50 protein-coding genes and 1 pseudogene (1 of these 51 running past the window's edge) are annotated in these 48,881 nt (G+C 43.9%); 12 read left to right on the plus strand and 39 right to left on the minus strand.

The genetic code is table 11. From position 1 onward, the window contains the following. From AB5618_RS03265 to AB5618_RS03290, 6 genes are all read right to left on the minus strand, one after another. Positions 1-59, minus strand: partial view of a zinc metallopeptidase gene (locus AB5618_RS03265; RefSeq protein WP_294432366.1) — the beginning only. Its footprint begins 655 nt before the window's first position; the window shows 59 of its 714 coding nt (coding positions 1-59); its start codon is at positions 57-59; the stop codon falls past the left edge of the window. Between the two features lie 4 nt (positions 60-63). Next, the gene (gene fmt, locus AB5618_RS03270) at positions 64-1,020 is read right to left on the minus strand and encodes a methionyl-tRNA formyltransferase (RefSeq protein ID WP_256144238.1); all 957 of its coding nucleotides are present in this window, start codon (positions 1,018-1,020) and stop codon (positions 64-66) included. Continuing rightward, complete coding sequence (gene def, locus AB5618_RS03275; protein WP_368366485.1) at positions 1,021-1,503, minus strand: peptide deformylase; 483 nt, start codon at positions 1,501-1,503, stop codon at positions 1,021-1,023. Between the two features lie 93 nt (positions 1,504-1,596). After that, complete coding sequence (priA, locus tag AB5618_RS03280) at positions 1,597-3,825, minus strand: primosomal protein N' (RefSeq protein WP_256144237.1); 2,229 nt, start codon at positions 3,823-3,825, stop codon at positions 1,597-1,599. A 3-nt stretch (positions 3,826-3,828) separates the two neighbouring features. Next, on the minus strand, positions 3,829-5,286 hold the full coding sequence (locus AB5618_RS03285; RefSeq protein ID WP_187565063.1) for a UDP-N-acetylmuramoyl-L-alanyl-D-glutamate--2,6-diaminopimelate ligase: 1,458 nt from the start codon (positions 5,284-5,286) through the stop codon (positions 3,829-3,831). Positions 5,287-5,526: 240 nt separating this feature from the next. Continuing rightward, positions 5,527-7,188 (minus strand): hypothetical protein, encoded by a 1,662-nt coding sequence (locus tag AB5618_RS03290; RefSeq protein ID WP_368366486.1) that lies wholly within the window; start codon positions 7,186-7,188, stop codon positions 5,527-5,529. A gap of 691 nt (positions 7,189-7,879) precedes the next feature. Between AB5618_RS03290 and arcC the strand changes: the two genes are divergently transcribed. Beyond that, complete coding sequence (gene arcC / locus AB5618_RS03295) at positions 7,880-8,812, plus strand: carbamate kinase (protein WP_368366487.1); 933 nt, start codon at positions 7,880-7,882, stop codon at positions 8,810-8,812. Here arcC and AB5618_RS03300 read toward each other — a convergent pair. Further along, the gene (locus AB5618_RS03300; protein WP_368072592.1) at positions 8,799-8,867 is read right to left on the minus strand and encodes a DUF6783 domain-containing protein; all 69 of its coding nucleotides are present in this window, start codon (positions 8,865-8,867) and stop codon (positions 8,799-8,801) included. The genes arcC and AB5618_RS03300 overlap by 14 nt on opposite strands. Positions 8,868-8,994: 127 nt before the next feature. Next, positions 8,995-9,891, minus strand: a complete 897-nt coding sequence (locus tag AB5618_RS03305) for a hypothetical protein (protein ID WP_294432358.1) — start codon at positions 9,889-9,891, stop codon at positions 8,995-8,997. A gap of 250 nt (positions 9,892-10,141) precedes the next feature. Between AB5618_RS03305 and asnA the strand changes: the two genes are divergently transcribed. Both asnA and AB5618_RS03315 read left to right on the plus strand, forming a co-directional pair. Next, positions 10,142-11,149 (plus strand): aspartate--ammonia ligase, encoded by a 1,008-nt coding sequence (gene asnA, locus AB5618_RS03310; RefSeq protein ID WP_118578181.1) that lies wholly within the window; start codon positions 10,142-10,144, stop codon positions 11,147-11,149. A 20-nt stretch (positions 11,150-11,169) separates the two neighbouring features. Further along, complete coding sequence (locus AB5618_RS03315) at positions 11,170-11,580, plus strand: CBS domain-containing protein (protein ID WP_368366488.1); 411 nt, start codon at positions 11,170-11,172, stop codon at positions 11,578-11,580. Positions 11,581-11,666: 86 nt separating this feature from the next. Here the strand turns inward: AB5618_RS03315 and AB5618_RS03320 are convergent, their stop codons facing one another. From AB5618_RS03320 to AB5618_RS03330, 3 genes are all read right to left on the minus strand, one after another. Beyond that, complete coding sequence (locus AB5618_RS03320) at positions 11,667-12,389, minus strand: amino acid ABC transporter ATP-binding protein (RefSeq protein WP_148461325.1); 723 nt, start codon at positions 12,387-12,389, stop codon at positions 11,667-11,669. A gap of 13 nt (positions 12,390-12,402) precedes the next feature. After that, complete coding sequence (locus tag AB5618_RS03325; RefSeq protein ID WP_118578179.1) at positions 12,403-13,095, minus strand: amino acid ABC transporter permease; 693 nt, start codon at positions 13,093-13,095, stop codon at positions 12,403-12,405. 241 nt (positions 13,096-13,336) lie between these two features. Next, positions 13,337-14,116 carry a transporter substrate-binding domain-containing protein gene (locus tag AB5618_RS03330; protein WP_148461118.1) on the minus strand — a complete coding sequence of 260 codons (780 nt, stop codon included), beginning with the start codon at positions 14,114-14,116 and terminating at the stop codon, positions 13,337-13,339. A 336-nt stretch (positions 14,117-14,452) separates the two neighbouring features. On the opposite strand from AB5618_RS03330, the gene dapF reads away from it, so the two are divergent. Next, complete coding sequence (dapF, locus tag AB5618_RS03335) at positions 14,453-15,307, plus strand: diaminopimelate epimerase (RefSeq protein ID WP_148461117.1); 855 nt, start codon at positions 14,453-14,455, stop codon at positions 15,305-15,307. A gap of 43 nt (positions 15,308-15,350) precedes the next feature. Here the strand turns inward: dapF and AB5618_RS03340 are convergent, their stop codons facing one another. From AB5618_RS03340 to yedE, 8 genes are all read right to left on the minus strand, one after another. Beyond that, on the minus strand, positions 15,351-15,668 hold the full coding sequence (locus AB5618_RS03340) for an AzlD domain-containing protein (protein WP_118578176.1): 318 nt from the start codon (positions 15,666-15,668) through the stop codon (positions 15,351-15,353). Next, positions 15,658-16,383: an AzlC family ABC transporter permease gene (locus AB5618_RS03345; protein ID WP_173716050.1), complete on the minus strand. Its 726-nt coding sequence runs from the start codon at positions 16,381-16,383 to the stop codon at positions 15,658-15,660. Before AB5618_RS03345 ends, AB5618_RS03340 begins: the two co-directional genes overlap by 11 nt. A gap of 121 nt (positions 16,384-16,504) precedes the next feature. After that, on the minus strand, positions 16,505-18,526 hold the full coding sequence (locus AB5618_RS03350; protein ID WP_148461115.1) for an FtsX-like permease family protein: 2,022 nt from the start codon (positions 18,524-18,526) through the stop codon (positions 16,505-16,507). Next, complete coding sequence (locus AB5618_RS03355; protein ID WP_173734844.1) at positions 18,519-19,286, minus strand: ABC transporter ATP-binding protein; 768 nt, start codon at positions 19,284-19,286, stop codon at positions 18,519-18,521. Before AB5618_RS03355 ends, AB5618_RS03350 begins: the two co-directional genes overlap by 8 nt. 261 nt (positions 19,287-19,547) lie before the next feature. After that, positions 19,548-20,186: a DUF3786 domain-containing protein gene (locus AB5618_RS03360; RefSeq protein ID WP_148461114.1), complete on the minus strand. Its 639-nt coding sequence runs from the start codon at positions 20,184-20,186 to the stop codon at positions 19,548-19,550. A gap of 31 nt (positions 20,187-20,217) precedes the next feature. Next, on the minus strand, positions 20,218-20,460 hold the full coding sequence (locus AB5618_RS03365; RefSeq protein WP_148461113.1) for a DUF3343 domain-containing protein: 243 nt from the start codon (positions 20,458-20,460) through the stop codon (positions 20,218-20,220). Then, on the minus strand, positions 20,460-20,666 hold the full coding sequence (locus AB5618_RS03370) for a sulfurtransferase TusA family protein (RefSeq protein WP_148461112.1): 207 nt from the start codon (positions 20,664-20,666) through the stop codon (positions 20,460-20,462). The genes AB5618_RS03365 and AB5618_RS03370 overlap by 1 nt, the downstream gene beginning before the upstream one ends. 91 nt (positions 20,667-20,757) lie before the next feature. Next, positions 20,758-21,837, minus strand: coding sequence for a YedE family putative selenium transporter (gene yedE / locus AB5618_RS03375; protein WP_118578170.1), 1,080 nt, complete (start codon positions 21,835-21,837; stop codon positions 20,758-20,760). A 169-nt stretch (positions 21,838-22,006) separates the two neighbouring features. On the opposite strand from yedE, the gene AB5618_RS03380 reads away from it, so the two are divergent. Further along, the gene (locus AB5618_RS03380) at positions 22,007-23,170 is read left to right on the plus strand and encodes an aminotransferase class V-fold PLP-dependent enzyme (RefSeq protein ID WP_173769332.1); all 1,164 of its coding nucleotides are present in this window, start codon (positions 22,007-22,009) and stop codon (positions 23,168-23,170) included. A 57-nt stretch (positions 23,171-23,227) separates the two neighbouring features. After that, complete coding sequence (locus AB5618_RS03385; RefSeq protein ID WP_173769333.1) at positions 23,228-24,127, plus strand: selenium metabolism-associated LysR family transcriptional regulator; 900 nt, start codon at positions 23,228-23,230, stop codon at positions 24,125-24,127. 185 nt (positions 24,128-24,312) lie between these two features. Here the strand turns inward: AB5618_RS03385 and AB5618_RS03390 are convergent, their stop codons facing one another. The 14 genes from AB5618_RS03390 to AB5618_RS03455 form a co-directional block, all read right to left on the minus strand. Continuing rightward, the gene (locus tag AB5618_RS03390) at positions 24,313-24,906 is read right to left on the minus strand and encodes a 50S ribosomal protein L25 (RefSeq protein WP_118578167.1); all 594 of its coding nucleotides are present in this window, start codon (positions 24,904-24,906) and stop codon (positions 24,313-24,315) included. A 214-nt stretch (positions 24,907-25,120) separates the two neighbouring features. Next, entirely contained in the window at positions 25,121-25,738 is a 618-nt protein-coding gene (locus tag AB5618_RS03395) for an ABC transporter ATP-binding protein (protein WP_173769334.1), read from the minus strand. A 175-nt stretch (positions 25,739-25,913) separates the two neighbouring features. Continuing rightward, positions 25,914-26,852 carry an ABC transporter ATP-binding protein gene (locus tag AB5618_RS03400; RefSeq protein ID WP_173769335.1) on the minus strand — a complete coding sequence of 313 codons (939 nt, stop codon included), beginning with the start codon at positions 26,850-26,852 and terminating at the stop codon, positions 25,914-25,916. A gap of 50 nt (positions 26,853-26,902) precedes the next feature. Beyond that, entirely contained in the window at positions 26,903-27,790 is an 888-nt protein-coding gene (locus AB5618_RS03405) for an ABC transporter permease (RefSeq protein ID WP_243879989.1), read from the minus strand. Next, complete coding sequence (locus tag AB5618_RS03410; protein ID WP_173769336.1) at positions 27,787-28,779, minus strand: ABC transporter permease; 993 nt, start codon at positions 28,777-28,779, stop codon at positions 27,787-27,789. Before AB5618_RS03410 ends, AB5618_RS03405 begins: the two co-directional genes overlap by 4 nt. Positions 28,780-28,811: 32 nt before the next feature. Then, on the minus strand, positions 28,812-30,392 hold the full coding sequence (locus AB5618_RS03415) for an ABC transporter substrate-binding protein (RefSeq protein WP_368366489.1): 1,581 nt from the start codon (positions 30,390-30,392) through the stop codon (positions 28,812-28,814). Positions 30,393-30,470: 78 nt separating this feature from the next. After that, positions 30,471-30,599: a DUF6783 domain-containing protein gene (locus tag AB5618_RS03420; protein ID WP_368366490.1), complete on the minus strand. Its 129-nt coding sequence runs from the start codon at positions 30,597-30,599 to the stop codon at positions 30,471-30,473. A gap of 376 nt (positions 30,600-30,975) precedes the next feature. Continuing rightward, positions 30,976-31,737 (minus strand): ABC transporter ATP-binding protein, encoded by a 762-nt coding sequence (locus tag AB5618_RS03425; RefSeq protein WP_173718166.1) that lies wholly within the window; start codon positions 31,735-31,737, stop codon positions 30,976-30,978. Then, the gene (locus AB5618_RS03430; RefSeq protein ID WP_173769338.1) at positions 31,734-32,528 is read right to left on the minus strand and encodes an ABC transporter ATP-binding protein; all 795 of its coding nucleotides are present in this window, start codon (positions 32,526-32,528) and stop codon (positions 31,734-31,736) included. Before AB5618_RS03430 ends, AB5618_RS03425 begins: the two co-directional genes overlap by 4 nt. A 123-nt stretch (positions 32,529-32,651) precedes the next feature. Then, positions 32,652-34,190, minus strand: coding sequence for an ABC transporter substrate-binding protein (locus AB5618_RS03435; RefSeq protein WP_173769339.1), 1,539 nt, complete (start codon positions 34,188-34,190; stop codon positions 32,652-32,654). A 146-nt stretch (positions 34,191-34,336) separates the two neighbouring features. After that, on the minus strand, positions 34,337-35,326 hold the full coding sequence (gene nikC, locus AB5618_RS03440; RefSeq protein WP_256144226.1) for a nickel transporter permease: 990 nt from the start codon (positions 35,324-35,326) through the stop codon (positions 34,337-34,339). Then, a complete protein-coding gene (locus AB5618_RS03445) occupies positions 35,323-36,267 on the minus strand; it encodes an ABC transporter permease (RefSeq protein WP_173769340.1) in 945 nt (314 codons plus the stop codon). The genes nikC and AB5618_RS03445 overlap by 4 nt, the downstream gene beginning before the upstream one ends. 227 nt (positions 36,268-36,494) lie before the next feature. Continuing rightward, positions 36,495-37,433, minus strand: a complete 939-nt coding sequence (locus AB5618_RS03450; RefSeq protein ID WP_173769341.1) for a LysR family transcriptional regulator — start codon at positions 37,431-37,433, stop codon at positions 36,495-36,497. Between the two features lie 57 nt (positions 37,434-37,490). After that, positions 37,491-37,610: a nucleotidyltransferase domain-containing protein gene (locus tag AB5618_RS03455; RefSeq protein WP_173769342.1), complete on the minus strand. Its 120-nt coding sequence runs from the start codon at positions 37,608-37,610 to the stop codon at positions 37,491-37,493. Positions 37,611-37,819: 209 nt separating this feature from the next. Between AB5618_RS03455 and AB5618_RS03460 the strand changes: the two genes are divergently transcribed. The 4 genes from AB5618_RS03460 (at position 37,820) to AB5618_RS03475 (ending at position 40,822) form a co-directional block, all read left to right on the plus strand. Continuing rightward, positions 37,820-38,680 (plus strand): transporter substrate-binding domain-containing protein, encoded by an 861-nt coding sequence (locus tag AB5618_RS03460; protein ID WP_173769343.1) that lies wholly within the window; start codon positions 37,820-37,822, stop codon positions 38,678-38,680. A gap of 70 nt (positions 38,681-38,750) precedes the next feature. Continuing rightward, the gene (locus AB5618_RS03465) at positions 38,751-39,434 is read left to right on the plus strand and encodes an amino acid ABC transporter permease (RefSeq protein ID WP_148461103.1); all 684 of its coding nucleotides are present in this window, start codon (positions 38,751-38,753) and stop codon (positions 39,432-39,434) included. A 2-nt stretch (positions 39,435-39,436) separates the two neighbouring features. After that, positions 39,437-39,934: a hypothetical protein gene (locus tag AB5618_RS03470; RefSeq protein ID WP_173769344.1), complete on the plus strand. Its 498-nt coding sequence runs from the start codon at positions 39,437-39,439 to the stop codon at positions 39,932-39,934. A 141-nt stretch (positions 39,935-40,075) separates the two neighbouring features. Further along, positions 40,076-40,822, plus strand: a complete 747-nt coding sequence (locus tag AB5618_RS03475; RefSeq protein ID WP_368366491.1) for an amino acid ABC transporter ATP-binding protein — start codon at positions 40,076-40,078, stop codon at positions 40,820-40,822. A 189-nt stretch (positions 40,823-41,011) separates the two neighbouring features. Here the strand turns inward: AB5618_RS03475 and AB5618_RS03480 are convergent, their stop codons facing one another. The 4 genes from AB5618_RS03480 to AB5618_RS03495 form a co-directional block, all read right to left on the minus strand. Further along, a complete protein-coding gene (locus tag AB5618_RS03480; protein ID WP_195379187.1) occupies positions 41,012-42,787 on the minus strand; it encodes a methyltransferase domain-containing protein in 1,776 nt (591 codons plus the stop codon). 167 nt (positions 42,788-42,954) lie between these two features. Beyond that, positions 42,955-43,815 (minus strand): class I SAM-dependent methyltransferase, encoded by an 861-nt coding sequence (locus tag AB5618_RS03485; protein WP_202017079.1) that lies wholly within the window; start codon positions 43,813-43,815, stop codon positions 42,955-42,957. 176 nt (positions 43,816-43,991) lie between these two features. Then, positions 43,992-44,513, minus strand: coding sequence for a GNAT family N-acetyltransferase (locus AB5618_RS03490; RefSeq protein WP_173769346.1), 522 nt, complete (start codon positions 44,511-44,513; stop codon positions 43,992-43,994). Positions 44,514-44,638: 125 nt separating this feature from the next. Further along, entirely contained in the window at positions 44,639-44,755 is a 117-nt protein-coding gene (locus tag AB5618_RS03495) for a DUF6783 domain-containing protein (RefSeq protein ID WP_308768459.1), read from the minus strand. Between AB5618_RS03495 and AB5618_RS03500 the strand changes: the two are divergent. Next, positions 44,714-44,827, plus strand: a pseudogene (locus tag AB5618_RS03500) (DUF6783 domain-containing protein); the annotation flags it as partial. The gene AB5618_RS03495 and the pseudogene AB5618_RS03500 sit on opposite strands and share 42 nt — an antisense overlap. A 33-nt stretch (positions 44,828-44,860) precedes the next feature. Here AB5618_RS03500 and AB5618_RS03505 read toward each other — a convergent pair. Further along, positions 44,861-45,880 (minus strand): aldo/keto reductase, encoded by a 1,020-nt coding sequence (locus tag AB5618_RS03505; protein ID WP_180006259.1) that lies wholly within the window; start codon positions 45,878-45,880, stop codon positions 44,861-44,863. Between the two features lie 448 nt (positions 45,881-46,328). Between AB5618_RS03505 and AB5618_RS03510 the strand changes: the two genes are divergently transcribed. Beyond that, complete coding sequence (locus AB5618_RS03510) at positions 46,329-46,697, plus strand: metal-dependent transcriptional regulator (protein WP_118578152.1); 369 nt, start codon at positions 46,329-46,331, stop codon at positions 46,695-46,697. Positions 46,698-46,865: 168 nt separating this feature from the next. On the opposite strand, the gene glgB is transcribed toward AB5618_RS03510, so the two are convergent. Continuing rightward, complete coding sequence (gene glgB, locus AB5618_RS03515) at positions 46,866-48,647, minus strand: 1,4-alpha-glucan branching protein GlgB (RefSeq protein ID WP_368366492.1); 1,782 nt, start codon at positions 48,645-48,647, stop codon at positions 46,866-46,868. Positions 48,648-48,881 lie beyond the last annotated feature (234 nt).

The following is a 48,881-nucleotide window of genomic DNA, read 5'->3' on the forward strand; positions in this document are numbered from 1 at the left end:
ATCAGCAATACATAAGTAGGATCAACATAAAATCCATAAGGATATCCATATCCGTACATAAGATCACTCCTTTTTATCTGTGAATCTGCTTCCGGTTTCTATATGACATCCACGAAGGAATGCATCCGCATCCATTCTCTTTTTTCCTTCTAACTGTACCTGTGAAAGTACCAGAACATCCTCACCGCAAGCCACGTAAATTCCTTTTTTGTCTGTTTTTACTACTGTTCCAGGTTCTGACTTTTCTGCGCCAGTTTCTTCACTTTTTACTACAAAGCTTTCCCATACCTTCAAAGTTTTTCCATTCCAGAAGGTAAATGCGCTTGGCCACGGATTTAAACCTCGCACCAGTCTTTCCAGTTCCTCGGCTGATTTCCCGAAATTGATCAATCCCATCTGTTTGGTGATCATACCGGCATATGGAGTAGGGCTTTCCTCCGGCTGTTTCTCGTAAACAGCTGTGCCATCAAAAATGTGAGGCAATGTCTCAACAAGAAGCTTCGCTCCTGCTTCTGCAAGCTTATCAAACAGAGTTCCGCCCGTCTCATCTTTTGCAATCGGCACTACGATCTTTGAGATCATATCTCCTGTATCAAGACCTGTTCCCATTCTCATGATCGTAACCCCTGACTCCTTTTCCCCATCAATAACTGCCTGCTGAATAGGAGCTGCACCGCGGTATTTCGGAAGCAGGGATGCATGGATGTTAATACATCCGTATTTCGGAAGCTCCAGAATGCTTTTGGGAATGATCTGTCCAAAAGCAGCTACCACAATAATATCGGGTTCCAGTTTCTCCAGAACCTGTAAAAATTCCGGATCGCGTACCTTCACAGGCTGGTAAACCGGGAACCCATGTTTCAATGCCTCTTCTTTTACAGGAGTGGGAAGCATGGTCTTTCCCCTTCCCTTCGGCTTATCCGGCTGGGTCACAACACCAGCCACCTCATAGCCTGCTTCCGCCAGTGCATGAAGGGGATTGACTGCAAAATCCGGCGTTCCCATATAAACAATTTTCATTTATTCCTCTTCCTCCTCATTGTCATAACTTACATGATGTAATTCACCTTCAACCAGACGTGTGTACATTTTTCCGTCAAGATGATCCAGCTCATGACAAAATGCACGGGCAAGGAGTCCTTCTCCTTCATATATCTGCTCATTCATATCCATATCAAAAGCTTTTACCTTCACATAATTTGGGCGGGTAACCTGACCGGACATTCCCGGAACACTTAAACATCCCTCCTCGCCTGTCTGCTCACCGGATGTCATAAGAATTTCCGGATTGATAAGAATAATTGGACCATCTCCAATATCGATCACTACGATTCTCTTTAATATACCCACCTGGGGAGCTGCAAGGCCAACACCGCATGCGTCATACATGGTTTCCAGCATGTCTCCTACCAGATCCTTTGTACGTTTGTCGATTTTCTCTACTGGTCTGCAGATTTTTTCTAAAACGGAATCTCCCTCTGTTCTGATTGTTCTAAGTGCCATCTCTGTGTTATCTCCTTTATCTTTGAATTTGGAAATACCCGTTGTTTCAAAGCCCTGCACCTTAACGCAGCCCTTTATTTCCGGTATTTCGCCTTATGAAAAATCAAATTGTATATTAACTTTTCTGAAGCCGGAATTGATTTCTATATATTCCTCCAGCCTGTCCTTTATCCGGACAAGCAGATCATAATTCTCATGTTTCAGATAAAGTACTCTTCTGTATACATCCTTTACTTTCCCTACAGACGCAGGAGCGGGACCGATCACATGAAGATCTTTTCCCGCATATATTTTTCCTGTAAACAGGCCAAGATAGTGCATGGCTGTCTCAAGAAGCTTCTCATCCTCCGAAGAACCAAGCACTGCCATCATATGGGCAGCCGGAGGATAATCCATAAGAAGACGGTATCCCATCTCTTCCTGATAAAATTCTTCGTAATCCTGCTTTGCAGCTGTCTGAATGCTGTAATGATCCGGACTATAAGTCTGGATCAGGGCATGACCTTCTTTCTTTCCTCTTCCTGCTCGTCCCACAGCCTGGGTAAGAAGCTGAAAAGTGCGCTCACCACTGCGATAATCATCAGCATTCAGGGATAAGTCTGCAGCAAGGATCCCCACAAGAGTAACATCCGGGAAATCATGTCCCTTGACGATCATCTGGGTTCCAATCAAAATATCGGCCTCATGCCTGGAAAAAGCAGCCAGGATTTTTTCATAGCTTCCCTTAGCTCTTGTAGTGTCGTAATCCATTCGAAGAACTCTTGCCTCTGGAAATTCTTTTTCTACCACCTGCTGGATCTGCTGGGTTCCCGCTTTAAAACCGCCTATATATGGGGAAGAACAGACTGGACATTTGTCCGGTTTCACAGTTTCATAACCACAGTAATGACAGATCAGCTTTCTGCCATTATGCTCACTTAAGGAAACGTCACAGTGAGGACATTTCATTACATGGCCGCAGGAACGGCATGAAACAAACCCTGCGTAGCCACGGCGGTTGAGAAACAGCATGGCCTGCTCCCCTTTTTTCAGGCACTGGCTCAGGTCTTCTCTCAGTTCCAGACTGAGGGCAAGGCGGTTTCCTTTTTTTAGTTGTTCCCTCATGTCAATAATTGATACCCTGGGAAGAGGTCTTTCTTCAAATCTGGCTTCCAGCTTTACAAGGACATATTCTCCTTCTTTCGCCCTGTAATAAGCTTCCATAGATGGAGTTGCAGAACCAAGAATTACTCTTGCGCCTTCCAGCTTTGCTCTGTGGATAGCCGTTTCCCGGGCGTGATACCTTGGACTGTTTTCACTTTTATAAGAAGATTCATGCTCCTCATCAATAATGATCAACCTCAGTCTTCCAAATGGAGTAAAAAGTGCTGAACGGGGGCCCACCATAACCTGCAATTCTCCCTGTTTGGCTCTTTTAAACTGATCATAACGCTCTCCCTGGGAAAGTCTGGAGTTAATTACCGACACCTTATCACCAAAACGACCATAAAATCGCCGTACAGTCTGATAAGTCAGCGCAATTTCCGGAATCAGCACGATTGCCTGACCGCCTTCCTTTATCACCTTATCGATCAGCTCCATATATACTTCCGTTTTTCCACTGCCGGTAACTCCGTGAAGAAGAACCGGTCTCGGATCCGGGTGTTCCCATTCTGATAAGATCTGATCTACAGCCATTTGCTGGGATATACTTAATACTGCTGGTGCCACATGCGGAATATTCTCTGCATCTGCAATTGCATTTCTGTACACTTCATCTGACTCCACAGAAGCAATTCCCTGTTCTTCAAAATATCTCAGGACAGAAGCCGTAGTACCAAGCTCCTTTGAAGCCCAGGCAGTCTCGATTTTCCCATTTTCATTCTGCAAAAGTGCTTCCAGAAGGCGAATACGCGCTTTAAATCTGGTCATGCCAAGCTCTTCCAGAAGCTTTTCCCCATCTTCTCTGGAAATCAGAAGGGTTATCCACCTTTTTTCCTGGGCTTTCATCTTTTTCTGAATAGGAAGAACTGTTTTCAGAGCCTGGATCATGGTAGAGCCATAATTTTCTTTCATCCACCCTGCCAGCGCGATCAGCCTGGATTCTGTGGTTTCCTGATCATTTTCAATACCGACAACAGACTTAAGCTGGATTCCCTTTACCTTAGGCTCATCAGAAATCCCCACTACATATCCCTTGCGCACATGATTTCCTCTTCCAAATGGAATGGAAACCACCATTCCCACCTGTATCTCGTCCTTCAGTTTCTCCGGAACCAGATATTGAAAGCTTTTATCCAGCTTCTCATGGGAAATGTCTACAATAATATCTGCATATGTCATGTTTTACTTTCCGGCAAGAATATCTGCAATCAACACACGCTCATCCATAGGATATTTTTTACCTTTGATTTCCTGGTAATCTTCATGACCTTTACCAGCCAGCACCACAATATCCCCTGGTTCTCCGTGATGGATGGCATAAGCGATTGCTTCCTTGCGGTCTGGAATCTCCACATATTTACCTTCTGTCTTCGCCATGCCCACTTTGATGTCATCAATAATAGCCTGAGGCTCCTCATCTCGCGGATTATCAGAAGTAATGATGGTCAGATCTGCCAGACGACCGGAAACTTCTCCCATCTCATAACGGCGAAGTCTGGAACGGTTTCCGCCACAGCCAAACAGGCAGACCAGTCTGTGGGGATGATACTCACGCAATGTAGTAAGAAGACTTTCCAAAGCCATTGCATTATGTGCATAATCAATCATCAGAGTAAATTCATCAGATACTTTCACCATCTCAATACGGCCTTTTACTTTTGCTACCTTCAGAGCCTTCAGGATATTTTCCTGGGAAACCTTAAAATGACGGCAGATTGCAATAGCGGTAAGAGAGTTGTAAATACTGAATTTACCTGGGATGTCGATTTCAACAGGAAAATCCATAAGTCCTTTCAACTGATAGGAAATTCCAAGATAGCCTTTTCCACCAATCAGTCTGGCATCCTCAGCGCGAAGGTCTGCTTCTTTTGAAAAGCCATAGGTTTCCAGAGTACAGGTATGTCCCTCTACAATTCTGTCAAAATGCTCATCATCACGGTTTACAATTCCTACTCGGCACTGCTTGAGAAGCATAGCTTTACAAGACAGATAATGATCGAAGTCCTTGTGCTCGTTTGGGCCAATATGATCTGGTTCAATATTTGTGAAAATTCCAAAATCAAACACAAATCCCTGAGTACGATGCAGCATCAGCCCCTGTGAGGAAACTTCCATAACCACACAATCACAGCCAGCTTCCACCATTTCGTGAAAATACTCCTGAACTACATAGGATTCTGGTGTGGTATTAGAAGCAGGTATTATCTTATTTCCGATAATTGCCTCAATAGTACCGATCAGACCAACCTTGTATCCGGCATTTTCCAGAATGGATTTTACCATATAGGTAGTAGTGGTTTTTCCCTTGGTTCCGGTAATTCCGATTGTTTTCAGCTTCTCTGCCGGATGTCCAAACCAGGCCGCTGAAATAAATGCCATAGCATATCTGGTGTCTGTCACCTGGATAACCGTAACATCTGACGGTGCAGAAACCTCCTCTTCTACTATCAGAACTTTAGCCCCTTTTGCTGTTACATCCGGGATAAATTTATGTCCATCTACAACAGCACCTCTGATACAGATAAACAGAGAGCCGTCTGTTACCTTTCTGGAATCATAAACAACACCAGTGACTTCCTGCTCTGTGCTCCCCTGCACGCAGGTGTATTCTAACTTCTCTAATAAGGATGATAATTTCATAATATATGCCTCCCTATATTGACGTTGCTTTAAAATCACGCCAGAGCTTATTTGAAAAAGACTTTCAGCAAGATGTGCGTCACAATTTGCGGGAATGATTTTTCAAACACGCTCTAATCTGGTGACATCATACAGCAACGCATACTCTTTTATAGAATATCACACACAGAATTTGTTTTCAATCTTTCCTGTTAAAAAAGCAGTAACCGTTCACCTCACATTATAGTTTCCATTCACGAGTCATCTGTGAGCATTGCCTCCAAACATTCTTCTGGCGGCTACAGCGGAAAAAAGAAACGAAAGCAGAATCAGTACCTGAAACAGCTCTTTGTGGGAAGTATCCCCTGTTTTTGGAGAGGTGGACGCAGCCATTGTGCTGCCATCATTATTCCCACTGCCTATGCCAGTTCCATCTCCATTTCCACCCCCATTTCCGTTTCCGCTTCCATTTCCATCCTTCTCCTTATCTTCCACACGGATGGTTGCCTGATCCCGCACTGCGCTTTCCTCACCAGTCTCGTCAGTAACTACAATAATCTGATTCATCAGATTCTGGTCTTTCAGATCTTTTGGAAGTACAACTTTTGCCTTTAAATTCACACAGCCACCAGGTGCGATTTCCTGGATTTTCGCCTGAGTTCTGCTTTTATTCAGGGTTATACCTCTCTGTTCCTGAAAAGTAGCTGTTACTCCGGCAAGCCCGAAACGTTCCGTAGTAACTACGGAATGCAGAGTCACCTCTCCGGTATTGTGAATACTGATCTGATAAGTCACAGTCTCCCCAGGGCTGGCGTTGTCGCAGTCAGCTGTTTTCTTTACCGTAAAAGAGGCTTTTCCCTGCTGTAATGTTAACTGTTTTTCTGCTGCTTTCTCCAACGAAACCGGATTTTCTGTTTTTGCAAAAAGCTCCAGCTCCAGATTACTTTTCTGATTCATGTCCGGATCTATATAAAAAGACAGGGTTCGTGTTTCCCCTGCGGAAAGGCATTCCAGCACTGCACCACTTTCCGAAACTTCAAGGCCAGGCTCCTTTTCCCACACAGGTACCAGTTCCTGTTCTTTTACTTTGGCCTGAAGGGAAATTTTATAAAAAGGTACCTGACCATTATTTGTCAGATTCACTGCCATATGAATGCGTTTTCCAGTATAAAGCGCCTTTTCCTTGGCTTCCATTTCCACTGAAAAATCCATGTGTGCAGCTGGTATCTCCAGATTCTTAGATAAAGCTTTACACAAAATGGTTTTTTCATTTTCCACTTTTTTTACAATGTAAACTCCGCCTCCATTTTCTTCTCCGCTTATAGCACCATTTGCATGCAAAATATCCTGACAGGTAGGAACTGTATGTTTTTCTGCTGGAAAACGATATTCATCCCGCAAGGTAACCGGAATTTTCAGCTGTTTGCCCTGTTCTCCCGGATTTATTTTCCAGCGGAATCCGGTTATACTGCTGGATCTTCCGTCAGCAGTCTCGATAGGAAGCTCCTCTTTCAGGCAGCCTTCAGGTGCCATAAACGAAGCATCTGGCTGAAAATATTCAGAAAGCCAGACTACCAGTTCGTAAGATGTTGGATGAGGTATTGTTTCATCCGAAAAATCATATTGATCATTTTCCAGGCTCCCGTCCTGATTTCCACTGCTGAATAAATTTTCATCGTCACTTTCATATTCCTGGTTTTCATTTTCCCGCGTAAGTGACGCCAGCCCATCTGCCTTTACAGAAATCACCGCCTGAAATTTCTGTAAATCTGTCCATGCCGCATCTTGGGCAACAGATAACCCGCCTTCCATTTCTGCTCCATATGCCACTGCCGGCTGCGCCGTGCATCCAACCAGCATCCCAGCTTCTGCAAGCAGACTTACTCCCACTGCCAGTATCTTTTTCCATATTCTGTTTTTCATTATAACTTCTCCTTTTCTACCCCTATTTTTCACTAATCTCTGTTATTAAACTACTATTTTACAAAACGGACTTGCCGCCTACTGGCGACATCACCATATAAATGAGTCACTGACAGCACATGGGAATCACACCTTTCTCACTTAAACAGATCCTATTCACAGCATTCCGAAGCAAATTTGCCTTGCCATTGTATGCATCCATTTTCAAAAAAGCGTATAAAACGCCCAGGTTAACAGGTTTCCTTCAAAAAACGGGTTATCTTGCGCCGAACCGGCGCGGTAGAAATTCTTTTCTGCAGAATGCAGAAACAAGATAGGTTTACTTTACCACACTTGGTCTTTAAATGCAATAAAGGGTCGGATTTTATTTTCATTTCATATTTTTTCGATTTCTTTTAGATTTGAGACACATTTTCCTCACAAATTGCCGATATAATGAATTTCGGATAGATGAAAAACCACTCTCTATCTCCCCCCTCAAAAATATAGGAAATGAGCCATCTGCTTGATGCGGATGGCTTTTCCTGTTTCAAGGACTTTTCTATTGCAATTCCCACCCTTAGCTTTTATAATGGAAGATATTACACAAGGATGTCCGGAGAAATCATTCATGTTGCTGTGAATACTTTCACAGTAATCCACTTAACTCTGATATCCGCATTATATTCTTGACAGAAACGAGGTATCTCCTATGAGTGAAAAAATCGTAGTAGTTGCATTAGGTCACAGAGCTCTCGGCACCACACTTCCAGAGCAGAAAGTAGCCACCAAAGCCGCAGTAAAAGCAATCGCAGATCTTGTTGAAGAGGGTGCCAAGGTGGTAATCTCCCACAGCAATGGCCCACAGATCGGCATGATCCACACTGCAATGAATGAATTTGGAAAGACACACCCGGATTATACATTCGCTCCTATGTCAGTCTGCTCCGCAATGAGCCAGGGCTACATTGGATATGACCTTCAGAATGCGATCCGCTCTGAATTTATCAGCCGCGGAATTTACAAACCTGTTGCTACCATTCTTACCCAGACTGTTATTGATCCATATGACGACGCTTTTGCAGATCCGGAGAAAATTATCGGACGTGTTCTCACTGAGGAAGAAGCTGAAGCAGAAGAAGAAAAAGGAAACTTTGTCACCAGACTTGCTGATGGCGGATACAGACGAATCGTAGCAGCTCCGAAGCCACAGAGAATCGTAGAGCTTGAGACTATACGAGCACTTCTCAATGCAGACCAGGTTGTTATCGCAGCCGGCGGCGGTGGAATTCCAGTGCTTGAGCAGGGCATCAACCTTCACGGTGCCAGTGCCATCATTGAGAAAGATCTTGCCGCAGGACTTCTTGCAGAAGAATTAAATGCCGATACTCTTCTGATTCTCACAAGTGTAGAGAACGTAAGTCTGAACCACGGTCAGGTAAATGAGCAGAAGCTTGGCAGCATCACTGTAGCGGACGCTAAGAAATACATTGAAGAGAACCAGTTTGCTTCCGGTTCCATGCTTCCCAAAATCGAAGCAGGTATTTCCTTTATTGAGAAAGGGGAAGGCCGGAGCACTGTGATTACCGATATGGCTCATGCCAAAGAGGGCTATGAAGGAAAAACAGGAACTACCATCCGCTAGAGAGTGTTTGAAAAAGGCTTTCTGCAAGATGTGCGTCACAATTTGCGGGAATGATTTTTCAAATACGCTCTAAACATACAAAAAGGAACCTCCGACGAAATAAGTACTCATCTGACGAGGTTCCTTTTTTTACTATTATTTTACTATTATTTTACTATTATTTTACTATTATTTCCCCAATCTCAACGAGCAGTAAGCATCAATGAGGAATCCTCTGACTCTGTATTTATGATTCCGATCAGATCTCCCTCTTTCAGGGTAATCTTACGCTCCACGCCATCTGTCACTGTCATGCTTCCGTTTTCACCATCTTCTCCCATGATCATAAAACTCACAAAACCATTTGAACAGGAAGCAATGTAATATCCTGGGACAATGCCTCCATCCACATTTTCCCCAACCTCCAGCACATCTCCCGCCATCAGTTTATAAGAGGCTGAATCAGCCCCAGAGCCAAACATATCTCCAAATTCTTCTTCAAGTATCGGAGCAAGGCTGTCCTTCAAGGAATCCCGGATTTCCGGTAAGCTTGCGCAAATGATCACCAGGACCATGAGCCATCCAAAAAGGGAGCCTTTTTTCTTTTTTACCGGTTTCTGGGTGTAAACACTGCTTTTTTTAGCTGTAGTGCTGTAAGTTCCAGCTGTACTTTGTCTGCTCTTGGAATTATAATTCCCAGCAGGGACAGAGACCTTATTTCCATTCTTAGCAGCGCCAGTGCTGCCTCCATATGTACTTCCAGCTTTCACACTTCCCTTATTATAAAAATTCCCTGTGCCTGCACCAGCCAGTGACTTAGAACTTCCAGTTCCCGTTTTCTGATCATATTTATTTCCGGCTCCTGCCACGCCTGTTCCGGTCCCGGTCTTATATGCAGCACTTCCAGCCTTCTTATCTCCCAGCGGGATTTCCTCCTGGCGCATGATTGCCCGCGCCAGGCTGGTAGCATGACGGTAATGGTCACTTCTGTTCTCATTCAGATGATACAAAGTCTCATCATTTCTATAAGGCATTCCACACAGCTTACATCTGCCATTTACAACAGGCCCGTCGCAGACCTGGCACCTCTTTTTCTCCATAGACATCCTCCCGGTTCTCTGGTTATTCTGTTTCACTGCAACCTGTAATTCCTGTTTTTGCTCCAACAGGGAAAAATCATCACATTCTTTGTCTTTTATTGTATCTTTTTTGCATATTTCTTGCAAGGTCTAAATTGCCAAGCGGGAAAATACCTGTTATAATAAACCAAGATTGTTCCTGTTCACAGTCTGACTAGAAATTATCGTGAACAGAAAACAGAGATTAACACAATCAACAAGGAGGATTCCCATGGAACAATTAAAAATTCCTATGGGCTATCATGCAGACCTTAATCTTCATGATACTCAGGTAGCAATTAAAACTGTGAAAGATTTTTTCCAGCAGACACTTGCACAGAAGCTGAACCTTCTGCGTGTCTCCGCACCTATATTTGTAGATCCAAGTTCCGGCCTCAATGATAACCTGAACGGCGTGGAGCGTCCGGTAAGCTTTGACATCAAAGGCATGGACTGCAACGCTGAAATCGTACATTCTCTTGCAAAATGGAAGCGTTATGCACTGAAGAAATATGGTTTCTCTGTAGGTGAGGGCTTATACACCGATATGGTTGCCATCCGCCGTGATGAGGATGTTGACAACATCCATTCCATCTATGTAGACCAGTGGGACTGGGAGAAGATCATCACCAAAGAAGAGAGAAATGTAGAAACTCTCATTAACACTGTCCGTACTATCTACAGCGTACTCCGCAAGACAGAGAAATACATGGCAGTACAGTATGACTACATAGAAGAAATTCTTCCAAGAGAGATTGCATTCGTCTCCACAGAAGAGCTTGTAGACATGTATCCGGATCTTACCCCTAAGGAAAGAGAATACAAGATCGTCAAAGAAAAAGGCGCTGTTTTCCTTATGCAGGTAGGTAAGAAACTGACAAATGGCGAGCGCCACGACGGACGTGCTCCAGACTATGATGACTGGGAATTAAACGGCGATATTCTGGTATACTATCCTGTACTGGACATTGCCCTTGAACTTTCTTCCATGGGTATCCGTGTAGACGAGACAGCACTTGACAAACAGCTTACAGAAGCTGGCTGTGACGACCGCAGAGAGCTCCCGTTCCAGAAGGCCATTCTGAATAAAGAACTTCCATACACAATCGGCGGCGGTATCGGTCAGTCCCGTATCTGTATGTTCTTCCTGCGCAAGGCTCATATTGGAGAAGTACATGTTTCCCTGTGGCCTAAGGAAATGCAGGAAGAAGCTGCTAAAGGCGGTATTCCACTTCTGTAAAATAGAATCGAGGGATCAAATTGAATATACTTTTTTTCTTAACACCGAAAAGTGATATTGCCTACATTTTCGAGAATGAAACTTTGAGGCAGACTCTTGAGAAAATAGAACACCGGAAATTTTCCTGTATTCCTATTCTGAATCCAGATGGAAAATACGTAGGTACTATTTCTGAGGGCGATCTTCTCTGGGGAATGAAAAATCTGAACATCACGGATATGAAAGCAGCCGAGGAAGTACCGGTTATGGCTATCTCCAGAAGAGCCACCTACAAACCGGTACACGTTGACTGCGACATGGAGGATCTCCTGGACCGCGCAATCAACCAGAACTTTGTGCCGGTTATAGATGATCAGGATCACTTTATCGGAATTGTCACAAGGAAAGAAATCATCAAATATTGTTATAAAGAAATGAAGAAAAACGCATAGGATTTTAAATCACCGCATTTTTTCACACAAAAAAAAGACAACCTCTGTCCCATTTAAACCAATGGAAAAGGTTGTCTTTTTTCTTTTTACAGAACCTTAGACAAAAATTCCTTCAATCGCGGATTCTGCGGATTTTCAAAAAACTCCTTCGGCGCATTCTGTTCCTGAATTTTGCCGTCATCAATAAATAAAACTCTTGTTGCAACCTCTCTTGCAAATCCCATCTCGTGAGTAACTACAACCATAGTCATGCCGCTCTTTGCAAGCTCTTTCATCAGCTCCAGAACCTCTCCAACCATCTCCGGATCCAGTGCAGAAGTAGGCTCGTCAAAAAGCATAACATCCGGATTCATGGCAAGGGATCTTGCAATGGCAATACGCTGCTTCTGACCACCGGAAAGCATATCCGGATAAGCATTTGCCTTATCTGGAAGTCCCACACGGGCAAGAAGCTCGTCCGCACGTCTGGAAGCCTCTTCCTTTGTCATCAGTTTCAGTGCAACCGGTGCCATCATAATATTCTGCTTTACCGTCTTGTGTGGAAACAGATTAAACTGCTGGAAAACCATTCCGATCTTCTGACGATGTCGATTTATGTCAACCTTAGGATCTGTGATATCTGTTCCTTCAAACAGGATTTTACCTCCTGTAGGCTCCTCCAGAAGGTTGAGAGAACGAAGGAAAGTGGATTTACCAGAGCCAGATGGTCCGATAATGGCAACAACCTCGCCCTGACAAATATCTGTGGAAATTCCATCCAGAACCTGATTGGATCCAAACGCTTTTTTCAGATCCTGTACCTGGATCAAAACTTTACTCTTATCAACGCTCACTGGTTCTCAGTCTCCTCTCCAGTTTATTCATAAAGAAGGTCAGTACCATGACCACGATCAGATAAATTGCAGCTGCTGCCAGAAGAGGCATAAAAGCATTGTAGGTACGGCTCTGGATCAGCATTGCACCCTTGGTCAGGTCCATCATTCCGATGTAACCGATAATAGAAGTTTCCTTAATCAGCACGATAAACTCATTTACCAGTGCAGGAAGCACATTCTTAAACGCCTGTGGAATGATAATAAGACGCATGGTCTGGGTAAAATTAAGTCCCAGGCTACGTCCTGCCTCTGTCTGTCCCTGGTCAATTGACATGATTCCGGAACGGACAATCTCCGCAACGTAGGCACCTGAGTTGATACCAAATGCCAGACTTCCTACCAGAATCTCATTGACGCTTACAGAACCAAAAACTACAAAGTTCATGATCAGAAGCTGGATCACAGTAGGTGTTCCACGGATCACAGTCAGATAAACTCTGCAGATGGAGTTGGCAATTTTAAAATTCCCGGATTTATCGTGGGAAGAACGGATAATTGCCACCAGAAAACCGATACAGATACCGATCAACAGGGCGAAAACTGTGATGATCATGGTATTTTTCAAACCATCCAGCAGCCAGGTGTATCTGTCATCTTTTATAAAATTGATATAAAAATCGTGTCCAAATTTTTCAAACATATTATTTCCCTTTTTATTTGCTTATCTAATGGTGCAGTGCCTGCTTCTCTTTCGGCACCATTCCATATAGGAAAAGCTGCCAGAACTGTATGCTGGCTGTTTTCATTCTTTCAGTCAGTAACATTAGTAGGAGTCACCTTGATCTGCCTGTATCCAAAGCTTATACATTCCAAGCTTTTCCCAAACAGCATTCATCTAGGTGACTCACACTTCTCTGACAGCTTATGCTGTATTATTTCTATCAGTCAGCTTTTACAATGATAACCTGGCTTGCATTTGCATAGGTGTCTGTGAAATCAACGCTCTCCAGACGATCCTCTGTAACGGTCATTCCGGCAGCACCGAAATCAGCTTTTCCAGACTGCACTGCAGCAAGGATTGCATCAAACTCCATATCGTCGATCTCAAGCTCATATCCAAGCTTATCGCAGATTGCCTGTGCAATATCAGCGTCGATACCAACAATCTCATCACCGTCACGGTACTCATATGGCTCGAACTCAGCGTTTGTTGCCATTACAAGAGTTCCGTTGGAACGGTCTACATCTTCCGGAGACTCATATGGTGTCTCGCCAATGTTATCACCGATGTAGTTGTTCATAATATCATCAACAGTTCCGTCCTCTTTCAGTTCTTTTAATGCGCCGTTAATCTTGTCAAGAAGCTCATCATTGCCTTTCTTCAGGCAGATTGCATACTCTTCTTCAACGAATGGCTCGTCCAGGATCTTCAGTCCGTCTGCATTCTCAACAAATTTCTGAGCTGGCTGTGAGTCGATGATCACACAGTCAATCTGACCGGCCATAAGTGCCTGGATTGCTTCGCTTCCTTTGCTGTAACGCTTAACAGTTGCTCCGTCAGCCTCATATTCACTAGCTTCAATATCACCGGTTGTACCAAGCTGTACACCGATTGTTGCATTCTTAAGATCATCCTTTGACTCAACAGTTGCAGCAGATACGCCAGCAGTCATGGAAACTGCCATTACTGTGCCAAGTGCAAGAGCTACTAATTTTTTCATATTCTTTTCCTCCTCTTAATCTCATATACAGAACCAGTTCCTTATATCTTCATCCACATAGTAAGCTGTTGCTATTTATTTCTTCCACAACAACCGACTTCACAAGATGGGGACATAATTATTCATGCTTTCTGCATATTCATTCATCTATCTTTTCCTCATTTTATCAGCTTTTGGGAAAAATGCAAGAGTTTCCATAAATTTCCCCAACTTCTTTGTCATTATTTGGAAAAATTCACTTTTTGATAACAGATCTGTGTTATGATATGATTCGTGTGGAGTAATTAAATAATTGAATGACCAAGGCGTTAACCGCCTAAACAGGAGGTATTTGTTATGAAATTTACAAAAATGCATGGTATCGGCAACGATTATGTATATGTGAACTGTTTTAAAGAAACTGTGAAAGATCCATCAGCAGTTGCCAAATTTGTGAGTGACAGACATTTTGGAATTGGCTCAGACGGACTGATTCTGATTAAGCCGTCTGACATTGCAGACTGTGAGATGGATATGTACAACCTGGATGGTTCCCAGGGTGCTATGTGCGGCAATGGCATCCGCTGTGTAGCCAAGTATGCTTACGATTACGGCATTGTAAACAAGACCAGTATCAGCGTAGCGACCAAAAGCGGCGTGAAATATCTGGATCTTTCTATCCGTGACGGAAAAGTCAGTATGGTAAAGGTCAATATGGGCGCCCCTATTCTTCAGGCTTCTCTGATTCCAGTTGTATCTGAGTCTGAGCAGGTCGTAAATGCCCCTATTGAAGTAGACGGACAGATTTATCACTTTACAGCTGTTTCCATGGGAAATCCTCACGCCATCGTATACATGAATGACGTAGACGGGCTGGAAATCGAAAAGATCGGTCCATCTTTTGAAAACCATATAAATTTCCCTGACCGCGTCAATACCGAATTCGTAAAAGTCATCGACCGACACACTGTCCAGATGAGAGTCTGGGAGCGCGGTTCCGGTGAGACTCTGGCTTGTGGAACAGGTGCCTGCGCAGTTGCAGTTGCTTCTATTTTGAACGGGCTGGTTGACCGTGATCAGCCGGTTACCGTGAAGCTTCTTGGTGGCGATCTTAATATTTTCTGGGACGAAAATGACGATCAGGTTTATATGACTGGTCCGGCGACTACTGTATTTGATGGGGAAATTGATCTGGGATTTCTTGGAGAATGACTCAATAAAAAGGCCCTTGCGGACTGTAGGCATTTTGTAATGCTTACACCGCAAAGGCCATTATTCTTTCTACAATAAATACTGCACCACAGGCAAGAAGCGCCACAGTCAGCAGACTCTTCTCTTTGTACGCTGCAATCAGCGCCACTACAAATCCCACTACAGCTGAAATTACACTTGCCGTTGCCGACAAAATCGCCGGAAACGTCATAGCTGCCAGACAGGCATAGGGCACATAAAACAGAAATGATTTTATAAAAGGATTGGTAATCTCCTTCTTCGCCAGTGCCAATGGCAGCATACGGATCAAATATGTAACGCCAGCCATAACCAGGATATAAATATAAACATTAGGCTTCATGAGCTTCCTCCTTGGCATTTTCTTCATCAACCGGGCAAAGCCATGCTGCCAGTCCGGCTACCAGAATTGTAGTAATAATAATCACAAATCCGGATGAGACTTTCGATAATACAGGAACCCAGGCAAATAATGCGCTCACTGCCATTGCTCCAAGAACAACCAGAAGCACTGCTTTGTTTTTCTTGGATGGCGGAATAATGACAGCCAAAAACATTCCATAAATGGCAACTCCAAGTGCACTCATAATAAAATTAGGAAGAATACTTCCTGAAATAGCTCCAAGCAGGGTTCCAATGGTCCATCCCGGGATTGCTACACTCATTACACCATAATTATAAAACGCACTGACTTTCCCCGGTTTACTGGCACTGACTCCGAATATCTCATCTGTTACGCCAAATGCAACTCCGTAACGATGCCCCCAAGTTTCATCACGTCTTAGCTTCTGTGAAAGGGAAAACGACATCAGACAGTATCTCAGATTGATAATCAGCTGAGTAAGTGCCATTTCCCATAAGGAACCTCCTGCTATGATAATATCAAGACCTGCAAATTGTCCCGCTGACGTAAGATTCGTCAAAGAAATCAAGACCGCCTGCCAGATAGACAGTCCGCCCTGCACCGCCATCATACCAAACGTAAAGGAAACAGCCAGATACCCCAGGGCAATGGGGATTCCATCTGTAATTCCTTGTTTAAAGCTCTCTTTTTTCATGAGAGATTTCCTCCGGTTTCTTCTGTAGTCACGCAAAGAGCCTGGGAAACAGTTTTGGCCTCCCAGGCTCTCTCATTGTAGCACTTTACACTAATAAATTCAACTATTATCCCTTGTATTCTCACTTTCTCTCTACAATCTTGTAATAAACCTTCGCTGTCAGCCCATAAATCACGCCATAAACCAAAGCAAATACCAATAATGTCACCACCGTGCATCTGGCAAACAAACCGCTGTTTGTCATGCTAAACAGCGCCAGCAGTCTCTTTACCATAGGAAATGCCATAGCAATATGCAGTGCTGCCATTCCAAGAGGAAGGAAAAATACCATAAGGATCTGTCTGTGAATGGAAGATTTCACCTCTTTATGAGTCATGCCCACCTTCTGCATGATCTCGAACCGTTCCTTATCCTCATAGCCCTCTGAAACCTGCTTGTAGTAAATGATCATAGCCGCCCCCATCAGAAACAGCAGTCCAAGGAAAATTCCAAGGAACAAAATTCCACCGAACATACTGTAAAAACTGTTATACAGTTCCTGTTTTATAGTACTGTAGTTCATTCCCACTTCTATAGTTCCAGCTGCTTTTTCGGAATCCAGAAGCTCCGATGCAAGATCGCTTACTTTGATGGCAGATGCATATTTTTCTTCTTCACTTCCAGACAGATACACATCCGTTTCCAGTTCCATCAGAGACATTGCACTTTGATAAACTTCCTCCTGCTGCAAAAACAAAGCAAAAAAGTCTTCGTCATTTACAACCAGCTTCAAAGAATCCATAGAAGAAAAATTATCTCCCACATACTGATAATTTTTCAGCCATTCTTTCACCTGGTAAACCTTGTTATGAATCTCCAGAGTCTCACCGTCTGTTTTTCCATTGTGGTAAGCAAGAACTTCACCTGGCGCAAGGGAAATCTCTTCTCCCGTAACCCTGGCATACTCTTCCTGTGGAACCACGGTAAGGGTTTCCAATGAGGCTGGCATTGCCATAAGGGAACTCCCATCAACATTTGCAAATTTCCAGCTCCCATCTTCGCTTCCCACAAGCGTAGAGGAAAAAGCAATTTCGGTGTTAATTTTCTCATAAGAAACCTGGTTTTCAATTTTTCCCAGTAATTTCTCTCTCATTTTTTCCAGATCTTCATAAGAATTTCCCCGGTACAGCACATTCACATCCGCCGGACAGCGTTTGTTCATAATATCATCCAGTCCGGAATTCAGGCACACCGTAGAAGAGATCATCAGAAGTACGCCTGTGCTCAGAATGCAGATACTTGCAAGTCCAACTGCATTTTGTTTCATGCGGTACAGCATACCGGAAACAGCAGTAAAATTCTTGGTTTTATAATAAAATTTCTTATTCCAGCGCAGAACTTTGAGCACCACAATGCTTCCTGCTGTAAAAAGAAGATACGTTCCTGCCATTACCAGAACCACTGCCACAAAGAACAGCGCCAGCGCCGAAAGAGGTGACTCTGTGGTAATGGCAATATAATATCCGATAAACAGACAGATAAAACCAGCAACCGCCATCAGCCATTTTGCTTTTGGTTCCTTTTCCCCTGCATTTTGTGCCTGAAGAAGCTGAATCGGGTTTGTTTTGTAAACCTTCCTGATATTTACCAGAAGGATCAAAACAAAAATAGCTCCAAACACTTCCAGGCATATTCTGATTGCCGGAACGCTGACTTCGAACCCAAAGGACGCCGGAACCTTGATCAGTTTCAAGAGCAGCAGAAGCGCCAGCTTGCTTCCCAGAATTCCCACAAGGATTCCGCCAACAAAACTGATCAAGGCACTAAACAGATTCTCCAGCATCATAACCCTGCTGATATGCTTCTTTTCCAAACCGAGAATGTTGTAAAGTCCCAGTTCCTTTTGTCTTCTTTTCATGAGGAAACTGTTGCTGTACAACAGGAAAATAAAGGAGAAAATAACAATAACGCCAACTCCCATAGTCGTGATCATCAACACGTCACCACTGTGACGGATCGTTTTCATTCCTGCATTATGATTGATAAAAAGCATCATATACAGCATTGCCACATTGAACAGACACGCCAGAATATAGGGCACATAGATCTGTTTGTTTTTTCGGATGTTTACAACTGCCAGCCTGGCAAAAAATCCCTTACGCATGATACTCACCGCCCGTCATCAAAATAGTTAAGGTATCGGAAATCATCTGATACATCTCCTCTTTTGTTTTCTCGCCGCGATAGATCTGGTGGAAAACTTCACCATCTTTTATGAACAGAACCCTGGATGCCCGGCTAGCTGCCTGGGCGCTGTGAGTAACCATGAGAATGGTCTGTCCCTGTCTGTTTATCTCTCCGAAAACGTCCAGAAGAGCATTTGCAGCCTTGGAATCGAGAGCCCCTGTGGGTTCATCCGCAAGGACCAGGCGCGGCTGTGTAATCAGAGCCCTGGCAACTGCACATCTTTGTTTCTGTCCTCCAGAGACCTCATAAGGATATTTTTCCAGCAGCTCATAAATATGAAGAGCCTGTGCAATAGGGCGGATTTTCTGCCCCATTTCCCGGTAATCTTCACCAGCCAGCACCAGCGGCAGATAAATATTATCCCTCAGGCTGAAGGTATCAAGAAGATTAAAATCCTGGAACACAAAGCCCAGATTTTTTCTTCGAAATGTAGAAATCTCCTTATCAGAAAGGTGTCCCAGGCTTTTTCCATCCAGAAGTACGTCTCCGGAAGTAGGTTTATCCAGTGTTGCAAGAATATTCAGAAGTGTAGTTTTTCCGGAACCGCTTTCTCCCATAATTGCAACAAATTCACCTTTTTCCACAGAAAAATTCACATTGTTCAATGCCTGCACCTTATTTCCGCCAAAACGAGTGGTATATATTTTTTTCAGATTTGTAACTTCAAGTAATGACATTTTTTACTCCTCTCCTTTATCAATGAGCTTTTTCATACGCTTCCTTGCAAAAAACAGTATACTTAAAAAAGTCACTTGCTGCCATCGAATCAGATTACAAAATGCAGGCAGAATCTTACAATGTTGTAAGGTTGTCACATAAAGTTTGCAAGAAAAAAATTTCATCTGGCAAAACTCTTTATGATATAGAAGATTTGGTCAGTATTTTTTGCAATATAAAAAGGCCGCTGACATATACGACCTTTTTTATATTATAATCCCCTATTGGGCATATATCTTCTCTGGCGTCATTCCGGCAGCCAATGTAAGATAATACACCGCGTCCGCCGCCACACACACTACGTTTTCCTCATGCATGAACTCTGTGATTTCCGAATCAAAAAGCATGTTTGCCTGTGCTTCAAATTCCTCATCCTTATCCCAGAACAAAACTGCAATATTCAAAAAAGGAAATACCGGAAGCACATACCCCACATCTCCCTGAGGAAGCAAAGTTCCCCCAAGAACCTCACAGGCTTTTCTTAATTCTTCTGTTTTCCCGGCGAAAAGCTCCTGCAGCCTGGAAATAATCGTCCTTCTGTAAGCAGCCTCAAAAGGATACACTCTCTTCACCTGGCGAAAAGCCACCAGATTGCCCGATGCCACAGGATGAGCTGCTGAATAGTAAAACGTATTATAAATATTCATCACCGTATCAAATCCAGGGCTTTTCCCATCTTCTGTAATGAATCCGTTTTTTCGGTCAATTCGAAATCTTTTTGAAAAGTAGATGATATAAAGAAACTCCTCATCAGCTTCCAGCTGAAATTTGCGAATCAGTTCCTCCTGATCCATTTCCAGGAATTTCAATCTCCAGTTCTCGATTACCTGGTCATAATTAGACTGCCTGTTTTCTGGCATAATACATTCTCCTCTTATCCGCTATTTACCTTTAGCTATGCCATATAACTTGAAAGCTTCCTGTTTCAAGTATTTTTACCAGCTGCTCCACTTCATCGGAGTTCCAGTTTTGCGCAGTCTGTGCTTCCCCTGTGAATTTCACGCAGGTTCCGCAGGAAGAGCTTAAATTCCTTGGCACCGGCATGATCGTAGCCGGATATCCCTCTTTCTCACATTTTTTCTTGAAAGACATAGCTCCAAAATGGGAAAAAAATGTGGCTATGTAATCTCCCATTATTTCTCAAGAGTGAGGACAAAGTCTTCCCCATCCTCTTTTACAGACACCTTATATCCCTGATGCAGGGCGAAACGGGATACGTTTTCTTTGGCTGTTACGTTATCTACCATTACCGTATATGCCTTCTCACCGGATGCCAGCGCATTCTTAGTACGGATCACAGGTTCCGGGCAGGAAAGCCCTCTTGCATCTATTGTTTTCATACACTTAATCTCCTTAGATTTTTCATTATTTCAACTAAACGGAATTGTCTGTTTACACAGATATACTATAAATGAGCGTCCTTAATCAACTTCACGCTTCATTCTTACGCATGGAATTTACTGTCGCAATCACGATCAGAACCACAAAACCGATCACAACAGCGATCTTGCCATTTGCAGTCGGGCCTTCTCCAGAAGATGCCAGTCCGAAATTATGTGCTACAGCTGCACCAGCCATCAGACCAAATACTGTGATGGCGGAGTCTGTGTTTCCTTCACCAGCCAGAACCAGCTGACGAAGCGGGCAGCCTCCAAGAAGGACACAGCCAAATCCTGCAAGCGCCATTCCAAGTGCATTCCAAAGACCATCTGTATGTGCGACAGGTTGTCCTGCAAATCCTGGATTAAAATATCCCAGGATCATGTTTCCGATCAACGCACTTACCAGAATTGCAATAAATCCAAGAAGCAGCTTCCACTCTCCAAACAGTACCACGTCACGGATTCCTCCAACCATACACAGGCGGGTTCTCTGTGCAAGTGCACCTACCAGAAGCCCTGCGATCAGGGAGATTGCAATTGCAGCATGCTTTGCTCCAGGACCACCGTCAGCTTCTGTGAAGTGGATGAATGCAGGTGCTGCAATGAGAAGCAGAAGAATTCCGATTTCCACTACTGGGAAAATGCCGCCTTCAACCGGCTGCATTTTATAGGAACGTTTCAGAGTATAGCCTTTTTTCAGGAAAAATACTCCGGCAAGGATTCCAGCAATAAATCCGATCAAACCAAAGATGGCGTTGAAATCGCCGCCAGCCAGACGAAGGATCATGCGGAATGGGCAGCCAAGGAACATCAGGCAGCCGATCATAACGAACATTCCGATCACAAAACGGGTAACAGGTGCGGAGCCGCCTCTTGGCTTAAATTCTTTGGTTGCAAGAGCAAGAATGCAGGAGCCAAGTACCAGTCCTACAATTTCCGGGCGGATGTACTGAACCGCAGCTGCACTGTGGAATCCCAGTGCTCCTGAAGTATCACGCAGGAAGCAGGCAATGCAGAAGCCCATATTTGCAGGGTTTCCGAAATATACCAGAGCCACTGCAATGATTCCGATGATGACACCGGCTCCGATGATTATGGGTGTTTCTTTCTTTGACAATGTTTCTTTCATACTCTTTCCTCCTTAGATAACTGTCAAATCTTTCCTCTATTTTAGCATTTTTTGTCAGAAAACTCTAATTGATTATGTGGGATTATTTTAAGTATTTATAGATATTGTCGATAAATCGTGGTATTATAGATATATTAAATAACCATTTTCCAAGCGAAAGGATATAATCATGAACCGAATTTACCTCGACCAGGCCAGCACCTCTTTTCCAAAGGCTCCAGGTGTGGCACAAGCTATGGTGGATTACCAGACTATGAACGGAGTTAACGTGAACCGCGGCTGCTACTCCAGTGCTTACTCAGCAGAAGAAGTTATTTATGAGACACGCCAGCTGCTGGCAGAACTTTTCCACTTTTCCAAATGCAAAAATGTAATTTTTACACCGAATGTCACCACCAGTCTCAATTTTATTTTAAAAGGATTCTTAAAACCAGGAGACCATATTCTGGTATCCGCCATGGAGCACAATGCAGTTATGAGACCTGTAGTACAGCTGGCTTCCTTAGGGATTTCCTTTGACCGGATTCCTTGCAGAACGGACGGCTCTATGATTCTGGAAAAAGTAGAAGAACTGATCCGCCCTGAGACGAAAGCTATTGTCACTTTACATGCTTCCAATGTATGCGGAACCAGGATGCCCCTTGATGCCCTTGGGGAAATCTGTCAGAGGCACCAGCTTTATTTTGTTGTGGATTCTGCACAGACGGCTGGGATCGTACCAATTAATATGGACAAAATGCATATTGACGCGTTAGCTTTTACCGGACATAAAGGACTTCGGGGACCACAAGGGACAGGTGGTTTCCTGGTTTCCCAGGAATTGGCAGAACAAATGGAACCACTGATTTCCGGCGGTACCGGAAGTGTATCTCATACGGAAGAAATTCCGGATTTTATGCCGGATCGCTTTGAATCCGGGACACCTAATCTGCCTGGAATTTATGGACTGCATGAAGCACTTTTGTACTTGAAAACGCATTCTTTGCAGGCGATAAATGAAAAAGAATTGTCTCTCACTGGTTATTTTCTGGAACAGCTGCAGGCACTGGACGATACTGGCAGACATATCCGTATTATTGGAAAAAAAGATCTCACTAACCGAAATGCAGTTGTTTCGATCCAGACACCAGAAATCGACATGTCACAGGTGGCGTGGCAGCTGGACAATGAGTATGGTGTTATGACCAGAGTCGGACTCCACTGCGCTCCAAACGCCCACAAGACGCTTGGTACTTATCCTGCCGGAACTATCCGGTTCTCCTTTGGACCGGAAAATACAAAGAATGAGCTGGATTTTGCCATCCAGGGATTAAAGAAAATTTTAGACTTATAAATTCAGCATTAGTAACACTTAATTAGTCTTTGAGAAAGGAACCAGTATTTTTACCCTATGGAATTTAAACAATTAGAGGCCTTCGTAGCCGTAGTCGAAAATAAAAGCTTCTCTGAAGCCGCCCGCCAGCTGAATCTGACCCAGCCCACCATCAGTGCCCACATCAATTCCCTGGAACAGGAATTGAATTCGCGGCTGCTGATCCGCACCACCAAGAAGCTGAACATCACCCAACGCGGTCTTCTGCTCTATGACTGCGCCTCCAATATGCTGAACATGCGCAGCAACATTATAGAAGAGTTCACCGGACAAAATAAAAAAATTGTTGACCTGGCTGTTTCCACCATTCCTTCCTCCTACCTTCTGCCAGGTATTCTCAGTGCTTTCACCAGCCAGATTCCAGACGTATATTTTCACTCCTGGCAATCCGACAGTCTCGGCGCTGTGGCAAGAGTTCTGGATGGCAGCGTGGATCTGGCTCTGGTGGGAAATACCTTTGACGAACCAGATTGCTGTTTTATCCCTTTTTGCAAAGATAAACTTGTAATTGCCACCCCTGTCAACCAGCATTACCTACAATATCAGCAAAAAATGGATTCCGGCACCCTTGATTTCTCTGATTTTCTAAGAGAACCCTTTATTATGCGCGAAACCGGTTCTGGAACCAAAAAGGAAATTGACCGCTATCTGGAAAAACGAAATATCCCGGCTTCTTCCCTGCACATTGTAGCCCGCATGAACGATCTGGAGGCCATCCGCAAGTCTGTAGCCGGCGGCCTTGGAATCTCCATCCTCTCTGCCTGCTCTGCCAAAGATCTGGCCGACACCCACCAGATTCTCATGTTTCCCCTGAATCACGAATCCGCCATGCGAACCTTCTACATTGTGTACAGTAAGAACCGGATTCTGAAGCCACATGTGAAGCAGTTTTTAAAATTCGTAACAAATTTTTATTAGAGCGTGTTTAAAAAAGGCTTTCTGCACGATGTGCGTCACAATTTATGGGAGATTTTTCAAACACACTCTAATAACCGCCTTTTAGAAATACCAGACAAAAGGAAGCTGCCCACCAATTTCCCAGTGAACAGCTTCCCATTTCATTCCCACATATTCAAAATTCAATTTCAGCAACTGCCGCCAGCTTATTTCTCCTCAGCAGTCTCTTCAGCCTCTGTCTCAGTCTCCGGAACTACGTTGTGAACTGGTGTTACAGTTGCGACAACTGCTTCCGGATCAGTTGTGATGTGGATATTCTTATTCTTGGCGATTTCAAGGTCTTTCACACGAAGCGTATCACCAATCTTCATACCAGCCACATCAACCTTGATCTTGTCAACCAGATCTGCCGGAAGTGCTTTGTATGCAACCTCTTTCAACTCATCCTGCAGAACACCGGACATAACCTTCTCTTCATTTTCCAGAATGATCTCAGCAGTGGAATGAACCATCTCATTGCTTACCAGTGCCTGGAAATCAACTTCCTCTACTGTATGTGCAAGTGGATTATAATCAACTTCCTTGATCAGCGCATCATAGGTTTTACCATCCAGTTCCAGCATTACCTGGCTTCCTTTATTGTTGTTCTTCAACAGAACTTCAATTTCTTTCTTAGTAAACTTAAGGGGAATGGAACCTTCAATTTCTCTGCCGAACAGGTTACCTGTTACAAATCCTTCTCTTCTTAATTTCTTTGCTTTGACATCCATGCTTCTTTTTTCAGCTTTTAAAGTATTCATTTATCTTTTCCTCCAAAATTCTGAAACGCTTAGCAGCCTTCAACAAAGAGGTTTTGTTAAGTACTTCTTTTTTCTTTTTACGTCCCTTATTATAGCCACCTGTTTCAATTATGATTAACCAAACATAACTTTTTTTAAGGGATTTTTTTAGTAAAATCTGCTCTTGCTTTTCCGGAAAAATAGAAGTATAAAATAGATGAATCGCTCAAAATTTTCAGGCAGTTGTCTTCTCTGCCGTAAAAGGCAGTTTTCGCTCTGCAACCTGCTTCAATAATGCCTCACTATGAGATACCACGATCAACCCGATTTCCCGCCTTTTTACTTCTTCCAGCAGAAAATTCCAGATCTGGCTCTGCGTGATGAGATCCAGCATGGTACTGATCTCGTCTGCAATCAGAAACCTTGTCTCTTTTCCCAGTGCTCTTGCAATACAGAAACGCTGCAATTCCCCACCGGATAATTCCTGAGGATACCGGTTCAGCCAATCTTCTTCTATCCCCAGCCCCTCTATGATCCGATTTTCAACCTGCCCTCCGTCAGACAAAATTTTCTCCATTTTCAGTCTGGGATTCACAGCCCTTTCCGGATGCTGCCAGATCATCTGCACCGGACAATACCCTTTCTCCGGCAAAGGCTTTCCATCCAGCAAAACCTGTCCTTTGCTGGGTTCCAGATAACCGGCCAGAATTTTACACAATGTGGTTTTTCCATAGCCACTTGGTCCTGGCACCCACACTCTTTCGTTGTTTTCCACTTTAAAATTTATATTTGAAAAAAGTTCTGCACCTTTTCTCTCATAAGAAAATGAAATATCTCGTGCTTCCAGAATCATTTTATATCTCCTGTTATAACTATTCAGTAGGCAATATGCATTAAAGTCATCCCATATCTGACTTTACTATGAAAGTCCCGGATTACGAATACGGCCGGCAGCTGTGGGAGTGCCACAGGCACACAACAGCTGACTTTCCTATATAGTAATGTCGCCGATAGGTGGTATTTCCGTTTTACATACAATACCGGATACACCTGACACTTCCGCATCCAGCCTCCACCATAGGTATTTCCCCTTTGCATTCTTCCCGATACCAGCTGCACCTTGGTCCAAAAGGACATCCCTGCGGCATGTCTTTCACATAAGGCTGGGTTCCGTCAAGAGGGGTAAAGCCATTCTGTGGAAGTGCCCGCCACAATGCTTTTGTATAAGGATGGCGCAAGGTCTCTTCTGAACGAAAATCCGAAACCGGGGCCTCTTCCACTGTTTTTCCTGCATAAAAAACAACGATCCTGTCAGCAACTTCCAGTGCCAGCTCAATATCATGAGTAATCAGAAGAACTCCATTTCCTTCATCTGCAAATTTTCTGAAATCCTCCATAGACTTTTTCGCAAGTGTTAGGTCCATGCCAGGCGTGGGTTCATCCGCAATAATAAGCTTTGGATTTTCCATTAATGCAGTAGACAATAAAATTCTTCTGGTCATTCCTCCAGAACACTCGAAAGGATATTTCGTTTCAGTTTCCTTAGGCAGACCATACCTGCGGAACAATTCCGATTGCTTTTCTGCCCCTTTTCTCCCTCTTTTTCCCCAGACCTGTTTTCCCACTTTCATAAGCGGATCCAGATATAAGGTGCTCTGAGGTACAAAAGCAATTTCCTTTCCACGAAGTTCACTGATCTTCTTTTCGTCCATCAATTCACCCTGGAACTTCATAGTTCCGGATACATTTGCATTATAAGGCAGAATTCCCAAAATCGCATGTGCCAGAAGACTTTTTCCGGAACCGCTGGAGCCGACTACAGCCACCAGTTCCCCTTCCCTCACTGCAACAGATAAGCCTGAAATCACGGGAAGCCAGCTCTGTCTGCTGGTTTTCCCTTTATATTGGAGAAAGGAAACGGAAAGCTCTTCTATTTCCAGTATTTTTTTCTTATTGGTACAACTCATATTTTTTCATACGCTGCTGTCTCTTACCGGACAGTCCCTCCTGCTATTCTCTATTTGTGAACACTTCCCGGATCCAGAAGCTGACGAAGAGCTGTACCGCCTTTTTCAAACAGCACAACCGTAAGAACCAGCATCATTCCAGGAAATACAGCCAGCCACCATTTGCCCATGATCAGATAGCGCATACTTTCTGATAAAATAACTCCAATCGCCGGCTGCTCCGTGGAAAGCCCGAAGCCCAGAAATGTAATACTGGACTCATGAAGAATTGCGTGTGGGAAAAGCAATACCAATCCAACAATAAACTGGGGCAGAACATGGGGAACTATGTGTTTTTTCGCAATCTCCCATTTGCCCAGCCCAAGCTTTCCTGCGATCTGAATATATTCACTTTCCCGAAGCTGCATAACCTCTCCTCTGATCAGCCTTGCCAGAGATGTCCAGTGCGTCAGCGCCACACCTGCAATCACTCCCTTCAGCCCTTTTCCCATAGCATAGGAAATCAGAAGCAACAGCAGAATATGCGGAATTCCCATAACAGTGTCAATTGCAAAAGAAATGGCAGAGTCCACCTTTTTTCCAAGAGTTGCTGCACAAATTCCAAGAATCAGTGCCATAACTGCGCTTACACCTGCTGCCAGCACGCCAATAAGAATACTCATAGATAAACCTGTAAGAGTACGGTAAAACATATTTCTGCCCAGCCAGTCCGTACCAAAAGGATATTTCAGACAGGGGGCAATATTTTTTCTGGAAAAATCGGTCACCATAGCGGCATCATGAAGCACCACCCCAAGTATGGCTGTCACCGCCAGAAAAGCTACAGAAAAAATCAGCAAAAGCCTTGCTTTCTGCCGCTGGTTCAGCCTTGTCCTCTGCTTTTCCACGGCTCCCGGGCTGCCCTTTGAACAACTGTTTTTCATTACACCTTCGCTCATAGTCCCAGCCCTCCCTTCCGGATTCTGGGATCAACAACTCCATACAGTACATTTGCCAGGAAATTTCCCAGAAAAACAATGGCTGCTGTTATCAATGTAATTCCCATAAGAAGAGGCACATCACTGCCAGTTCCCGCCGCTACAGCCGCCTGTCCCAGTCCCGGATAGGAAAATACCTGCTCCACAAGAACCGAGCCTCCTATGATCTCACTAACAGATGCAAACTGCAGGGTCATGGCCGGAAGCAGCACATTACGAATGCCATGGCGAAGAATGATGCTTCCGGTTTTCTCTCCCCGCGCCTTTGCAAAAAGGATGTAATCGCTTTCCATTATATCAATCATTTTTTCCCTGGTATGTAATGTGATATTCGAAATTCCGGTTATGCTTAAAGTGACTGCCGGAAGAATGGCATGACGCACTCTGTCCAAAAAGGTAACACCGCTGGCTTCTACTCCAATAGGAACACTAAGTCCAATGGGAAGGATTTTCATCCAGACTCCAAAAATGATCAACAGCAAAAGCGCCAGCCAGAAAGAAGGAGTACTGGCAATCACCAGCGAATAACCTTTTATGATCTTATCCGGCAGCCTGCCCTGAAACACCCCTGCAATTACCCCCAGAAGGAAACCCACCAGGCCGGAAACCACCCACGCCAGTCCCATAAGAAAAAGAGAATTTCCCAGCTTCACTGCAATGACCTTTGTCACCGGCTGCCGGTATAACAGAGAAATTCCCCCATCTCCCTTTATAAATGCATTCAGCCAGTTCAGATATCTCTGCACTGGCGGTTCATCCACGCCCCAGTAGGAGCGCAGCTTTTCTTTTTGTTCTTTACTCATACTGCCCAGAGCAGCCTGCCCCACATTGGCCTGTAACGGGTCAATGGGGGAAGCTGATACAAGGGCAAAGGTAAGAATGCTTACTGCAAAAAGCAGTAATATGATTCGTAGCAGGTTCTTTCCTGCGTAAATACCTATACGTTTCATCTTAATTTATCCGTTTCGTTTTTTCTTACTCTTTATTCCCACTCCCACTGGTCTACATTGTTTACAATAGACCAGCCATGGCCATGAGGATGTAATTTCTGATCTGCCACTTTCAGACCGTCACGTACAAAATAAAGATGGTCAATATTGCACAGCCAGATCCACGGAATATCTCCTTCCTGTGTGATTCCGGTGGTTCCGTCCCACTGGGCTTTTTTCCAGAGATCGTAGGATTCTTCCAGGTTGCTGCTTGCAAGTGCTTCGTCCATGTATTTGTCAACTGTCTCATTTGCATATGGAGAATATTCCGCACTTCCGGTATCCTTGATGGTGTGATAAATATTGTAAAGCTCCATAGGGCTATGTGCTCCCCATCCCCATATAAGCGGTTCTGACTGTGCCTGATCGTAGGCGGTATCCCAGCCAACACCAGAAGTAGTTACATCAATTCCAAGCTCACGCAGCTGATTGGCAGAGTCTTCTGCAAGTGCCTGACGCACAGAATCTCCATTTGAAAACATAATGGTAAGCTCTGCTTTTTCTCCATCTTTTTCTCTTATTCCGTCATCGCCTTCTATCCAGCCTGCTTCTTCCATCAGAGCCTTCGCTGCATCAAGGTCATACTCTGTAACAGCCTCCTCGTTGTACCATGGCATTTTGTCGCAAACACTATATGATACTGTTCCATAACCATTGAGTACATTTTTGATCATCTCTTCTCGGTCAATAGCAAGATTAATTGCACGTCGTACCTTCACATCGGAAGTCAGACTGTTTCCATATGTGATACCATCTTTTTCTTCTGGTTCTGTACACGGAAGATTAAAACCACGGTTATCCACAGTTGCCACACTCAGGAGTTCATACCCGTCAATTTCCTGGTCACTGTAAGAGGCTGCTGTGTGAGCTACATCTGCCTGTCCGGACATTGCCGCTGCCATGGCTGCATCTTCTTCCATAAACAGCACCGTCAGTTTTTTGATCTTTGGTTCTTCTCCGTAGTAATCCGGGTTTGCTTCAAAAATAACCTGCTGTCCTTTGTCCCACTGCTTCATAATATAACGTCCGGAACCAATTGGATTCTGTCCATAATTTTCATCATAGGCATGCTCTGGTACGATTCCTACAATTGCCATGGTGTATGGCCAAATGGAATATGGCTCATTCATATGAAACTCTACTGTCGTATCGTCCACTGCAACTGCTTCCTTCAGCATGGTAAAATCGTTTACAGAGCTTTCATCGCGACAGGTATTAAAGGTAAAAGCAACATCAGAGGCGGTCAATGGCTCTCCATCTGTAAACTTCACATCATCACGGATTTTTACTGTCCAGGTAAGACCATCGTCACTGCAGGAATACTCTGTGGCAAGATCATTTTCAATTCCAAGGTCCTTGGTGGTACGAACCAGGGTACTCTGGATCAATGGCTCATGAACATGCTCTCCGGCTCCCCATCCGTAAGCCGGATCAAAACCGGATTCCGGTTCTGATGTGGTTGGCATTGTAACTACCACAGACTGATCCTCCGCACCCGCATAAACATTCCCGGCTGGTACAGCCAGCAGCATGACCGCTGTACATAATAAACTGATTACTTTCTTGATTTTCATAGCAGTTCTCCCTCTTGTTTTTATTATCAGCAGAAATATTATTTTCTGAAGATTACTGATTCTTTTTTCTCCCATCCCTCATTTCTTCTCAGCGCGTGTATGAAAAAGGCTTTCTGCAAGATGTACATCACAATTTGTGGAGATTTTGCCCGAATCCGGGTGAAATATACCGCAAAGTGGGGCGTGCAGACTGCGGAATTTTTTCAAATACGCTCCAGATAAGAAAGGCAGTTATAAGCTTTTGTCCTATAACTGTCTTTCTATAGAAGGTCTGTATTTACATGTAATAATGAGTGGAGGTGTTACATGTAACTATGTATAAAAATTCGCATTTCAGGCGTTTTCTGCCTTGCTGCTGAAACCTATTGTACCAGAATCAACAGGTATCACAAGCTCCCCAGGGGGATATTTACCCATTCCCATTTTGCATATTTTTCTGCTTTTATGGAATATCTTACAAGGAAATTTCAAGAAAAAAAATCCTGCTTGCAGGATTCTCCGACTGCGGCGGGCTGCCTCGAACGGCAACTCCCCTTTCATCGCAGTGCAATCCTGCCCGGCAGGGCTTTCTTCTGTGCTTATTTTACTCAAATACTGCATCCACCAGCTTCTTTGTATACGCCTCTTTCGGCTCATTGATAATATCATCCGGCTTCCCGCTCTCCACCACTTTTCCGTCATACAGAACCAGCACCTTATCGCAGAAACTCTGTACAAGTGCAAGATTATGGCAGATAAATATAAAGGATAAGCCATGTGTATCCTTCAGCTCTTCCAGAAGCTCCATGATCTGCTTCTGAATGGTCACATCCAGTGAGCTGGTAGCTTCATCGCAGATCAGCACCTTCGGTTCTACGGCCAGTGCCCTTGCAATTGCGGCTCTCTGACACTGTCCTCCACTGACCTCATGTGGATATCTTTTTGCTAACTCTCCATCAAGGCCACACTGTTCCAGAAGCTCTTTTACCCTTATTGCGATATCAGTCTTCTTCATGCCACGATTTCGAAGGCTCTCTCCGATTCCGTCCCCCAAAGTTCTTCTTGGGTCAAAGGAACCTGCCGGATTCTGAAAAACCATCTGGATATTTCCATATACGTCCCTTAACTGGCTCTGTTTCAATTTCGTAATGTCTTTTCCCTGGAATTTCAAAGTACCATCTGTAATGTCTGTCAGCCTTGTGATCATCTTCGCCAGTGTACTTTTTCCGGAGCCGGATTCGCCGACGATTCCAAGTGTTTCTCCAGCCTGCAAAGAAAAGCTTACATCATCCACGGCTTTAAAAGGCTCTTTTCCCCTCTGCGCAAATACCTTCGTTAAGTGTTCAGCTTCCAAAAGTGTGTTCATGATCTTTCCTTTCTCTTAAGCCTTGGAACTGCTGCCAGCAGCTTCTTCGTATAGGGATCCTGTGGATGGTTCAACACCTTTTCCGCTTCTCCATATTCCACCATTTTTCCATTTTTCAGAACCAGAACAGTATCTGCCATTGCACGAACTACACCAATATCGTGGGTGACAATTATAATTGCAGTTCCAAACAATTCCCTGAGCTTTAGCATTTCTCTTACTACCTGGCGCTGAACCGATACATCCAATGCACTTGTAGGTTCATCAGCCAAAAGAATCGGTGGATTCATCAGCATGGAAATGGCAATCCCTGCTCTCTGGTTCATTCCACCGGATAATTCAAAGGGATAGCTGTCCCACACGCGCTGGCTGTCTTTAAAATTCAGCTTTTCAAACAATTCCATGGCACGATCCTTTGCTTCATTTCTGCTCACTTTCTTATGGGCGCGCATACTCTCATAAATCTGGTCACCAATCGTACGGATAGGGCAAAGAGAGGCTCCTGCATCCTGAAAAATCATGCCGATTCCTGCTCCCCGGATTTTTCTTTTTTCCTTCTCTGAAATATCCAGAATATTCTGTCCCATATAACAGATGTCGCCTCTGGTTACCAGGCCTCCTGAACCAAGAAGTCCCATAGCAGCTTTGATCAGTGTACTTTTACCACTTCCGGATTCTCCTACAAGCCCCAGGATTTCGCCCGGTGTAAGTGAGAAGCTTACATCATGGACTACCGCTTCCCCGTCAAAGGATATCTCCACCGAATCATAGGTCAGTATTTTATTCTCCATTGTCGTGCAAACTCCTCCTTGATATCCAAAAAATATTTCTGCCAGCTGCCTGTATTATCCATACATGGCAGCTGGCTCTCATTTACACCATAGGCAGGTCAAACTCACAAAGCGTATTTTTCCTTAGTTAATATCCAGATCTGCTGTCAACTCATAGTAATCACAAGGATGGGCCACAAGACCGGTTACATTTGACTGCATGATCATGCTCATTTTAAGATGAGAACAGAACACATAAGCGTTATCATCCAGAACGGTCTGTTGCATCTGAATTCCCAGTTCAGAACGTTTTTCCACATCAAATTCTTTTCTCAGCTCTTTTGCAAGCTCTTCCAGCTTATCACTGTGATAATGTCCATTATTGGAAACAGAGTCATCCAGAGCACAGGTTGTGAAGAAATTCTCCGGATCTCCTGTTGGGGCTGTTACCATGGCGCTTGCGTATACGTCCCACTGCGCAGGATCTTTGCGGATGGTATTACTGTCAGATGTGCAGTTAACCTGAACATCCATACCAATCTCTTTCAGAGTTGCCTGGGCTGACTCAGCCAGCAGCGGAAGCTCCTGACGGCTTGGATAAGTAAGCCAGCGGATCACAAGCTTCTCGCCATCCTTTTCACGGATTCCGTCACCATCTGAATCAACCCAGCCTGCATCCTCCAGAACCTTTTTGGCTCCATCCGGATCATAGCTCTCTGTAGTCAGATTCTGTCCGCCAAATGAAAAAGTATCCGGGAATGCACCAACTGCAGGATATCCGTATCCATTCAGAAGTACGGATACGAAGCTCTCTTTGTCAATTCCCATGGCAATTGCCTTGCGGACTGCCGGATCAGAAGTTACCGTACTTTCAAAATTCATCCATGCATAGAATGCGCGGCTTGTTGCAGCACTGGAGAACGTAAAATCATCATTCTCAAATAAAGGATAGCTTGCATATGCCATACCATAGGCAGCATTGATTTCACCTGCCTGAAGTGCAAATGCCAGTGTATCACCATCGGAAATGGTGCGGACGGTAATTTCATCTACGTTTACATCGCCATTCCAGTAGTTTTCATTTTTTACAAGATCAACATGATCGTCTGTTACAAGGTCTGTAGCCACATAAGGACCTGTACCGATTACAATGCCATTATCGGTAATTCCCGCCTGCACATCAATAATACATCCATACGGGTCACACAGATAATTGATCAATGCCGGTTTCGGCTCTTTGGTCTTAATGGTAACCACATTTCCATCTGCCTCAATACTGTCAATGCAAAGGTCACCTGCTGCTCTTTCATGATTTTCAACCAGAGACTCCAGGCTTTCCTTTACCGCCTGTCCGTCACAGGCACGTCCATTGGAAAATACAACACCATCGTTCAAAGTAATTTTCCAGGTAAGCTCATCTACATTTTCATATTCTTTGGCAATCCATGGTTCAATTTCCATGGTATCAGAATAGCGGAACAGGGTTTCGCCGACACCATAGCGGATGCAGGCCCAGCCGGCGTAGGTGTTCTGTGGATTGATATCCGCTTCTTCATTCTCCGCATTAAAGGTGGTATCACCAAATACAAATGTTTTCTTATCTTCCGCCATTGCGGGCACTGTAGTCAAACCTATTGTCATACAGACAGCCAGTGCAATTCCAAGAATCTTCTTTGTTTTCATTTACATTCCTCCTCGTGTTTATTCATACTCTTATATTTAACATGCTTTTTTCCAAAGCTTACATATTTCATTTCCGCTTTGACAGCACAAAAGAGTCCAAAATTGTGTTTTGGAAGCCGCGTATTTCAGCCTCTGACTGTCTCGCATCACTTGATCCGGCTATTCTTCGGATCCAGGTAATCCCGGACGGTATCTCCCAGCAGATTAAAAATAACCACCGATATAAAAATCGCAATTCCCGGCGACAGAACCACCCATGGATATGTCTGGATCATACTTCGTCCACCGCTCATCATGCTTCCCCACTCAGCCATTGGAATCTGCGCTCCAAGACCCAGAAAGGAAAGTCCTGCAAGCTCCATCATCATGGTTCCAATATCCAGCATAGCTGTTACCAGAACCGGTCCGATCATATTGGGAAGAACATGTCTAACAAGGATCTGAGCAGAACTGTCCCCAGCCAATATCGCCGCATGGATGTAAGGTTCCTCTTTCAAAGCCAGTGTCTGACTTCTGGCTATACGTGAATACTTTGGCCAGCTGACCACTGCCAGCGCAATAATAGCATTTTGGATACCTCCCCCAAGAATGGCCGCGATCGCCATTGCAAACACCAGCCCTGGAAATGCCAGACAGACATCAGAAATTCTCATCATAACAGAATCCAGAATTCCGCCATAATAGCCACAGCATAATCCCACAATCGTACCGAAAATGGAAATCACAGCCACCAGTATAAAAGTGGAAAAAATACTGGCTCTTGCTCCGCTGATCACCCGGGACAGCATATCCCTGCCATAGGTATCTGTTCCCATGGGATGCTGAAGGCTGGGTGCCTGAAGGGCGCTGGAAAGATCCTGGGCGTAAGGGTCATAAGGACAGAGATGGTCTGAAAAAACTGCCAGGATTACAAGACAGGCAGCCAGAACACTGAACAGTATCAGCTTTTGTTTTACATGGCTCTTTCTAAACCTCTGCACACGCACGGTTACGTGCTTTCCATTATCTGTTCTTTGCCCATTTTTCAGCACTACACTTTCTTTTTGACATCTACCTTGTTCTTTCTTACCCATCTTTGCCAGTATTTTACTTTCCGTTTTCTTTTCTGGCACTTCGTCCATTTTTTTTACACTCACTGCTTCGCACCTCCCAGACGGATTCTCGGATCAAGGAACCGGTAAGACAGGTCTGTGAGCAGATTCACCAGCACATAAATGATTGCCATCCACATAACATATGCCTGAATAATGGGATAATCGCGCATGGAAATAGCATCTACTGCCATTTTTCCAACACCATCCCACATGAAGATGGACTCCACAATTGCCGTACCACCAAGGAGGTTTCCCACTGACAGCATTAACAGGGTAATGACCGTAACCAGAGATGCCTTCATAATACTTTTCCATAAGGTAACAGAAAACTTCACTCCACGAGCACGGGCACCGGCTACATAATCCTTACTCAGCTCATCTAACACAGTAGCCCTCACCTGCCGCAGATATTTCGCAGACATGGCAATGGCCAGGGTTATAGCCGGCATTGCAACACTTTTCAGACTCACATCTTTAGCAATAACAGGAAAAATCCTGACCCGGATTGCAAGAAAATACATAAGCAAAAGTGATACAAAGAAATTAGGAAGACTGTTTCCTATAAAACTGCAGAAGCGAATCAGGTAATCAGCAATTGTATTCTGCTTCACCGCAGACAAAATTCCCAAAGGAATCGAAATAATAATAGTAAGCAAAATGGAAGTGGCCGTAAGAAGCAGGGTTGCCGGCAGTTTTGATATAAAAGTATCAAAGACCGAAACTCCTGATACATAGCTGTTCCCCATATCTCCACAAAGCAGTTTTCCTAGCCATACAAAATACTGGGTTAAAAATGGCTTATCCAGCCCCAGCTCTTCTCTTGCCGCATCCAGTTCAGCTTCCGATACTACCCCTCCTGTATTCTCCATTTTCCGTGTTACAACATCACTTCCTGCAATACGCATCATTCCATAAGAAAGAAAAGTAATTGCAAACAGAATGGGAATCAGCTGAAGGATACGTTTGATTGCATATTTTTTCATTTAATTGTCTCCATTCCATACTGTACAAGTAGGTTTTTACTCATTCTTTCATTCCACGGTGTAGTTTAGCAAAATAAAAAACAGCCTACAACCCGCCTGGGGGGTTATAAGCTATTCTTATTTGGAATATATTTTCGATTTTCAGGAATACCTTTTCTCTATTTTCGAAGACCGGCGCACGTTCCTTTAGCCGATTCTGCTTCGTTTTTCTTTTATCCCTTTCATATTCAGCTGCCATTCTCCAGCTTCAATTTTTCCCTTAAAAATCCCAGTAATTCCTCCATCAGCTCATCCGTGTCGTCATTCTTTCTTCTGATGTATCCGAAAACCACCTTATTCTTTTTGAATTCCAGCGGAATGCCTTTGTTTGCTGCCTTTTTATCATTGGAAAGATAACTGCCGCTGATATTGCAAAGTCCGGTCTCTTTCAACATCTTTTCCATAATGTAATCACTGTTTGTAATAATGGAGACATTCAGATTTTCCCAGCTGAACACACTACGTTTTTCTTTCTCTCCCAATTCCAGAAACTCATCACGGAAGTTCTGGATAAATCGGAAGTTCTTCATCTCTTCCATATTTACGTTGTGTGCTTTCTCTCTATCTGCTGCTTCCTGATATAACGTATTTAACTTTCCCGGATAAAATGTCGCCGTACTTTCCTGCATAACGGTAAAAACCAGCTTGTTTTTCGCCAGCTCATACTGGAATTCTTTCTTTTGCTGCTCCATCACATATACAAAGCCAATGTCTGAAAGGTAATCCCGAACACGTTCCATGACTGTGCGCACACCGGCTGTATAGATTTCAAAATGATAATCCTTGTCATAATTTTCCTTATAAAACTCCACAAACTGATTCGTAAACCAGGAACTGGGATTCAATGAAATCCGCAGATATTTTGCCATATTCCCATGGCTCATCTCTTCCAGTATCCGGGAATCATTTATGATCCTGCATGCATATCGGTATGCCTCCCGGCCTTTCGCCGTAAGCGCAATTCCCCTTGGCATACGCTCAAACAATACAATTCCCATTTCTTCCTCCAGTGCTTTGATTGCCTTGCTCACACTGGGCTGGGTTGTATAAAGAAGCTTGGCAGCCTCGCTGACAGAGCCTGTTTCAGCACACACTATAAAATATTTCAGTTGCTTCAGATCTAACATAGCTATTCCCTCTCTGACGAAAACTTCAATCTTTTTACATCTGCTTTCGTTCTGTTTTTATGTTTCCTCATCTACATCCAGCGCAAATCTGCAAAAATCCCCTCCACTGACTGCAAGATCAATGTCACTCGTCCTTTTGAAATCTCCACGCGCCCTTGCCCCAAAGAGAATTATCAAGCCTCACTCCCACCAGATTTCTTTCTTCCACTTTACCATATCTTCCTATTAAGTCAAGCTGTGTACTTTCAATTTAAGCAGGTTATATGAATTCCCTATAGCCAGCTATCTTTATTCCATATTAGACAAGACCAGATTTCTATGCTATCATTCAATTCATATTAATCCTAGTTACTAAATAGGAAACAAAATAAGAGGAGGATACAATTATGAGAAAAAGCATCTTGACTTTAGGAATTGCAGCAGTATTAACAGGAGTTCTGGCAACATGCAGTATGGCTTATGCAGCTGATGACGAGCTTGCACAGATTCAGGAATCAGGAAAACTGAAAGTCGGTGTGGAAGGAACCTATCCTCCATACACCTATCATGACGACAACGGAGAACTTACCGGATTTGACGTAGAAGTAGCAAAGGCAATTGCAGACAAGCTTGGTGTGGAAGCAGATTTCACAGAATCTGACTGGGATTCCCTTCTTGCAGGAATCGACAGTGGACGTCTTGATACAGTTATCAATGCAGTAAGTATCACACCTGAGCGTGAAGAGAAATACGATTTCGCAGGACCATATTTCTACATCACACAGCAGATCGTAGTAGCTAAGGATAATGATGATATCGTAGATATGGCTTCTCTGAATGGAAAAAAAGTAGCAAACACTGCCACAACCGCTTACCTTGATATTCTGGAAGACGCCGGTGCATCTCTTGTACAGATCAGCACAGCAGACGAAGCGGTTTCCCTGATTGAATCCGGACGTGCCGACTTCACAACCTTTAACTCTGTTGTATTCAATGAATACCTTCAGCAGCACCCGGATGCAAATCTGAAAGTTGCTTTCGTAATTCCGGACGTTGTAGATACCTACGCTGTCCCGATCAAGAAAGGGGAAACAGCTTTATATGATGCAGTTCAGAACGCTATTGACGAACTGAAAGAAGACGGAACTTTAAGCAAGCTTTCTGAGGATTACTTCGGCACAGACTTCACACAGCCACAGGATGAAAATGCAGCAAATACAGACACCGCTTCTGAGGATGCAACAGCAGAAAGCACTGATGAAAACTAATTACTTTTCCACAGCTGTTGTCCAGAACAACAGACAATCATCCAACAATTGAAAGTAAAAGGAAACAATTATGAGTGAACGTTTAGCAGGGATTCTGGTATCTTCTTTCACCAGAATCCTCATACCCGGAATAAAAGTTACAATCCCCCTTACCTTATTATCCTTTGTTTTTGGCTGCATCATCGCCCTTTTTCTGGCCCTGGTACAGATTGCCAATGTAAAAGGACTGAAGCAGTTCGCAAGATTTTACATATGGGTCTTCCGCGGAACCCCACTTATTGTACAGCTGTTCATCATCTTCTTTGGCCTGCCGTCTGTCGGAATTATCCTGGACGCTTTTCCATCCGCTGTGATTGCCTTTGCCCTGAACCTTGGCGCTTACAACGCTGAGATTTTCCGCTCTGCAATCCAGGCGGTACCAGAAGGACAGACAGAAGCTGCTTATATGGTGGGTCTGAGTTACCGCCAGACCATGACCAGGATTGTAATGCCCCAGGCATTCCGAATCGCTTTTCCACCACTGTTTAACTCACTGATCGGACTTACCAAGGACACTTCCCTTGCCTCCAGTATCACAGTTGTGGAGCTGTTCACCACCGCACAGCAGATTGCCGCCAGAACCTACGAGCCCTTCGCCCTGTACTGCGAGGCTGCTGTTATTTACCTTATGATCTGTACCGTACTTACATGGGTACAAAACTATTTTGAGAAAAAGCTGGTATGGAATGCTCCAGCACCAGTGAAAGGAGAATAATCATGTCTTATATTTCAAAAATTGACCCGGAAACAGCAGGCGAAAAAGAGAAAGAAGTAATCAGGAACCATCTTGCACAAGGATACAGGCTCACTAATGAAAAGCTTACTCTTCTCCATAATGCAGAAGCCTTTAAAGCCATCGAAGACAGCTCCTACTCCCTCGACCGGGAACTGCAGAGACTGATTGGAAAAAGAGCCGGTGACTTCTTTGAATATGCAATTTCCGAAGAAAATGACTGCCTGGTATGCAGTACTTATTTCAGAAAGCTTCTGAAAGATAATGGTATTGATTTCGACAATTTTCAATTTACAAAGAAGGAAGAATTACTTATTTCTTTTGGCCGCGCTCTTGCAAAAGATCCGAAAAACATTCCGGATGAAATCTATACTGAATTAAAAGAAGAATTTACAGAAGAAGAAATCGTAGTTATCACAGCTATGGGTGTGCTGATGGTTGCCAATAACTACTTTAACGATATTTTAAAGATCGAAGTATAATCAATGTCGCCTTCGGCAGCATCACCATATGTGAACAACTCGTATTTTAGATCATTTACTACAGAAGAAAGACTTTTAAACTTCTTCCTAATACCCTGTTATCAATTATCAAATTTCTATATAAGAATGTGAGAAAAAAATATGCTGGAAGTAAAGAATATCCATAAAAAATTCGGGACAAACGAAGTATTAAAAGGTGTTGATTTCAAAGTTGAAAAAGGTTCTGTGATTGCAGTTCTGGGAAACAGCGGTTCTGGAAAGACAACCCTTCTCCGCTGTATCAGCTTTCTGGAGCAGGCAGATAAAGGAGAAATCACCTTTGATGATTTCCATAAAGATATCACTGCTGTGACCAGGAAAGAGATCCGGCAGTTACGAATGAAAATGGGCTTTGTCTTCCAGGGATACAATCTTTTCCGCAACAAAACAGCACTTGACAATGTACTGAAAGGTCTTACCATTGCCCGTAAGAATTCTCCGGAAGAAGCGAAGAAAAAAGCTATGGAAATGCTGGAAAAAGTAGGCATGGCAGACCGCGCCAACTTCTATCCGGACCAGCTTTCCGGTGGGCAGCAGCAGCGTGTAGCTATCGCAAGAGCCATCGCCTACAATCCGGAAGTAGTTCTCTTCGACGAACCAACCTCCGCCCTTGACCCAAGACTTACCGGCGAGGTTCTGGATGTTATGAGAAAGCTTGCCGACGAAGGAACCACCATGGTCGTAGTCACCCACGAAATGGATTTTGCCAGAAAAGTTGCCAACTGGGTAGTCTACATGGAGGACGGTGTTATCGTAGAAGAGGGACCATCCAAAGAGTTCTTCTCACAGCCCAAGAGTGAGAAAACGATGGCATTCCTTCATATGACAAATTCGGATTATGTAATCTGATAACTTTCTTTTATTTTAATATCCCTTTTCCTATAGAAAAATGTGCCTGGGAAATAAATTCCGGGCACATTTTTATGTTATCATATATTTTTCAGGCTTGTATAACTATGATACCTGCGGATGGTTTCGTGCGCTGCACTCCCACAATCCTACTCAATATTCGCATATCATGAAGCATACGCTCCACTTTTATGCTTTCTTTGCTGCAATGGCAAACATCGGAGTTGGATTATAAAATTCATCCTTCTCTTTATAAACCCGTCTGCTCAATCCCAGGTCAATGGAAATCTGCTCCATTCCTGTTTTTCCAAGCTCTTCCACGTCCCAGGCCGGGCGGAGGTAAGAACTGATGGGCAGCTGACGTTTGATATCTTCGCACTCCTGCATCAGGGAATTTCCAAGCTGGTTGTGGGCATGGTTTTCCGGGAGATCGGAGGTTTCGGCGAAGTTTGTGGCGCCGTAGTTGGCATCAAAATTCAGGAGAAGTCCGCCTGGTTTTAATACTCTGGACCACTCTTTGTAAGCCTGGGCTGCTTCTGGTAAGGTCCAGGTCAGGTTTCGGGAAATGACTACGTCGAAGCTCTCGTCCTGGAAAGTTAAATGCTCCGCATCCATCACCTGGAAGTCGCATGTTACCTGCTCTTCTTTGGCAAGGATCCGGGAGTTTGTGATCATATCCGGAGTAAGGTCGGTGCCTGTTACCTGGTGTCCCTGTTTTGCAAGAAGGATTGTAAAGAAACCGGTTCCACAGCCCACATCCAGGATTTTAAGTTTACCATTACCAGTCTCTTTTTCCTTAATTTTTGCAACTGCATCTTTTCTTTCCTTGCTTTCATCCTCAATTTTTTTTTCAGGACTTAATGCCTTTTTAGGTAGGTATTTCTCAATTTCTTCCAGCCATCTCTTTGCCAGCGGACTATGTAACTCTGCCCTTCTCTGCTCCAGAAAGCTGTCGCTTCGCTTGGTCCAGTAGGCCGCAATCTTCTCTTTTCGGTCGTCTTCCTCATAACTGATCCGGCCATAAGCTACCATCGGACCATCCTTAATCACCTGCAGGGAACCAGTCTGATACAGGATCACTCCATCCCCATAGGAGGTACAGGTTTCCAGAATATTGTCCTCGTAATCCTTTACATATCCAAGGATTTCCCCTTCTGTAAACAGGTCTCCTGCCCTCTTCTGGGGATACCAGAGTCCCGTATAAGAGGCAGATTGATACTGCACATCCGTTACGTTTAACGGATAATATTTCCGCATACTTCTATGACCGTCATAAATACCGAGGAACCGTAAAATACTGCGTACATCACGCTTCATAGAACGCACTTCTTCTGTCTCCCAGGCTCCCATTCCGCCCCGCTCCAGAAGAACGGAAGGAATGCCGCAGGATGCTGCATAATTATAGCTTCCACCAGACGATACCTCAGATTTTACCATGTAAGGAACATCCACCTGCTCTGCCATCTGACGGGAAATTTTCATCACTTCCGGGGCTGCTTTACCTGCATAATACACATAGGGAGTCAGTTTCTCATAGTCGTCACCGCTGTGAAGATCAATATAAAAATCTGCCACCTTCTGCAGCTCTTCAACTACTGCATAAGCCAGTTTTTCGTATGTGGTACCTTCTTTTTTTCCTGGAAAAAGGCGGTTCAGATTCTCACCTGTCGCTCTGCAAAGAGAACCGTGACGGTTTTCAAATTCTTCCCTCGCCACTACCTTTACAATAATCACTGTTCCTGTCATTTTCTCAATTTTCAAATCTCTTCCAAGCTCTACGGCACTCTGGATTCCCACATATTCTCCAGCGTGGATACCAGCTGTGATAAGAGCTGTTTTACCTGGTTTTTCGCCCCTGACAATTGTTGCAGGAAGAGAAAATCTACCATTTCCAATGGAAATAAAACCATGGACACGCTGCCCTGGTGCCGCACTTAAGCCACCTATATTTATTATTTCACTCATTATTTTCTACCTTTTCCAATAATATCTTTACAAATAATTTTCCTTACGATTCAATAAAAACTTATCCTATTTTTTAAATACTCTAATACTTCATTCTTACAACCAACACCGCTTTACTTATCTTTAAATTCGTACAAATTTCTGTATATCACTGATAATATCTTTTTCTATTTTACAGCCTCCACCATAAACATGGGTGTAGATCCATAATTCAGCTTCTCTTCCTCGCTCCATACCTGCTGCCAGATGTCCTCATTCACCTGAATCTGCGCTGCTCCAAGCGCTTCCAGTACCTTCACATCCCATCCCGGACGCTTGGTCTCCGACAACGGAACCTGCAGCGCAATTTTCTCCATTCGGTCAATATCTGTGCACAGATAATGGTCATCCAAGCTTCCTTTTTCCACATTTTTACGGTCGTTCTCGTAAGCCTCACGCTTCTTATCATCATAGAGATATCCATACCAGTTGGCATCAAAATTCAAAAGCTTTCCACCTTTTTTCAGAACCCGAAGCCACTCTTTATAAGCCATTTCCGGATGGGGCAGATTCCAGGTCAGGTTTCTGGAAATGATCACGTCAAAGCTCTCATCTTCAAACTCCAATGCCTGGGCATCCATTCTTTTAAATTCAATATTCCGGCTTTTTTCTCCGATAAATTTCGCTGCATTTTCTGCAGCCTTTTCCAGCATTCCCGGAGTGTAATCTATGGCTGTTACATGATATCCTGCTTCCGCAAGGATCATAGGGAAAAAGCCTGGTCCTGTGCCGATATCCAGAATTCTTAGGTGGTCCTTATATTTGTCTGTATGTTGTTTTTCAGAAAATTCTTCTTCGAAAACTTCTTTTTCCACAGAATTGTTTTCTGAATCCTCATTTTTCCCAGACCTTTTTCCAAAAAATCCGCGTTCCAGAGTCTCCAGCCATGCCTTTTTCTGCATTCCCTTCAATTCTTTTTCATTCACCTCAGAATACCCCTCCGTCCGGGTGCTCCAATAGCTCTCTATTTCATCCAGTAATTTATCCAATTTCAAATCCTCCGCATTAAACTCCAATGTTAAAATATTATCAAAACCAGTTTTCTTCTGCAAGCCCCCCGGGGGGATGGAACTCTATATAAAAAAAGCAGACAAATCTGTATCTCTACAAACTCGCCTGCTCTCTTTTCTTTAAAAAGCTGTCTAAATCAAGGGAATTTCAACTATTACAAATGCTTCTCCAACAACACCAGCTGCACATCCGGTATCCCGTTAAATACTGTAGGCACAATCCCGATTTCCTTATATCCAAGCTTCTTATACAGCCCTCTTGCAGCAGCATTTCTTGCGTTGGTATCCATTCGAAGTTCCGGACAGCCGTGGCTTAAAGCGTAATCCTCATAAAACTTTACAAACTTCTTTCCATAGCCTTTTCCTGAAGCGGAGGGGGAAACTACCAGAGTGTGAAGAACGCAGACCTCCTCATCCCTGGCTGCGAATTCCCAATCGCCTTCTGCATAAGAATCCACCTGCGCTTTATTGATTCTGGCCGCTCCCAGGATCTCACCTGCATCCTCCAGAACAAACAAGTCCTTGGCATCTAATGCGGCCTGTGCCGTAGCTCTTGTAGGATACACACCACGGATCCAGCCAATGGTCTGCTGACCTGTTTCTTCTGCCGTATGAATGTCATTGTAAAGCTGTTCCACTGACACAAGGTCAGCCTGTGTTCCCTTTCGAATTACCATTTTCTGTCCCTCTCCTTATGCAAAATATAATTGTTTTTCTTCGTCTCGTAAAAAGCCCTATCTGCTTCTTTGTAATACTGTTCATAACTGTCAGGCTTCTGGATATATCTGGGATTTCATGCTTGTTATCTAGAGCATGTTTGAAAAAGGCTTTCTGCAAGATGTGCGTCACAATTTGTGGGAGATTTTGCCCGGATGAGGGCGCCGTAGCGGGCTACGGCAACCGAATTCGGGTGAAATATACCGCAAAGTGGGGTGTGCAGATTGCGGAAATGATTTTTCAAACAGGCTCTAATACATCGAATATTAAGTAACTGCCATATTGACTTGTCTGCATATTGGTATCGTTATTTACGAAACGATGTACTGGCTGTATTTTCAGCCGCAATTTCATCAATTCTCACAAGCTCTTCCTCCGTAAATGGTGCACAGTGGATTGCTTTTATGTTATCAAGGATCTGCTGTGGTCGTGATGCTCCAATGAGTACACTGGTCACCTCCTGCTGTGCAAGCAGCCAGCCAAGAGCCATCTCCGAAAGCTTCTCGCCACGCCCTGCAGCCATATCATTCAGCTCCCGGATCTGCTGCAAACGTTCTGGCGTCAGATTGCTTTCCTTCAAAAATCTGCCGTCTGTACGGATACGGCTGTCTTCCGGAATACCATTAAGGTAGCGGTCTGTAAGCTGTCCCTGCGCAAGAGGACTGAAGGTGATCAGACCTTTTTTCAGAATTCCTGTGGTCTTTTTCAGTCCATTTTTCTCCACAGTTCTGTCAAAAATAGAATAACGATTCTGATTAATTACAAAAGGACAATGCATTTCCTGCAAAATCGACGCTGCCTGTGAAAGTGTTTTTCCATCGTAATTGGAAAGCCCCACATACAGGGCTTTTCCGCTCTGCACTGCACTGGCCAGCGCTCCCATGGTCTCTTCCAGAGGGGTCTCCGGGTCCATTCTATGATGGTAAAAAATATCTACATATTCCAGTCCCATACGCTTCAGGCTCTGATCAAGACTTGCCAGAAGATACTTGCGGCTGCCCCAGTTCCCATAAGGACCATCCCACATTTCATATCCTGCCTTGGTAGTAATGATCAGCTCGTCCCTGTATTTTCCCAGAGCTTCTTTCAGAATCCTGCCGAAATTAATCTCTGCACTCCCTGGCTCCGGTCCATAATTATTCGCCAGATCGAACTGTGTGATTCCGTTGTCAAAAGCTGTAAAACACAACTGTCTCATATTCTCAAATTTAGAAGTATCACCAAAATTATGCCATAGTCCAAGTGACACCTTCGGCAGCATAAGTCCGCTGTCACCACAACGGTTGTATTCCATTGTTGTATAACGTTCCTTTGAAGCAACATACATAATAAAGTCCTCCTTGAAAACGATAATTAAGTTCAGTATACTCCCTGTGGAATGATTTGTCATGAGAAAATATGACTGTTTATGGTATTACTGTTCGGAACGTGTTACTGTTCGCTGGTAATATTCCGCGAGGTGTTTTTGTGAACAAAGTTCACAGAAAACCCGAGAATTAAGTTTGCGCAGCAAACGCTACTTCTTGTGCTTGTCACAAGAAGGTTCGTCTTTCTGTGCATGGCGAAGCGCGTTACTGGTCACGGAGTGAACAGTAACCGGAACGTTACCAATAAGCAATAACAAACAACTGGCAGATTGTTGACTACAAACCGCAACACAAAATTGAACAGCAGAGATTATTTCAAAAAAATAATTGCCCCAAACGGTAAACTATGGTATTCTATAAGTATTATACTTGTGCAGATATGCAAGCTAGAAATTGAGGTGATCTATCGTGAAATCTAATGAATCCGCTGAGAACTATCTGGAAACCATTCTTATTCTCAGCAAAAAGAAACCTGTTGTGCGTTCCGTTGATATTGCTGATGAACTTGGATTTAAGAAGTCAAGCGTCAGTGTTGCTATGAAGAACCTTCGTGAAAAGAACCATATCACTGTCACTCCAGAAGGATATATTTATCTTACCGAATCCGGACAGAAGATTGCAGATATGATTTATGAGCGACATGAATTTTTATCCTCCTGGCTGATCAGTCTGGGTGTTGATCCGGAAACTGCAACCTCCGATGCATGCCGTATCGAGCATGTCATCAGTCCAGAGAGTTTTACCGCTATCAAGGAGCATCTCTCTCCTGGTAAATAAATTATACGCATTGCGTTTTTGCATTGCATTTTCTTACAATTACAGAAGCTCATTGACTGCTGTACGCAGCAATCATAAAGACCTGTACTCCGGATAAAACCAATGACAAGGTTCCATCATTGTAAAATTTTATCCGGATACAGGTCTTTTTTATTTATATACTTTTCCTTATTTCACCAGATAATATCTGGCAGAAAATGGTCCCATTTTAAATACTGCTTTTCCGCCTGTAATTACCTTTTCTTTTTTCGTGTAGCGCTTTTTACCGCCATATTTCACCATATCACTTGCCAGGAGAAGCTCATATCCGGCATAATCTTTTTCCAAAGTGTATTCCTGGATTTCGTCGGAGAAATTGAACACAGCCAAAATTTTCTGATCCCCACTGATTCTTTCAAACAGATACATGCACTTCTGCTCCTGATGGCAATCCACCCATGAGAAACCATCCTGGCTGAAATCTCTCTGGGAAAAAGCACTGTTCTTCAGATAGCATTGGTTCAGATCTGCCATGAATTTATGAAATGCTTCATGAATAGGGAATTTTAGCAGAATCCAGTCCAACTCATCCTTTTCGCACCATTCTTTCAGCTGTGCCAGCTCATTTCCCATGAAATTCAGCTTTGCACCCGGGTGCGCATACATATACATATAGAAAGCTCTTGCCTGTGGAAATTTCCCGTCATAACCACCGTTCATCTTCTGGGCGATGGTTGCCTTTCCGTGGACAACCTCGTCATGGGACAATGGCAAGATATAGCGCTCATTGTAAAAATACATCATAGAGAATGTCAGCTTGTGATATTTTTCCTGTCTTTCTTTTGCATCTGCCTGAAAATAAGACAGAGTATCATGCATCCATCCAAGATCCCATTTGTAATCAAATCCAAGTCCGCCCTCCCATACCGGCTTTGTCACACCCTGATAGGGAGTGGAATCCTCGGCAAAAAGGAGGCAGTCAGGGATTCTTTCCTTTAAGCCCTGATTCATGGTACGGATAAATTTCAGAGCTGCCAGGTTTTCTCCACGTCTTGCGTCCCCCTGCCAGTAAATCAGATTTCCTACTGCGTCCATGCGAAGGCCATCGAAATGGAATTCATTCATCCAGTAATAGGCAGAGGACTGCAGAAAACTGCAAACTTCCCCTCTGGAATGCATAAAATTGCAGCTTCCCCATTCGTTGCGGCCAACTGCCATGTTTGGATATTCATAAAGGGCTGTTCCGTCATATTCTGCCAACGCATAATCATTCACTGCAAAATGCACTGGAACAAAGTCCAGAATGACCCCAATTCCAGCCTGGTGGCACTGGTCTACAAATGCTTTCAGTTCTTCCGGCTTACCATAGCGGGAGGTTGGACTAAAATATCCTGTATCCTGATATCCCCAGGATTCGTCGCATGGGTACTCACAGAGAGGCATGAGCTCCACATAATTATAGCCGTGTTCCTTCAAATAGGTGATAAGGATCGGTGCCAGTTCCTCATAGGTGTACCAGTCTTCCTGTCCTTCGCCTCGTTTTTTCCAGGAGCCAAAATGCATTTCATAAATGTTTACTGGTTTGTCGTAGCTTGCTTTGCGGTTTTTCAGCCATTTGCTGTCGCCAAATTCATAACCGCCAAGAGCATAGGTCTTTGAAGCAGTGCCTGGACGCATCTCGCTATAAAAAGCATAGGGGTCTGCGTGGTCCACGAAGGAGCCGTCCTGACGGTAAATTCTGTATTTATACATCAGGTCAGAGCCTACATTATTCATGGTGCATTCCCAGAAATTGCCATCATGAACGCGGTTCATAGGAGTCTCTGTCCAGCCGTTGAACTCACCAATTACAGATACTCGCTGCGCTGCCGGGGCAAATGTACGGAAGGTGGTTCCGCCATCCCATACGTGAGCACCAAGGTACTGATATGCTTCAAATTCTTTTCCTGTATAAAAGTTGTAAAAATCCATGTTTTTGCTCTCCCATTCATTATAAAAAGATATTAGACAGTAGTTGTTTTTCTCTGTATAATAAGTATAATTGTGTAAATAAAAAATTGCTACCGACGAAAAAAGACATTAGTTGGATTTCCAACGTTTTTTGAAATGTGTCGGATTTCTTTATAACCTATTTAGTGTGTTGAAAGTTGTTCAAGGCGGACGCACTCGGACAATGGTGATTGCTCACTCGCCGGCGCAACGCTC

The sequence above is a fragment of the Ruminococcus sp. J1101004sp1_RTP21198st1_B9_RTP21198_201120 genome, assembly GCF_040924245.1.
GTDB lineage: Bacteria > Bacillota > Clostridia > Lachnospirales > Lachnospiraceae > Blautia_A > Blautia_A faecis.

Coding starts and splice junctions, on each gene's coding strand:
- fmt (WP_256144238.1), bottom strand. CDS start 1,020: ATGAAAATTGTTTATATGGGAACGCCGGATTTTGCAGTCAATCCCCTT.
- def (WP_368366485.1), bottom strand. CDS start 1,503: ATGGCACTTAGAACAATCAGAACAGAGGGAGATTCCGTTTTAGAAAAA.
- priA (WP_256144237.1), bottom strand. CDS start 3,825: ATGACATATGCAGATATTATTGTAGACATTTCCCATGAGAAGCTGGAT.
- AB5618_RS03285 (WP_187565063.1), bottom strand. CDS start 5,286: ATGAAATTATCATCCTTATTAGAGAAGTTAGAATACACCTGCGTGCAG.
- AB5618_RS03290 (WP_368366486.1), bottom strand. CDS start 7,188: ATGAAAAACAGAATATGGAAAAAGATACTGGCAGTGGGAGTAAGTCTG.
- arcC (WP_368366487.1), top strand. CDS start 7,880: ATGAGTGAAAAAATCGTAGTAGTTGCATTAGGTCACAGAGCTCTCGGC.
- AB5618_RS03305 (WP_294432358.1), bottom strand. CDS start 9,891: ATGGAGAAAAAGAGGTGCCAGGTCTGCGACGGGCCTGTTGTAAATGGC.
- asnA (WP_118578181.1), top strand. CDS start 10,142: ATGGAACAATTAAAAATTCCTATGGGCTATCATGCAGACCTTAATCTT.
- AB5618_RS03325 (WP_118578179.1), bottom strand. CDS start 13,095: ATGTTTGAAAAATTTGGACACGATTTTTATATCAATTTTATAAAAGAT.
- AB5618_RS03330 (WP_148461118.1), bottom strand. CDS start 14,116: ATGAAAAAATTAGTAGCTCTTGCACTTGGCACAGTAATGGCAGTTTCC.
- dapF (WP_148461117.1), top strand. CDS start 14,453: ATGAAATTTACAAAAATGCATGGTATCGGCAACGATTATGTATATGTG.
- AB5618_RS03340 (WP_118578176.1), bottom strand. CDS start 15,668: ATGAAGCCTAATGTTTATATTTATATCCTGGTTATGGCTGGCGTTACA.
- AB5618_RS03345 (WP_173716050.1), bottom strand. CDS start 16,383: ATGAAAAAAGAGAGCTTTAAACAAGGAATTACAGATGGAATCCCCATT.
- AB5618_RS03350 (WP_148461115.1), bottom strand. CDS start 18,526: ATGCGTAAGGGATTTTTTGCCAGGCTGGCAGTTGTAAACATCCGAAAA.
- AB5618_RS03355 (WP_173734844.1), bottom strand. CDS start 19,286: ATGTCATTACTTGAAGTTACAAATCTGAAAAAAATATATACCACTCGT.
- AB5618_RS03360 (WP_148461114.1), bottom strand. CDS start 20,186: ATGCCAGAAAACAGGCAGTCTAATTATGACCAGGTAATCGAGAACTGG.
- AB5618_RS03365 (WP_148461113.1), bottom strand. CDS start 20,460: ATGGGAGATTACATAGCCACATTTTTTTCCCATTTTGGAGCTATGTCT.
- AB5618_RS03370 (WP_148461112.1), bottom strand. CDS start 20,666: ATGAAAACAATAGATGCAAGAGGGCTTTCCTGCCCGGAACCTGTGATC.
- yedE (WP_118578170.1), bottom strand. CDS start 21,837: ATGAAAGAAACATTGTCAAAGAAAGAAACACCCATAATCATCGGAGCC.
- AB5618_RS03380 (WP_173769332.1), top strand. CDS start 22,007: ATGAACCGAATTTACCTCGACCAGGCCAGCACCTCTTTTCCAAAGGCT.
- AB5618_RS03385 (WP_173769333.1), top strand. CDS start 23,228: ATGGAATTTAAACAATTAGAGGCCTTCGTAGCCGTAGTCGAAAATAAA.
- AB5618_RS03390 (WP_118578167.1), bottom strand. CDS start 24,906: ATGAATACTTTAAAAGCTGAAAAAAGAAGCATGGATGTCAAAGCAAAG.
- AB5618_RS03395 (WP_173769334.1), bottom strand. CDS start 25,738: ATGATTCTGGAAGCACGAGATATTTCATTTTCTTATGAGAGAAAAGGT.
- AB5618_RS03400 (WP_173769335.1), bottom strand. CDS start 26,852: ATGAGTTGTACCAATAAGAAAAAAATACTGGAAATAGAAGAGCTTTCC.
- AB5618_RS03405 (WP_243879989.1), bottom strand. CDS start 27,790: ATGAGCGAAGGTGTAATGAAAAACAGTTGTTCAAAGGGCAGCCCGGGA.
- AB5618_RS03410 (WP_173769336.1), bottom strand. CDS start 28,779: ATGAAACGTATAGGTATTTACGCAGGAAAGAACCTGCTACGAATCATA.
- AB5618_RS03415 (WP_368366489.1), bottom strand. CDS start 30,392: ATGAAAATCAAGAAAGTAATCAGTTTATTATGTACAGCGGTCATGCTG.
- AB5618_RS03425 (WP_173718166.1), bottom strand. CDS start 31,737: ATGAACACACTTTTGGAAGCTGAACACTTAACGAAGGTATTTGCGCAG.
- AB5618_RS03430 (WP_173769338.1), bottom strand. CDS start 32,528: ATGGAGAATAAAATACTGACCTATGATTCGGTGGAGATATCCTTTGAC.
- AB5618_RS03435 (WP_173769339.1), bottom strand. CDS start 34,190: ATGAAAACAAAGAAGATTCTTGGAATTGCACTGGCTGTCTGTATGACA.
- AB5618_RS03445 (WP_173769340.1), bottom strand. CDS start 36,267: ATGAAAAAATATGCAATCAAACGTATCCTTCAGCTGATTCCCATTCTG.
- AB5618_RS03450 (WP_173769341.1), bottom strand. CDS start 37,433: ATGTTAGATCTGAAGCAACTGAAATATTTTATAGTGTGTGCTGAAACA.
- AB5618_RS03460 (WP_173769343.1), top strand. CDS start 37,820: ATGAGAAAAAGCATCTTGACTTTAGGAATTGCAGCAGTATTAACAGGA.
- AB5618_RS03465 (WP_148461103.1), top strand. CDS start 38,751: ATGAGTGAACGTTTAGCAGGGATTCTGGTATCTTCTTTCACCAGAATC.
- AB5618_RS03470 (WP_173769344.1), top strand. CDS start 39,437: ATGTCTTATATTTCAAAAATTGACCCGGAAACAGCAGGCGAAAAAGAG.
- AB5618_RS03475 (WP_368366491.1), top strand. CDS start 40,076: ATGCTGGAAGTAAAGAATATCCATAAAAAATTCGGGACAAACGAAGTA.
- AB5618_RS03480 (WP_195379187.1), bottom strand. CDS start 42,787: ATGAGTGAAATAATAAATATAGGTGGCTTAAGTGCGGCACCAGGGCAG.
- AB5618_RS03490 (WP_173769346.1), bottom strand. CDS start 44,513: ATGGTAATTCGAAAGGGAACACAGGCTGACCTTGTGTCAGTGGAACAG.
- AB5618_RS03505 (WP_180006259.1), bottom strand. CDS start 45,880: ATGTATGTTGCTTCAAAGGAACGTTATACAACAATGGAATACAACCGT.
- glgB (WP_368366492.1), bottom strand. CDS start 48,647: ATGGATTTTTACAACTTTTATACAGGAAAAGAATTTGAAGCATATCAG.